The 57,054-nt window shown below is 73.2% G+C and carries 48 protein-coding genes (2 of these 48 running past the window's edge); 29 read left to right on the top strand and 19 right to left on the bottom strand.

All coding sequences use genetic code 11. The annotated features are described in order from the left end of the window. The 3 genes from ADK52_RS16645 to ADK52_RS16635 form a co-directional block, all read left to right on the top strand. Positions 1-331, top strand: the end of a protein-coding gene (locus ADK52_RS16645; RefSeq protein WP_078988377.1) for a flotillin family protein. The gene continues 1,151 nt to the left of window position 1, outside the view; the window shows 331 of its 1,482 coding nt (coding positions 1,152-1,482); its start codon lies off the left edge, out of view; its stop codon occupies positions 329-331. Positions 332-378: 47 nt separating this feature from the next. Beyond that, the gene (thpR, locus tag ADK52_RS16640; protein WP_078988376.1) at positions 379-930 is read left to right on the top strand and encodes an RNA 2',3'-cyclic phosphodiesterase; all 552 of its coding nucleotides are present in this window, start codon (positions 379-381) and stop codon (positions 928-930) included. Between the two features lie 209 nt (positions 931-1,139). Beyond that, positions 1,140-2,129, top strand: coding sequence for an aldo/keto reductase (locus ADK52_RS16635; RefSeq protein ID WP_053690594.1), 990 nt, complete (start codon positions 1,140-1,142; stop codon positions 2,127-2,129). Between the two features lie 99 nt (positions 2,130-2,228). Here the strand turns inward: ADK52_RS16635 and ADK52_RS16630 are convergent, their stop codons facing one another. Continuing rightward, the gene (locus tag ADK52_RS16630; protein WP_053690593.1) at positions 2,229-2,816 is read right to left on the bottom strand and encodes a Uma2 family endonuclease; all 588 of its coding nucleotides are present in this window, start codon (positions 2,814-2,816) and stop codon (positions 2,229-2,231) included. Between the two features lie 107 nt (positions 2,817-2,923). After that, positions 2,924-3,607, bottom strand: coding sequence for a GDSL-type esterase/lipase family protein (locus ADK52_RS16625; RefSeq protein WP_053690592.1), 684 nt, complete (start codon positions 3,605-3,607; stop codon positions 2,924-2,926). A gap of 76 nt (positions 3,608-3,683) precedes the next feature. Here ADK52_RS16625 and ADK52_RS16620 point away from each other — a divergent pair, with 76 nt between their 5' ends. Then, positions 3,684-4,697: a hypothetical protein gene (locus ADK52_RS16620; RefSeq protein WP_053690591.1), complete on the top strand. Its 1,014-nt coding sequence runs from the start codon at positions 3,684-3,686 to the stop codon at positions 4,695-4,697. Between the two features lie 72 nt (positions 4,698-4,769). Here ADK52_RS16620 and ADK52_RS16615 read toward each other — a convergent pair whose 3' ends face one another. Beyond that, complete coding sequence (locus ADK52_RS16615; protein ID WP_234343877.1) at positions 4,770-6,134, bottom strand: MFS transporter; 1,365 nt, start codon at positions 6,132-6,134, stop codon at positions 4,770-4,772. A gap of 25 nt (positions 6,135-6,159) precedes the next feature. Then, complete coding sequence (locus tag ADK52_RS16610) at positions 6,160-6,597, bottom strand: MarR family winged helix-turn-helix transcriptional regulator (protein ID WP_030156888.1); 438 nt, start codon at positions 6,595-6,597, stop codon at positions 6,160-6,162. Positions 6,598-6,715: 118 nt separating this feature from the next. Here ADK52_RS16610 and ADK52_RS16605 point away from each other — a divergent pair, with 118 nt between their 5' ends. Continuing rightward, entirely contained in the window at positions 6,716-6,898 is a 183-nt protein-coding gene (locus tag ADK52_RS16605) for a hypothetical protein (protein WP_030156886.1), read from the top strand. A gap of 75 nt (positions 6,899-6,973) precedes the next feature. Here ADK52_RS16605 and ADK52_RS16600 read toward each other — a convergent pair whose 3' ends face one another. Next, positions 6,974-8,428 (bottom strand): NCS2 family permease, encoded by a 1,455-nt coding sequence (locus ADK52_RS16600; protein WP_053690589.1) that lies wholly within the window; start codon positions 8,426-8,428, stop codon positions 6,974-6,976. Positions 8,429-8,577: 149 nt separating this feature from the next. On the opposite strand from ADK52_RS16600, the gene ADK52_RS16595 reads away from it, so the two are divergent. The 3 genes from ADK52_RS16595 (at position 8,578) to ADK52_RS16585 (ending at position 13,225) form a co-directional block, all read left to right on the top strand. After that, positions 8,578-8,862 carry a DUF2530 domain-containing protein gene (locus tag ADK52_RS16595; RefSeq protein WP_053690588.1) on the top strand — a complete coding sequence of 95 codons (285 nt, stop codon included), beginning with the start codon at positions 8,578-8,580 and terminating at the stop codon, positions 8,860-8,862. 107 nt (positions 8,863-8,969) lie between these two features. Then, positions 8,970-11,438 (top strand): cation-translocating P-type ATPase, encoded by a 2,469-nt coding sequence (locus tag ADK52_RS16590; protein ID WP_053690587.1) that lies wholly within the window; start codon positions 8,970-8,972, stop codon positions 11,436-11,438. A gap of 119 nt (positions 11,439-11,557) precedes the next feature. Next, complete coding sequence (locus tag ADK52_RS16585; RefSeq protein ID WP_159045961.1) at positions 11,558-13,225, top strand: VCBS repeat-containing protein; 1,668 nt, start codon at positions 11,558-11,560, stop codon at positions 13,223-13,225. Between the two features lie 14 nt (positions 13,226-13,239). On the opposite strand, the gene ADK52_RS16580 is transcribed toward ADK52_RS16585, so the two are convergent. From ADK52_RS16580 to serC, 3 genes are all read right to left on the bottom strand, one after another. Continuing rightward, on the bottom strand, positions 13,240-16,407 hold the full coding sequence (locus tag ADK52_RS16580; protein WP_053690585.1) for a sacsin N-terminal ATP-binding-like domain-containing protein: 3,168 nt from the start codon (positions 16,405-16,407) through the stop codon (positions 13,240-13,242). Between the two features lie 56 nt (positions 16,408-16,463). Continuing rightward, positions 16,464-16,718, bottom strand: a complete 255-nt coding sequence (locus ADK52_RS16575) for a hypothetical protein (protein WP_053690584.1) — start codon at positions 16,716-16,718, stop codon at positions 16,464-16,466. Between the two features lie 160 nt (positions 16,719-16,878). Beyond that, on the bottom strand, positions 16,879-18,000 hold the full coding sequence (serC, locus tag ADK52_RS16570; RefSeq protein WP_053690583.1) for a phosphoserine transaminase: 1,122 nt from the start codon (positions 17,998-18,000) through the stop codon (positions 16,879-16,881). An 84-nt stretch (positions 18,001-18,084) separates the two neighbouring features. Between serC and ADK52_RS16565 the strand changes: the two genes are divergently transcribed. Together ADK52_RS16565 and ADK52_RS16560 are read left to right on the top strand one after the other, a co-directional pair. Next, positions 18,085-20,892: an FAD-binding and (Fe-S)-binding domain-containing protein gene (locus ADK52_RS16565; RefSeq protein WP_053690582.1), complete on the top strand. Its 2,808-nt coding sequence runs from the start codon at positions 18,085-18,087 to the stop codon at positions 20,890-20,892. A gap of 47 nt (positions 20,893-20,939) precedes the next feature. Then, positions 20,940-21,926 (top strand): EamA family transporter, encoded by a 987-nt coding sequence (locus ADK52_RS16560; protein ID WP_053690581.1) that lies wholly within the window; start codon positions 20,940-20,942, stop codon positions 21,924-21,926. Between the two features lie 87 nt (positions 21,927-22,013). On the opposite strand, the gene ADK52_RS16555 is transcribed toward ADK52_RS16560, so the two are convergent. Then, positions 22,014-22,991 carry a helix-turn-helix transcriptional regulator gene (locus ADK52_RS16555; protein ID WP_053690580.1) on the bottom strand — a complete coding sequence of 326 codons (978 nt, stop codon included), beginning with the start codon at positions 22,989-22,991 and terminating at the stop codon, positions 22,014-22,016. A gap of 39 nt (positions 22,992-23,030) precedes the next feature. Here ADK52_RS16555 and ADK52_RS16550 point away from each other — a divergent pair, with 39 nt between their 5' ends. Continuing rightward, positions 23,031-23,483: a hypothetical protein gene (locus ADK52_RS16550; protein ID WP_053690579.1), complete on the top strand. Its 453-nt coding sequence runs from the start codon at positions 23,031-23,033 to the stop codon at positions 23,481-23,483. Positions 23,484-23,579: 96 nt separating this feature from the next. Here ADK52_RS16550 and ADK52_RS16545 read toward each other — a convergent pair whose 3' ends face one another. Then, complete coding sequence (locus ADK52_RS16545; RefSeq protein ID WP_053690578.1) at positions 23,580-25,193, bottom strand: alpha/beta fold hydrolase; 1,614 nt, start codon at positions 25,191-25,193, stop codon at positions 23,580-23,582. A 355-nt stretch (positions 25,194-25,548) separates the two neighbouring features. Here ADK52_RS16545 and ADK52_RS16540 point away from each other — a divergent pair, with 355 nt between their 5' ends. The 7 genes from ADK52_RS16540 (at position 25,549) to ADK52_RS16510 (ending at position 34,582) form a co-directional block, all read left to right on the top strand. After that, entirely contained in the window at positions 25,549-26,349 is an 801-nt protein-coding gene (locus ADK52_RS16540) for a TIGR03084 family metal-binding protein (RefSeq protein ID WP_053690577.1), read from the top strand. After that, the gene (locus ADK52_RS16535) at positions 26,346-28,172 is read left to right on the top strand and encodes an acyclic terpene utilization AtuA family protein (protein WP_053690576.1); all 1,827 of its coding nucleotides are present in this window, start codon (positions 26,346-26,348) and stop codon (positions 28,170-28,172) included. The genes ADK52_RS16540 and ADK52_RS16535 overlap by 4 nt, the downstream gene beginning before the upstream one ends. Then, positions 28,169-29,767 (top strand): acyl-CoA carboxylase subunit beta, encoded by a 1,599-nt coding sequence (locus tag ADK52_RS16530; protein WP_053690575.1) that lies wholly within the window; start codon positions 28,169-28,171, stop codon positions 29,765-29,767. Before ADK52_RS16535 ends, ADK52_RS16530 begins: the two co-directional genes overlap by 4 nt. 8 nt (positions 29,768-29,775) lie before the next feature. Further along, positions 29,776-31,752, top strand: coding sequence for a biotin carboxylase N-terminal domain-containing protein (locus tag ADK52_RS16525; protein WP_053690574.1), 1,977 nt, complete (start codon positions 29,776-29,778; stop codon positions 31,750-31,752). Continuing rightward, entirely contained in the window at positions 31,749-32,921 is a 1,173-nt protein-coding gene (locus ADK52_RS16520) for an acyl-CoA dehydrogenase family protein (RefSeq protein WP_053690573.1), read from the top strand. The genes ADK52_RS16525 and ADK52_RS16520 overlap by 4 nt, the downstream gene beginning before the upstream one ends. A 264-nt stretch (positions 32,922-33,185) precedes the next feature. Next, on the top strand, positions 33,186-33,923 hold the full coding sequence (locus tag ADK52_RS16515) for an enoyl-CoA hydratase family protein (protein WP_053690572.1): 738 nt from the start codon (positions 33,186-33,188) through the stop codon (positions 33,921-33,923). Next, positions 33,911-34,582 carry a TetR/AcrR family transcriptional regulator gene (locus ADK52_RS16510; RefSeq protein WP_234343875.1) on the top strand — a complete coding sequence of 224 codons (672 nt, stop codon included), beginning with the start codon at positions 33,911-33,913 and terminating at the stop codon, positions 34,580-34,582. The genes ADK52_RS16515 and ADK52_RS16510 overlap by 13 nt, the downstream gene beginning before the upstream one ends. Positions 34,583-34,691: 109 nt before the next feature. Here the strand turns inward: ADK52_RS16510 and ADK52_RS16505 are convergent, their stop codons facing one another. Then, positions 34,692-35,798 (bottom strand): citrate synthase 2, encoded by a 1,107-nt coding sequence (locus ADK52_RS16505; protein WP_030156855.1) that lies wholly within the window; start codon positions 35,796-35,798, stop codon positions 34,692-34,694. A 200-nt stretch (positions 35,799-35,998) separates the two neighbouring features. Between ADK52_RS16505 and pdxH the strand changes: the two genes are divergently transcribed. Together pdxH and ADK52_RS16495 are read left to right on the top strand one after the other, a co-directional pair. After that, positions 35,999-36,661 (top strand): pyridoxamine 5'-phosphate oxidase, encoded by a 663-nt coding sequence (pdxH, locus tag ADK52_RS16500; protein WP_078988374.1) that lies wholly within the window; start codon positions 35,999-36,001, stop codon positions 36,659-36,661. A gap of 376 nt (positions 36,662-37,037) precedes the next feature. Beyond that, a complete protein-coding gene (locus ADK52_RS16495; protein ID WP_053690569.1) occupies positions 37,038-38,369 on the top strand; it encodes a PAS domain-containing protein in 1,332 nt (443 codons plus the stop codon). A gap of 17 nt (positions 38,370-38,386) precedes the next feature. On the opposite strand, the gene ADK52_RS16490 is transcribed toward ADK52_RS16495, so the two are convergent. Then, entirely contained in the window at positions 38,387-39,142 is a 756-nt protein-coding gene (locus ADK52_RS16490) for an SIS domain-containing protein (RefSeq protein ID WP_053690568.1), read from the bottom strand. 210 nt (positions 39,143-39,352) lie between these two features. Here ADK52_RS16490 and ADK52_RS16485 point away from each other — a divergent pair, with 210 nt between their 5' ends. Next, on the top strand, positions 39,353-40,045 hold the full coding sequence (locus ADK52_RS16485) for a metal-dependent transcriptional regulator (RefSeq protein WP_030156851.1): 693 nt from the start codon (positions 39,353-39,355) through the stop codon (positions 40,043-40,045). 304 nt (positions 40,046-40,349) lie between these two features. Continuing rightward, complete coding sequence (locus ADK52_RS16480; RefSeq protein WP_053690567.1) at positions 40,350-41,234, top strand: alpha/beta fold hydrolase; 885 nt, start codon at positions 40,350-40,352, stop codon at positions 41,232-41,234. 101 nt (positions 41,235-41,335) lie between these two features. Here ADK52_RS16480 and ADK52_RS16475 read toward each other — a convergent pair whose 3' ends face one another. The 3 genes from ADK52_RS16475 to ADK52_RS16465 all read right to left on the bottom strand — a co-directional run bounded on the left by ADK52_RS16475 (position 41,336) and on the right by ADK52_RS16465 (position 44,661). Next, on the bottom strand, positions 41,336-43,000 hold the full coding sequence (locus ADK52_RS16475) for a hypothetical protein (protein WP_053690566.1): 1,665 nt from the start codon (positions 42,998-43,000) through the stop codon (positions 41,336-41,338). After that, positions 42,997-43,839, bottom strand: a complete 843-nt coding sequence (locus ADK52_RS16470) for an ABC transporter ATP-binding protein (protein ID WP_053690565.1) — start codon at positions 43,837-43,839, stop codon at positions 42,997-42,999. The genes ADK52_RS16475 and ADK52_RS16470 overlap by 4 nt, the downstream gene beginning before the upstream one ends. Before the next feature lie 141 nt (positions 43,840-43,980). Then, positions 43,981-44,661 (bottom strand): bifunctional DNA primase/polymerase, encoded by a 681-nt coding sequence (locus tag ADK52_RS16465; RefSeq protein WP_053690651.1) that lies wholly within the window; start codon positions 44,659-44,661, stop codon positions 43,981-43,983. Between the two features lie 220 nt (positions 44,662-44,881). On the opposite strand from ADK52_RS16465, the gene ADK52_RS16460 reads away from it, so the two are divergent. Both ADK52_RS16460 and ADK52_RS16455 read left to right on the top strand, forming a co-directional pair. Beyond that, positions 44,882-46,261 (top strand): hypothetical protein, encoded by a 1,380-nt coding sequence (locus ADK52_RS16460; protein ID WP_053690564.1) that lies wholly within the window; start codon positions 44,882-44,884, stop codon positions 46,259-46,261. Positions 46,262-46,341: 80 nt separating this feature from the next. Then, the gene (locus ADK52_RS16455) at positions 46,342-47,835 is read left to right on the top strand and encodes a hypothetical protein (RefSeq protein WP_234343873.1); all 1,494 of its coding nucleotides are present in this window, start codon (positions 46,342-46,344) and stop codon (positions 47,833-47,835) included. A 14-nt stretch (positions 47,836-47,849) separates the two neighbouring features. Here ADK52_RS16455 and ADK52_RS16450 read toward each other — a convergent pair whose 3' ends face one another. Further along, complete coding sequence (locus tag ADK52_RS16450) at positions 47,850-49,127, bottom strand: ABC transporter substrate-binding protein (protein WP_053690649.1); 1,278 nt, start codon at positions 49,125-49,127, stop codon at positions 47,850-47,852. A 196-nt stretch (positions 49,128-49,323) separates the two neighbouring features. On the opposite strand from ADK52_RS16450, the gene ADK52_RS16445 reads away from it, so the two are divergent. Together ADK52_RS16445 and purU are read left to right on the top strand one after the other, a co-directional pair. Continuing rightward, positions 49,324-49,770 carry an SCO4402 family protein gene (locus ADK52_RS16445; protein WP_053690563.1) on the top strand — a complete coding sequence of 149 codons (447 nt, stop codon included), beginning with the start codon at positions 49,324-49,326 and terminating at the stop codon, positions 49,768-49,770. A gap of 28 nt (positions 49,771-49,798) precedes the next feature. Beyond that, positions 49,799-50,674, top strand: a complete 876-nt coding sequence (gene purU / locus ADK52_RS16440) for a formyltetrahydrofolate deformylase (protein WP_053690562.1) — start codon at positions 49,799-49,801, stop codon at positions 50,672-50,674. A gap of 82 nt (positions 50,675-50,756) precedes the next feature. Here the strand turns inward: purU and ADK52_RS16435 are convergent, their stop codons facing one another. Both ADK52_RS16435 and ADK52_RS16430 read right to left on the bottom strand, forming a co-directional pair. After that, the gene (locus tag ADK52_RS16435) at positions 50,757-51,989 is read right to left on the bottom strand and encodes a maleylpyruvate isomerase N-terminal domain-containing protein (protein WP_053690561.1); all 1,233 of its coding nucleotides are present in this window, start codon (positions 51,987-51,989) and stop codon (positions 50,757-50,759) included. Next, positions 51,986-52,564: a sigma-70 family RNA polymerase sigma factor gene (locus tag ADK52_RS16430; protein WP_053690560.1), complete on the bottom strand. Its 579-nt coding sequence runs from the start codon at positions 52,562-52,564 to the stop codon at positions 51,986-51,988. Before ADK52_RS16430 ends, ADK52_RS16435 begins: the two co-directional genes overlap by 4 nt. A 302-nt stretch (positions 52,565-52,866) precedes the next feature. Here ADK52_RS16430 and ADK52_RS16425 point away from each other — a divergent pair, with 302 nt between their 5' ends. Continuing rightward, on the top strand, positions 52,867-53,385 hold the full coding sequence (locus ADK52_RS16425; RefSeq protein ID WP_053690559.1) for an EF-hand domain-containing protein: 519 nt from the start codon (positions 52,867-52,869) through the stop codon (positions 53,383-53,385). Positions 53,386-53,515: 130 nt separating this feature from the next. Here ADK52_RS16425 and ADK52_RS16420 read toward each other — a convergent pair whose 3' ends face one another. Further along, positions 53,516-55,075, bottom strand: coding sequence for a class I adenylate-forming enzyme family protein (locus tag ADK52_RS16420; RefSeq protein ID WP_053690558.1), 1,560 nt, complete (start codon positions 55,073-55,075; stop codon positions 53,516-53,518). A 144-nt stretch (positions 55,076-55,219) separates the two neighbouring features. On the opposite strand from ADK52_RS16420, the gene ADK52_RS16415 reads away from it, so the two are divergent. Both ADK52_RS16415 and ADK52_RS16410 read left to right on the top strand, forming a co-directional pair. After that, positions 55,220-56,413 (top strand): amidohydrolase family protein, encoded by a 1,194-nt coding sequence (locus ADK52_RS16415; RefSeq protein ID WP_053690557.1) that lies wholly within the window; start codon positions 55,220-55,222, stop codon positions 56,411-56,413. Beyond that, positions 56,413-57,054 carry the 5' portion of an acyl-CoA dehydrogenase family protein gene (locus tag ADK52_RS16410; RefSeq protein WP_053690556.1) on the top strand. Its footprint extends 522 nt past the window's final position, so 642 of the gene's 1,164 nt are visible here — the first part of the coding sequence; it begins with the start codon at positions 56,413-56,415; its stop codon lies beyond the right edge, outside the window. Before ADK52_RS16415 ends, ADK52_RS16410 begins: the two co-directional genes overlap by 1 nt.

Genomic DNA, 57,054 nt, shown 5'->3' with positions numbered 1-57,054 from the left:
GGCCGAGGCTGACGCCATCAAGGCGCGGGCCGCCGCCCTGGCCGAGAACCAGGAGGCGGTCGTCGCCCAGCAGCTCGCCGAGAACTGGCCGGCGATCGTGGAGGCGGGCGCGGGTGCCTTCGGGAACGTCGAGCACATGGTCCTCCTGAACGGCGCCGAGGGCATGTCGGAGATGTTCGCCAAGGCGCTGACCATGGGCGGAACGGGCCTGGGCCTGGCCCGCCAGCTTCTCTCGTCGATGTCCCAGCCGGCCGCCGCCCCGGACACCACCCCGGTGAACGGCAAGACGGCGTCTTCGGCGACTCACCAGATCCCGATCGCGGACGCGTGACCCTCCCGGCGCGAGCCCGACCCGTCGTCCGGGTTAGGCTCGCGCCCATGAGGCTGTTCGCCGCGTTGATGCCGCCCCAGCAGGCCGTCGAGGAGCTGCGCGAGGCGGTGGAGTCCCTCCGGGACGACCGGCTGCGCTGGACGGGGGAGGCGGGCTGGCACTTCACCCTCGCCTTCATGGGCGAGGTGCGTGAGGAGCTCCTGGCGGACCTGCACGCCCGCCTGGCCCGCGCCGCCCACCGCACCGAACCCTTCAGCCTGCGCATCCACGGCTCCGGGCACTTCGGCGACCGCGCCCTGTGGGTCGGCGCGGCCGGCGGGCTCGACCCGATGCGGATGCTCGCCGAGCGCGCCGACGCCGCCGCCCGCCGGGCCGGGGTACCGATGGAGCACCACCGCCGCTACACCCCCCACCTCACCCTGGCCCGCAGCCGCACCGGCGCCGACATGCACCCGTACGCCGACGCCCTGGCGGGCTTCGAGGGAACGCCCTGGCGGGTCGGGGAGCTCAGCCTGGTCCGCAGCAACCTCCCGGCGGGCGGGGTCCCCGGGGAGCAGCCCCGCTACGAGGTGGTCGAGGCCTGGCCCCTGGCCGCCTGACGCCCCTCGGTACGGGAACCCGCGGCGCCCGCGTTACGCTCGACGGGTGGATCCCAAGACCCGAAACCGTGTGATGGCCGGTGTACTCGTGCTGATGTTCGTCGTCGTGGCCGTGGCAGCCGCCGTGGGCCAGTAGCCGCGCCCCGGACGGCGACCCGTCCGCGCGGGCCCTTGCCTGGAGTGGACTCCAGGCAGTTGGCTTGGGGTCCATGAAGTACACACAGCTCGGACGCACCGGACTCAAGGTCAGCCGACTTGTACTCGGCACGATGAACTTCGGTCCGCAGACAGACGAACCCACCAGCCACTCGATCATGGATGCCGCGCTCGGCGCGGGCCTGAACTTCTTCGACACCGCCAACGTCTACGGCTGGGGCGAGAACAAGGGCCGCACCGAGGAGATCATCGGCACCTGGTTCGCCCAGGGCGGCGGCCGGCGGGACAAGACCGTGCTGGCCACCAAGGTGTACGCGAACATGGCCGGCGAAGGCGACCCGTGGCCCAACTACGACCGGCTCTCGGCGCTGAACATCCGCCGGGCCGTCGAGGCCAGCCTCAAGCGGCTCCAGACGGACTACATCGACCTCTACCAGTTCCACCACGTCGACCGCCGGACTCCGTTCGAGGAGATCTGGCAGGCCGTCGACGTGCTGATCCAGCAGGGCAAGGTGCTGTACGCCGGGTCGTCGAACTTCCCCGGCTACAAGATCGCCCAGGCCAACGAGACGGCCGCGCGGCGCGGTTCGGTCGGGCTGGTCAGCGAGCAGTGCCTCTACAACCTCGCCGAGCGGCGTGCCGAGATGGAGATCGTCCCGGCGGCGCAGGAGTACGGGCTCGGGGTGATCCCGTGGTCCCCGCTGAACGGGGGGCTGCTGGGCGGCGTCATCAAGAAGGAGGTCGAGGGCGGCCGCCGTGCTTCCGGTCGCTCCGCGGACGCCCTGGCCAACACGTCCGTACGGGCGCAGGTGCAGGCGTACGAGGACCTGCTCGACAAGCACGGCCTGGAGCCCGGCGAGACGGCGCTGGCGTGGCTGTTGACCCGGCCCGGGGTGACGGGGCCGATCGTGGGTCCCCGTACGGCGGAGCAGCTGGAGAGCGCGCTGCGGGCGCTGGAGCTGGAGCTGTCGGACGAGGTGCTCTCCGGCCTGGACGAGGTCTTCCCCGGCCCGGGGCCCTCGCCCGAGGCCTTCGCCTGGTGATCCGGCCGAGGTGACAGCGCGACCGGTCCGCGCCCCCGGTGCGGGGCGCGGACCGGGGGCGCGGACCGGATCAGTCGCGGACCGGGGGAGCGGCGCGGATCAGTCGCGGGGGAACTCGGACGTGTCGAGCGTGAGGCCCACCACGGTGTCCGTGAGGTCGATCTCGTCGCCGAAGGCGATCTTCGTCTCCGTGGCGTAGTCCCCGTCCTTGGGCTGGGTGTGGAGCACGCAGCGGCGGGTGTAGGGATCGACGATGAGGTACGCGGGCACCTCGGCGGTGGCGTAGGCGGCCTTCTTGGGGCCGTAGTCGTTCGCCGCGGTGCCCTTGGAGATCACCTCGGCGACGAACTTCACGTCCTCGTGGCGCCAGTGAGCCGCGTTGTCCTTCGTGGCATCGTCACTGAGCAGCGCGACGTCCGGCGCGAACCCGTTCAGCCGACCCGGGAAGTCGATGCGCACGTCCGAGAGGGCTTTCACTCCCATGCCGAACTCGTCTTCCAGTGCACGGACGATCCTGCGGATGATCTCCCAGTGCGTGTCCCGCTGCGGCGACATGTAGACGGTCCCCTCGACGATCTCGACCTTCAATCCCTCGGGGACGGGCTCAAGCGCCTCGAACATCTCGTCCAAGGCCTGCTCGCTGCTGATGTCGGCCATCTCGATCCTGTCGGTCTCTACGACGGTCATCGTGGCGCTCCTCCCCGCTGCCGCGCAGTCGCGGGCAGCCGCGTAGTACAACGATACGCACGCAGGCCGGGTCACGGCGGGAACGCCGGGTGCGGCCCTACGGGGTGTCAGAGGGTTCGGTAGGGGCCGCCGATGCCCCAGGCCTGGTGCAGTACCGCCGCGAACTCCCCGGCCAGGCGGTGCTCGCCCGAGGCGTTGGGGTGGGTGCCGTCGTACGTGTCGTGCGCGATCTCGTACGAGGCCGGGCGCGCGGCCAGCAGGATCGGCGAGGCGTCGGTCGACAGGTCGGCGACGGCCTTCGCGAGGAGCTCGTTGAACCGGGCCACCTCGGCCGCGAACGGCGCGTCGGACTCGGCCCGGACGTTCGGGATGACCGGGAGCAGGACCATCCGGATGCCCGGCCGGGCCGCCCGGGCCTCCGCGACGAAGCGGCGGGCGTTGGCCGCGGTCTCCTCGGCGCCGGTGTAGAAGCCGAGGTCGATCAGGCCGAGGGAGACGAGCAGGACGTCGGGCTCGCCGGAGCGGACGGCGGCGCCGATGAGGGGGGCCATGTGCTGCCAGCCCTCGCCCCAGCCGGCGAGGTGGCGGCGGGCGGGCTCGGGGAAGCCGGGGTCGGCGTACGCGTGGCTGGTCGGCTCGTTGGCTTCGGTGTCGAAGAGCGCGGTGCGCGGGCCGACGATCTCGTACGGGCCGCCCGGGACGGCACTCAGGTGCTGCCACATCCGGTAGCGCCAGGTGTAGTCGCCGGCGCGTCCGATGGTCATGGAATCGCCGACGAACATGAAACGCATCCGGTCATCATCGCGGATCACGCGCCGGGCGCCCCTGTGATGCCGGACACGCGGGGCGGGCTGGCACGCTTGGGGTATGCGCCTGCTGCCGTTGACCGCCGTCATTGCCCTTGTCGTGCTGCCGGGTTCGGCCGCCGCCGCTGCCGGGCCGGCTCCCGCCGGCGCCTCCGGGTTCACGATCACCGATCCGCGGATCAAGGAGTCGAGCGGGCTGGCGGCGAGCCGGATCCACCCGGGCGTGTACTGGACGCACAACGACAGCGACGACGGCCCGTACGTCTACGCGGTGGACTCGGCGACCGGCAAGACGGTGGCCCGGGTGACGCTGACGGGCATCGGCACCCCGCGCGACGTCGAGGCCATCTCGCTGGGCCCGGACGGGCAGCTGTACGTCGGCGACATCGGGGACAACCTGAACGGGACCTGGGACCACGTCTGGATCTACCGCTTCCCGGAGCCGAAGCAGCTGGCCGATGTCACGGTCAAGGCCGAGCAGTTCACGGTGAAGTACGCGGACGGGGCGCGCAACGCGGAGGCACTGATGGTGCATCCGGTGACGGGCCGGGTGTACATCGCGAGCAAGAGCGAGGACAAGGGCGGGCTGTACGAGGGGCCGCAGCAGCTGTCGGCTTCGGGGACGAACGTCTTCCGGCGGGTCGCGGACCTGCCGTGGGTCACGGACGGGGCGTTCTCGCCGGACGGCGGCCGCCTCACGCTGCGCGGCTACTTCTTCGCGAAGACCTATCCCTGGAAGGACGGGAAGCCGGAGGGCGAGGGCGAGCGGGTGGACGCGCCGTGGCAGGGGCAGGCGGAGTCGGTGACGTACTCGGCGGACGGCGGGACGCTGCTGTTCGGCTCGGAGGGGGAGTCGAGCCGGGTGGTGGCGGTTCCGGTGAAGCCGGCGTCGGCGTCCGGCGGCTCGGCGACCCCGGCTCCGGGGAAGCCGGGCGCGACCCCGGCCGCCGGTGCCCCCGGCCCCGCGGGTGGGCAAGGCGGGGGCGGGTTCACGAAGGGCGCGGCCGTCCTGGCCGTGGGTACGGCCCTGGTCTTCGGCGCGAAGCGCCTCTTCCGCCGTAAGCCCCGCGACTGACGCGGCCGCGCCGCCGAGGCGTCACGCGGCCGCGCCGCCGACGCGGCAGCCGCGGGGCTCGCAGCGGACGTACTACGCCGCCGTGACCAGCTCGCGGGGGCGGGGCGAGGGCACGAACGTGACCCCGCGGCGGCTCACACTGAGCCGGAGGTTGCCGACCCGGGACAGGATCACCGCGATCGTCGCGGCGGCGGCCAGGGAGACGAGGCCGCCCGCGGCCATGCCGACCCGGGCCCCGTACGTGTCCGTCACCCAGCCGACGACCGGCGCACCGATCGGGGTGCCGCCGGTGAACACCATCATGTACAGCGCCATCACCCGGCCCCGCATCTCGGGGTCGGTGGCCATCTGGACGCTCGCGTTCGCGGTGACGTTGACCGTCAGCCCGAACATCCCGATCGGCACCAGCAGCGCCGCGAACAGCCAGAACCCGGGCGCGAAGGCCGTCACGACCTCCAGCGCGGAGAACAGGACCGCCGCCGCGACCAGCAGCCGCAGCCGCGAGTGCCCGCGCCGTGCCGCCAGCAGCGCACCCGCCAGGGAGCCCGCGGCGATCAGCGTGTTGAAGAGCCCGTACGTGCCCGCGTCCCCGTGGAACACGTCGCTGACGAACGCCGACAGCCAGATCGGGAAGTTGAACCCGAACGTGCCGATGAACCCCACCAGCACGATCGGCCAGATCAGCTCGGGGCGCCCGGCGACGTACCGCAGACCTTCCCGCAGCTGTCCCTTGGCGCGCGGCTGCGGCTCGACCGGGTGCAGTTCGCGGGTCCGCATCAGCAGCAGCCCGGCGACGGGCGCGGCGAAGGACAGCCCGTTCAGCAGGAAGGCCCAGCCGACGCCGACGGCGGTGATCAGCACACCGGCGATCGCCGGGCCGACCAGCCGCGCGGACTGGAAGTTCGCCGAGTTCAGGCTGACGGCGTTGGCGAGCTGGTCCTTGCCGACCATCTCGGAGACGAACGTCTGCCGTGCGGGGTTGTCCACGACGGTGACGAGGCCGAGCAGGAAGGCCGCGAGGTACACGTGCCAGACCTGGACGTGTCCGGCGAGGGTGAGGGCGGCCAGGGCGACACCGGTCAGGCCCATCAGGGTCTGCGTGGCGATCAGCAGCGGCCGCTTGGGCAGCCGGTCCGCGAGTACGCCTCCGTAGAGGCCGAACACCATCATCGGCAGGAACTGCAGCGCGATCGTGATGCCGACGGCCGAGGCCGAGCCGGTCAGGGACAGGACCAGCCAGTCCTGGGCGATGCGCTGCATCCAGGTGCCGGTGTTGGATACGGCCTGTCCCGTGGCGAAGAGCCGGTAGTTCCGGATCTTCAGCGAGCTGAACATCGAGTTGTTCTTGCCCGTGGAGCATGTGGAGCGCGCGGCGCGCCCGGTGGTAGTGGTGGATGTATGGCCGGGTGCGGAGTCTGCTCCGGTTCCCGTACTCAAAAGCGTCGCCTCCTGGCGTCGTTCCTTACAAGTGCGCGAGCTTCTCCAGGACGGGCGCGGCCTCGCGCAGCTTGGCCCATTCGTCCTCGGTGAGCTCGGCGGCCAGCCCGGCCAGGAAGGCGTTCCGCTTGCGACGGCTCTCTTCGAGCATCGCTTCGGCCTCCTCGGTCTGGGTGACCACCTTCTGGCGGCGGTCGTCCGGGTGCGGCTGCAGCCTGACCAGTCCCTTGGCCTCCAGCAGCGCCACGATGCGCGTCATCGACGGCGGCTGGACGTGCTCGCGCCGGGCCAGCTCACCGGGGGTGGCCTGGCCGCACCGGGCGAGGGTGCCGAGGACCGACATCTCGGTCGGGCTCAGCGATTCGTCGACGCGCTGGTGCTTGAGGCGCCGGCCGAGCCGCATGACGGCGGAGCGGAGGTCGTTCACGGCGGCAGCGTCGTCGCCATGGGTTAGGTCGAGCATCTCTTTAGACTACCTCATTACTCTCTCTAAGGAACGCCACTGAAGCGTGTCACTCGTACGGGTGAGTCGGCGGCGGAAAGCGACACGCGTCCACGGCCTGTGCCACGACTCTTTCGGCATGGGGACACACGTGCTGAGCATGCGCATAGACGGGGAGCTGCTCGACCGCCTCCGGACTCATGCCGCGAAACGCGGAATGAGCGTCCAGGACTACGTGGTCCGGACGCTCATTCGCGATGACTTCGACGAGCGCTTCAAGGCGGCCGTCGACGAGACGGAGAAGTTCTACGGGCTGACGTGAGGACGCCTGAGTGATGCGTGAGTGACGCGTGAGTGACGCGTGAGTGGTGCGTGGGCGACGCGGGCCCGTGGGCGCTTACGTGAGGCCGAGGGCCGGCATCGCGTAGTAGAAGACGAACACCGCGGACACGACGTACAGGGCCGCCGGGACCTCGCGGCCCCGGCCGGTCGCCAGCCGCAGCACGCAGAAGGCGATGAAGCCGAAGCCGATGCCGTTGGTGATCGAGTACGTGAACGGCATCATCACCATGGCCAGGAAGGCCGGGACGGCGATGGTGAAGTCGCTCCAGTCGATGTCCTTGACCGAGCCCGCCAGGATGAGGAAGCCGACCGCCACGAGCGCGGGGGTCGCCGCCTGGGACGGGACCATGGTGGCGAGCGGGGTCAGGAACAGCGCCACGGTGAAGAGGCCGCCGGTCACGACGTTCGCGAGACCCGTACGGGCGCCTTCTCCGACGCCGGCCGTGGACTCCACGAAGCAGGTGGTGGCCGAGGACGAGGTGGCGCCGCCCGAGGCGACGGCCAGGCCGTCGATGAGCAGCACCTTGTTGATGCCGGGGAAGTTGCCGTCCTTGTCGATCAGCTTGGCCTCGTCGCCGACGCCGAGGATCGTGCCCATCGCGTCGAAGAAGCAGGACAGCAGCACGGTGAAGACGAAGAGGATGCCGGTCAGCAGGCCGACCTTGCCGAAGCCGCCGAACAGGCTGACCTGGCCGACGAGCCCGAAGTCGGGCGCGGCCACCGGGTTGCCCGGCCATTCGGGAACGGTCAGGCCCCAGCCCGAGTCGGGCAGCCCGGCGATCAGCTGGACGGCCACGGCGACGACGGTCATGACCACGATGGAGATCAGGATCGCGCCGGGCGTCTTGCGGATCAGCAGGGCGAGGGTCAGCAGTACGCCGACGATGAAGATCAGGACGGGCCAGCCGTGCAGGTGGCCGCCGGTGCCGAGGGTGAGCGGCACGGTGGTGTGCGCGGCGTCCGGGATGCGGGTGACGAAGCCCGAGTCGACCAGGCCGATCAGCATGATGAACAGGCCGATGCCGATCGCGATGCCCTTGCGCAGGCCGAGCGGGACGGCGTTCATGACCCGCTCGCGCAGGCCGGTCGCGACCAGCAGCATCACGACGAGGCCGGCCAGGACCACCATGCCCATGGCGTCGGGCCAGCTCATGCGCGGGGCGAGCTGGAGGGCGACGACGGTGTTCACGCCGAGGCCGGCGGCGAGCGCGATCGGGACGTTGCCGATGACGCCCATGAGGAGCGTGGTGAAGGCCGCCGTCAGGACGGTGGCGGTCACGAGCTGGCCGCTGTCGAGCTGGTGCCCGTACATGTCCTTCGCGCTGCCCAGGATGATCGGGTTCAGCACGATGATGTAGGCCATCGCGAAGAAGGTCGCGAAACCGCCCCGGACCTCGCGGGCGACCGTGGAGCCGCGCTCGGAGATCTTGAAGTGGCGGTCCAGTGCGGACCCGCCGCGCGGGGCGGGGTCCGGGAGGGTGGGCGCGGGGGCGGGAGCCGACGTGCTCATGCGGTCCTCTGGGTCTTCATCGCGGGGGCATTGGGGGATTCATACGAAGAAAATGGGCCATGCCCACACCGTTTCAGTATGAACACATGAACGAAAGCCCGTCCATCTCCGCGCGTAGACCCCGTTTCGGCGCACCTAGACTGGGGGTCATGGCGAAATGGACTGCGAAGCACGAGGCGCCCGCGCCCCTTGAGGGCCCGGTCGTCGCGACCGTCACCGGCGGCACGATCATCTGGTTCGCCATGTTCCTGGTCCAGCTCCCCTTCTACGGCTGGTTCGCCGACCGGGACCTGCTGTGGTGGGTCTGGTGCTGCGCGGCCGGCGGGTTCCTCGGCCTGATCGGCCTCTGGTACGTACGGGGCCGCGACGCCGCGCTCAAGCGGCACGCGGCAGCACAGGCCGGGCGGGAAGAGGAGAGCGGCACCTCCGGCTGACCGGCCGGGAGCCGAGGGGGACCACGGGACGATTCGGGTCATCCCGAAGTCGGATCTTCGGACTTCTCGGCGGGTGAAGCGGTAGAACCCCCTTTACCGTCGAAAGCATGACGCAGCGGGCAGAGATCGAACCAGACGGTTCCGGGCCGGGATCCGGCGGTCCCGGCGGCGCGGCCATCGACGCGGGAGCCGAGCTGGATCCGGTACACCCGGTCCGGCCGCCCGCACCCCGGTTCAAGCCCGCCGGCCTGACCACCGCCGAAGTCGCCGAGCGCGTCGCCCGCGGAGCCGTCAACGACGTGCCCGTGCGCAGCAGCCGCTCCACCGCCGACATCGTCCGCGCCAACGTCTTCACCCGGTTCAACGCCATCATCGGCGTGCTCTGGGTCGTCATGCTCATCGTCGCGCCGCTCCAGGACAGCCTGTTCGGCTACGTGATCATCGCGAACACCGGCATCGGCATCATCCAGGAGATGCGGGCCAAGAAGACCCTGGACGGTCTCGCCGTCATCGGCGAGGCCAAACCCAGCGTCCGCCGCGACGGCCGGACCGCCGAGATCTCCACCTCCGAGATCGTCCTCGACGACGTCATCGAACTCGGCCCCGGCGACAAGGTCGTCGTCGACGGGTCCGTCGGCGAGGCCGAGGGCCTGGAGATCGACGAGTCCCTGCTCACCGGCGAGGCCGACCCCGTCCTGAAGAAGCCCGGCGACCCCGTCATGTCCGGGTCCTTCGTCGTCGCGGGCGGCGGCGCGTTCACCGCCACCAAGGTCGGCCGCCAGGCCTACGCCGCCCAGTTGGCCGAAGAGGCCACCCGCTTCACGCTCGTCCACTCCGAGCTGCGCTCCGGCATCTCCACCATCCTCAAGTACGTCACCTGGATGATGATCCCGACCTCGATCGGCCTGATCATCAGCCAGCTCGTCGTCAAGGACGACAACCTCAAGGACGCCATCGCCCGCACGGTCGGCGGCATCGTCCCGATGATCCCCGAGGGCCTCGTCCTGCTGACCTCCGTGGCCTTCGCGATCGGCGTCATCCGGCTCGGCCGCCAGCAGTGCCTGGTGCAGGAACTGCCGGCCATCGAGGGCCTCGCCCGCGTCGACGTGGTCTGCCTCGACAAGACCGGCACCCTCACCGAGGGCGGCATGGACGTCACCGAGCTCCGGCCGCTCGGCGGCGCGGAGGCCGCGTACGTCGAGAAGGTGCTCGGCGCGCTCGGCGAGTCCGACCCCCGCCCCAACGCCAGCCTCCAGGCGATCATCGACGCCTACCCGGACAGCGCCGAGTGGCGCTGCACCGAGTCCCTGCCGTTCTCCTCCGCCCGCAAGTACAGCGGTGCCAGCTTCAGCGAGGGCGACGGCGAGAACAACACCTGGCTGCTCGGCGCCCCCGACGTGCTCCTCCCGGCCGGCGACCCGGCCCTCGACGAGATCAACGGCCTCAACGAGCAGGGCCTGCGCGTCCTGCTGCTCGCCCGGGCCGCGCGCGAGCTCGACGACCCGGCCGTCGGGGCCGGGGTCAAGCCGACCGCGCTGATCGTCCTGGAGCAGCGGCTGCGCCCCGACGCGGCCGACACCCTGCGCTACTTCGAGGACCAGAAGGTCCACGCGAAGGTCATCTCCGGGGACAACGCGGTCTCGGTGGGCGCGGTGGCCGGCAAGCTGGGCCTGCCGGGCGCCGAGAACACGGTGGACGCGCGCAAGCTGCCGACCGAGCGGGCCGAGATGGCCAAGGTCCTCGACGAGAACGCCGTCTTCGGGCGGGTCACCCCGCAGCAGAAGCGGGACATGGTCGGCGCGCTGCAGTCGAAGGGCCACACGGTCGCGATGACGGGCGACGGCGTCAACGACGTCCTGGCCCTCAAGGACGCCGACATCGGCGTGAGCATGGGCTCGGGCTCGGAGGCCACCCGCGCGGTCGCCCAGATCGTCCTCCTGAACAACAGCTTCTCCACCCTCCCCTCGGTGGTCGCCGAGGGCCGCCGGGTCATCGGCAACATCACCCGCGTCGCCACGCTCTTCCTCACGAAGACCGTCTACTCGGTGCTGCTGGCGATCCTGGTGGTCTGCTTCCAGGTCGAGTACCCCTTCCTGCCGCGCCACCTGACGCTGCTGTCCACGCTCACGATCGGCATCCCGGCCTTCTTCCTGGCCCTGGCACCGAACAAGGAGCGCGCGAAGCCGCACTTCGTGAAACGGGTGATGCGCTACGCGATCCCGGGCGGCGTGATCGCGGCGGTGGCCACCTTCGTGACGTACGTGCTCGCCCGCCACCACTACACGGGCCCGGAGGCCCTCCAGGCCGAGACGAGCGCGGCGACGCTGACGCTGTTCCTGACCTCGATGTGGGTCCTGGTGATCATCGCCCGCCCGTACACGTGGTGGCGGGTGGCCCTGGTCGGCTCGATGGGCGGCGCCTTCCTGATCGTCCTGGTCGTCCCCTGGCTCCAGAACTTCTTCGAGTTGAAGCTGGTCGGCACCGAACTCCCCTGGACGGCCGTCGCCGTCGCGGCGGCGGCCTCGGCCCTGATCGAAGTCACCTTCCGCTGGGTCAACCACAAGTTCCCGGCCTGAACCCCGATCGGCCGTACCACGGCCCGTGGTGCGGCCGATCAAATGTCAGTGCGACCCGGTAACCCTTGTGGCAGATTACGGCTGCTCGACAGTCCGAAAATCCCAGGGGGGACCACCACATGACACTTGCCCGCGCACTACCCATGGCCGCTCTGGCCCTGGCGCTCGGCGTCGCGGCCGCCGCGCCGGCGGCTGCGGCCGGCGGTCCGGCGGCGCCCGCGGTCACCGCGCCCCGGACCAGCCCCACTCCCGGCTTCGCCGGTGAGGACCGCTACTCCGACTGCGATACCAACCCGTACTCCGGATCCGGCGCGGGCTGGGTCGGTCTGGGTGACCTCACCTTCCGTGCCAAGGCCACCTCGCCGGCGGGTGCGCAGGTCCAGACGACGTTCCAGCTCTGGGACACCGCGTACGGGGGCAAGCGCACCGACCAGGCGTCCATCTGGACCACGTGGCCCGAGGCCGGCACGTCCTTCGGCGGCGACCAGTTCGTGGACGGCGGCCAGTACGCATGGCGGGCACGCGCCACCGACGGGAAGCTGACCAGCCCTTACACGCCCTGGTGCTACTTCCGGGTGGACCACACACCGCCGACCGCCGAGATCACCACGGACGCGACTCCCAAGAAGGTCGGCGAGGAGGCGACCTTCACACTGAAGGGCACGGACACCGGCTCGGAGATCGCCTGCGCCCGCTGGCGGACCACCTCGACGCCCAGCGTCGGCTGGCGCTGCTCGGACGGGGCGCAGGACTCCCACATCGTCCGCCTGACGGACGGCTCCCTCGACATCAAGGTCAAGCCCGAGACCTGGGGCAGCCAGGCGGTCTACCTCCAGACGATGGACAACGCGGGCAACGTCTCCCAGGACGCGAGCGCCTACTACTACGCCCAGCAGAGCACCGCCCCCGCCGCCTTCGGCGACATCGACGCCGACGGCAAGCCGGACGTCCTCGTCCCGGACGCGTCCGGCAACCTCCGCACGTGGGGTTCGAACCCGCTGGACACCGCGAACGCGCGCGCCCTCGCCGCCCCGGGCGGCAGCGGGAGCTGGACGGGGGTCCAGTACGGCCACCGCGGGAGCCTGAGCCACCAGCAGGTCGACGACCTGATCGCCCACGTGCCCGGGGGTTCCGCCCTGTACGTCTTCCACAACGGCGGAAGCGGCCTGTTCACGGAGCAGGGGCCGACCCTCGCCTACAAGCCCGACACCTGCCGGAGCGCGGACCGCCGCATCATCGACTGCGCGGAGCACGGTCTCGGCTCCGACTGGTCGAAGGTCACGCAGTTCGCGGTGTTCGGATCGCCGCGAGGTGACAGCCCGGTCGGGGGCGTCCTCCCGGCCACCTCGGTGCTGTTCGCCGAGAACGGCCGTCTGTGGCTGGTGGAGCGTGGATTCGCGAACGGGCTGAACGACGAGGCAGTCCTCGTCTCGGGTGACGACACCCGCTGGGACGGCTACGAGCTGCTCACCCCGGGCCGCGCCCAGGGCACCGACTTCCCGACCCTGTGGGCCCGTTCTCAGGTGAACGGCACGATCCGCGCCTTCTCCATCGCCGGCACCCCGGACGCCCCGGACTTCTCCGCCTTCGCCGACCCGGCCGCCGGGCCGGTCCTGGCCACCCTGGCGCCGGGCACGCACCCGCGCGTCGGCTCCGACGGCGACCTCACCGGTGACGGCCTGCCGGACCTCTGGTCCGCGGACGCCTCCGGGAAGGTCACCGTCTTCCCCGGTACGGGCACGAGGACTCCCCACCCGACGGTCACGGGCTTCGGCCCGGCCGTCTGACGGAGGAGCCGGCCTCAGTCGAACCAGCGGTCGCGGGCCAGTTCCGGGGTGCGGGAGGGGTCCTCCAGGAGGGCGGCCACCTCGAAGCGGCGGGGCCACTGGGCCGCCGACCAGGCGAGGCCCGCCGCCACGCCCTCCAGGGTGGCGGCGTGCAGGGTGCCGTCCGGGGTGCGGCGCCAGTCGAGCTCCACGCCGCCCGCGATCAGCTCCTCGTGCTCCAGGTAGGTCGCCGGGGTCGAGGGGCCCAGGAGGATCCGGACCGACTCCGGGACCTCGTGCTCCTCGCCCGGCGTCGTGACCTCCGCCGGGACCGTCTCCGAGAGGCGCCGGACCTGGAGCAGCTCCGCCAGGTCGGCCGCGCGGGCCGGGGCCACCGGGAGCAGGGGGAGCCCCTCGGTCAGGGGCAGGAGGTCCGGGGCGTCCGCGATCACGGCGTCCGCCGCGTCGACCACGACGATCTCGCCGTCCACCACCGCGCGCAGCTCGTCCGGGAGCGTGACCTGCTCGGGGTCCAGATCGGCCAGGGCCCCGTACAGGGCGTGCAGCTGGCGGTCGGACACCTCGCGGTCCGGGTCGGCGAGCCGGCCCAGGAGTTCGGCGGCACCGCCGGGTTCGTCCAGCAGGGCCGGCACCGTCGTGCGCACGCCGAGCGCCCGCAGGACCTGCTCGTCCTCGAAGCCCGTCGCGTCCGCCGGGGTGTACAGGCCCGCCAGCAGCGGGTCGCCGCCCGCCGCGCGCAGGCCCGCCGGGCGGCGGCCGTCGAGCACCGGGTGGTCGCGCAGCCACCAGGCGGTGTACGGGCGCACCGACTGCGTGGTGCCGTCCGGCAGCAGTACCCGTACGGGCTGGGTCAGCGCGTCGCGCAGCGGCGGCTGCGCGAGCATGGCCAGGGCCTGGGGCCAGCAGTCGTCGTCGACGAGGTCGAGGTCGCGGACCGCGACGAGTTCCGTGGCCACGGGCGGCAGCGGGGTGTCCGGGAGCTGGTCCAGTACGTCCTCGCACCACACGTCCACCGCGTCCAGCAGCCCCGCGTCGTCCGGCTCGGCGAAGTCCCCGTCGCGCGGCTCCAGTTCGTCCGGGTCGAGGACCACGTCCGTCGCGCGGACCAGCTGGAACGTGGCCAGCACCCCGCAGGCGGTCAGGGGCTGCGCGCCCCATTTGTCGGCCAGTTCGCCGTCCACGTACGGGACTTCGTCCTCGCGGATCACCGAGGCCAGCGGCGAGCCCGGCAGCAGCAGCTCGCCCGCGGGCGTGAGCTCCCCGTCCTCGTCCGGCAGAGCCAGCGCGCCCAGCCACGGCTCGTCGCCCGGCGCCAGGTCGGCGTCCCGGACCAGGCCCAGGACCACCTCCGCCAGCTCGTCGGCGTCGAGGGCGTCCTCGTCCCAGATCTCCCCGGCGTCCAGCGAGGCGGCCACCGCCGCCCGCACCTGCGGGGTCGTCAGGACCGCGCGCGGCGTGGCCGGGAGCGCGCCGAGGCGCTCCAGCAGCGGGTGCGCCGCGTCCGGGTGGGCCACCTTCAGCCCCATCCGGGCCAGGTCCTTCGGGGTGTCCGCGTCGGGCAGCAGCACGTGGCGCGGGCCGATCGTGGTCCGCCCGTCGGCCAGCGGCACCGGCAGGCCCGAGAGCCGGTCCGGGTCCACCCCCGCCAGGGTGTCGTACAGCCGGTGCCACCACTCGGGGGTGCGCTCGATGCCCGCGATCCGCTCGATGGCGTCGCCCAGCGGCAGCCGGCCCACGCCCAGCGTGCGCAGCTCGGGCCGGCGCTCCAGCCCGGCGGGCAGCAGGGTCGGCAGCACCTCGGCGAGGACCCGTACGGTGTCGGCGCCCGCGCCCTCCACCACCTCGGCCTCGAACGGGCGCAGGGCGGAGCGCTCCTCGGCGTGCTCGGCGGGGGCCGCCGGGGCGAGGAACGCCGTACGCGGCAGCCGCTGGAGCACGGCCGCGCGCAGCGCCCCGTCCAGCGGGCCCTTGCCGAGCGGCCCGGGTACGAGGTCCACCAGCGCGGTGTCCACCGGGTCCCAGGAGCCCAGCAGTTCGGCGTACGCGTCGGCCGCGCGCTCCACCAGGAAGTCGGTCAGCGGCCCCGGCGCGGGGTGCCGGCGGGCGGTGTCCAGCGGCAGCGTCGCGATGAGCAGGGCCGGGATGCCCAGCGGCTCGTCGGTCGGGGTCGGCGCGTGCACCACGGGCGCGGTGGCCGGGCGTACGGGAGCGCCCTCGGTGTCCACGGGCACGGCCCAGGACACCGTCCAGGTCGGCCGCAGCCGCTCCTCCACCGGGCGGTCGGCGAGCAGCGCCCGCTCGATGGGGCCGCTGTGCCGGACGGTGCGCCAGCGGCGGGTCTCGCCCTGGGCGCCCGCTGCTCCGGCGCCTCCCGCCGCGTCCTCGATGACGGTGTACGGGCCCTCGTCGCGGCGGCGGATCGTACGGATGCCCTCCTGCGGGGTCTCCACGACGATCTCGGCCAGCCCCGGCAGGGTCAGCAGCAGCGCGTCGTCGATGCCGCCCAGCAGCCGCTGCACCAGGTCCCCGGCGGCGGCGTCGCGCAGCGGGAGGACGACCACGGTGTCGTAGCCCTCGGGGGCGGTGCCCTCGGCGGGCAGCGGCAGGCGCAGCAGCGGGACGTGCCCGTCGCGGCGGCGCAGCTCGTCGCCGAGGCCGGGGCTGCCGTTGGCGGCGTCGCGGGCCAGCTCGCGGGCCTCGGCCAGGGACCAGCGGACACCGCCGTGGCGGCCGAGTACGGCGGGCTCGTCGGACACCGCGAGGACGGCCGCGAAGCCGACGCCGAAGCGGCCCACGGTGTCGGCGGAGCCGGTCGTGCGGGCCGACCCCGCGGACTCCCGCTTCGCGGAGGCCCGCAGGGTGCTCAGCGACTCCACGCCCGTCGCGTCCAGCGGGGCACCGGTGTTGGCGACGGCGAGTACGCCGTGCCCGCCCTCGCCGGAGTGCAGGGTGAGCCGCAGCCGGCCGGGCACCTCGGCCCGGGCCGCGGCGTCGGCGGCGTTCTGCGCCAGCTCGACGACGAGCCGGTCGCGGTAGCCGCCGAGGGCCAGGTCCTCCTCGGCGTTGGCGTCCTCGCGGAAGCGGGCCGGGCCCGCGCCCCAGGAGTCGAGCACCCCGCGCCGCAGCCGGGCCGTGCCGAAGGGGTCCGTGCCGCCCTGGGCCGCCGTCACTCGCACGCTCACGCCGCTGCCTCCATGCTGTCCTGCGGTGCACCGCACTGCACTGCACCGCACTGCATTCACCGTATGCCGAATGCCGAGGTCCTGAAGGTATCGCGTGCGGGTCCCGCCGGTCGGGGCGGCCGGGCCCGGTCACGCCCCCGGCCCGACGCCCGTCCGGTGAGGTGTGCGAAGACGACGACGTCGGAGTCCCAGTGGCGGTCGGCGGTGAGGCTGCCGCCGCAGGTGATCAGGCGCAGTTGGGCCGAGCCGTGGGTGTCCCCGTACACCTTGTCCGTGGGGAAGGCGTCCTTCTTGTACCGGTCCCGGCGCATGAAGCCGCAGGCCGCGCACCTGCCAAGGGGCCGCCGTTCACAGGCTCTTTGCCCCGGTTCCCGGGACCAAGGTCCCGGGGATCCGGCGCTGCCGCGCAACGACGGAGCCCCCGGCGACACGGAGTCGCCAGGGGCTCGTACGGTGCCGCTCAGGGCGTGGTCAGAGCTGCTCGATCACGTAGTCGATGCACGCGGTCAGCGCCTGCACGTCCGCCGGGTCGATCGCCGGGAACATCGCGATGCGGAGCTGGTTGCGGCCGAGCTTGCGGTACGGCTCGGTGTCCACGATGCCGTTGGCGCGCAGCACCTTGGCGACGGCGGCCGCGTCGATGTCGTCCGAGAAGTCGATCGTGCCGATGACGGCGGAGCGCTTGTCGGCGTCCACGACGAAGGGGTTGGCGTACTTCGACGCCTCCGCCCAGCCGTACAGGTGGCGCGCGCTGGCCGCCGTACGGCCGGTCGTGAACTCCAGGCCGCCCTGGCTGTTCATCCACTCCAGCTGCTGGTTCAGCAGGAAGAGGGTGGACAGGGCCGGGGTGTTGTACGTCTGGTTCTTCAGGGAGTTGTCGATCGCCGTCGGCAGCGAGAAGAACTCCGGGACGTGCCGGCTGCCGGAGGCGTGCACGCGCGCCGCGCGCTCCAGGGCCGCCGGGGAGAACGCCGCCAGCCACAGGCCGCCGTCGGAGGCGAAGGACTTCTGCGGGGCGAAGTAGTAGACGTCGCTCTCGGTGATGTCCACCGGCAGACCGCCGGCGCCCGAGGTCGCATCCACCAGTACGAGTGAACCGGCGTCGGCGCCCGCGACGCGCTTGACCGGCGCCGCCACACCCGTCGAGGTCTCGTTGTGCGTGTACGCGTACACGTCGACGCCCGCCTCGGCCACCGGCTCGGGGTGCGTGCCCGGCTCGGAGGAGATCACGGTCGGCTCGTCCAGCCACGGCGCGAGCTTCGCGGCCTTGGCGAACTTGGAGGAGAACTCGCCGAACGTGAGGTGCTGGGACTTGCGCTCGATGAGCCCGGCGGTCGCGATGTCCCAGAAGGCGGTGGAGCCGCCGTTGCCCAGGATCACCTCGTAGCCCTCGGGGAGGGAGAAGAGGTCCCGGATGCCGTCGCGCACCGAGCCGACCAGGTTCTTGACCGGGGCCTGGCGGTGGGAGGTTCCGAGCAGGGAGGTACCGGTGGCGGCGAGGGCGTCCAGCGCCTCGGTCCGCACCTTGGAGGGGCCCGCGCCGAAGCGTCCGTCGGCGGGCTTGATGTCAGCGGGAATCTGGATCTCGGCCACGAGCGGAGCGTATCCGGTCCCGGTCCACGCCTTGGAGGCGCGTCCACCCGATGAGACGAGTCCGGCCAGTGGCAGGGTGGGGCCGTGACGTCACCCGGGGAACTCGAACGGACATTGCGGGAGAACCTGCGCGGGGAGGTGGACTTCGGGGCCGCGGCCCGCGCCCTCGCGACGATGGACGCCTCGAACTACCGGCGGGTGCCGGTGGGGGTGGTCGCACCGCGCGACGCCGAGGACGTGGCCGCCGCGCTGCGGATCTGCGCGGAGGCCGGCGTACCGGTCGTCCCGCGCGGCGGCGGGACCTCGATCGCCGGACAGGCCACGGGCACCGGTGTGGTGCTGGACCTGACCCGGCACATGAACGCCCTGCTGTCGCTGGACCCGGCCGCCCGGACCGCCGTGGTCCAGCCGGGGCTGGTGCTCGACCGGCTGCGGGAGGCGGCCCGCCCGTACGGGCTGACCTTCGGCCCGGACCCCTCCACGCACTCCCGCTGCACGCTGGGCGGGATGATCGGCAACAACGCGTGCGGGGCCCACTCGGTGGCCTGGGGGACCACCGCGGACAACGTGGCGGAGCTGGCGGTCACGGCGTACGGGGGCGCGGCGCACCGGCTCGGGACGGGCTGGGCGGGAGCCCCGGCGGGTCTGCGGGAGCTGGTGTCGGGGAACCTGGCGGTGCTGCGTACGGGCCTGGCGGCCGGCGGCTTCTCGCGGCGGATCTCCGGATACGGCGGGCTGGACGCGCTGCTGCCCGAGCGGGGCGTGGAGGTGGCCCGGGCCTTCTGCGGGAGCGAGGGCACGCTCGGGGTGGTGACCGAGGCCGTCGTACGCCTGGTGGAGGCGCCGCGCGCGCCGGCGCTCGCGGTCCTCGGGTACGCGGACGAGAGCGCGGCGGCGGACGCGGCGGCCGGGCTGCTGGGGTTCGGGCCGCTGACGGTGGAGGGGATGGCGGCCGACCTGGTGGGCCCGGCTTCCGGGCTGCTGCCCCGGGGCGGGGGGTGGCTGTTCGTCGAGATGCGGGACGAGGCGGCGGCGCGCTCGCTCGTACGGGCCGCCGACGCGGTGGACTCGCTCGTGGTCACCGACCCGGCGGGGCAGCGGGCGCTGTGGCGGATCCGCGAGGACGCGGCGGGCACGGCGACGCGGATGCCTGACGGGGGGATGGCCTGGCCGGGCTGGGAGGACTGCGCGGTGCCGCCGGCCCGGCTGGGGGCGTACCTGCGGGAGTTCCGGGCGCTGCTGGCCGGGCACGGGCTGCGGGGGACCCCGTACGGGCACTTCGGCGAGGGCTGCGTCCACGTACGGATCGACTTCGACCTGGTGTCGGGGGCGGGGATCGCCCGTTTCCGGGCGTTCTCCTCGGACCTGGCGGACCTGGTGGTCTCGCACGGCGGCTCGCTCTCCGGGGAGCACGGGGACGGGCAGGCGCGGGCGGAGTTCCTGCCGAGGATGTACGGGCCGGAGGTCATCCGGCTCTTCGGCGCGTACAAGGACGTGTGGGACCCGGCGGGCGGGATGAACCCCGGGATGCTGGTCCGCCCGGCCCGGTCGGACGAGAACCTCCGCTTCGCGGTGCTGCCGGCGACGCCCCTCGCGGGGGAGGTGGCCCGCTGCGTGGGCGTGGCGAAGTGCCGGTCGACCACCGCGGCCGGCCCGGAGGTGATGTGCCCCTCCTACCGGGTCACGGGGGAGGAGCGGCACTCCACGCGCGGCCGGGCGCGGCTGCTGCACGAGATGCTGGCCGGGGAGATCGTGACGGACGGCTGGCGCTCGCGGGAGGTCGCGGAGGCGCTCGACCTCTGCCTGGCCTGCAAGGGCTGTCTCAGCGACTGCCCGGTGGGGGTGGACATGGCGTCGTACAAGGCGGAGTTCCTCCACCGCCACTGGGCGGGCCGCATCCGCCCCCTGGCCCACTACACGCTGGGCGGCCTGCCCGCGTGGCTCCGCCTGATCGCCGCGCTGCGGCTGGCCCCCTTCGCGAACGCGGCCGCCCGCCACCTCCCGGTTCCGGGGCTGACGAGGGAGCGCGCCCTCCCGCCGCTGGCCGCCGAGCCCTTCACCCGCTGGTGGCGGCGCACGGCCGGCGCGGCCGCGGCAGCGCCGGGGCCTCAGCGCCCGGGCCCGACCCCGGGCCCGGGCCCGGGCCCGGGGTCGGGCCCGGGCGGCGGCGTCATGCTCTGGCCGGACACGTTCACCGAGTACCTGTCCCCGCGGACCGGCAGGGCGGCCGTGCGGGTCCTCCGGGACGCCGGGCTCACCGTGTCCCTCCCCCCGAAGGGGGTCTGCTGCGGGCTCACGTACGTCTCCACCGGCCGCCTCGACCGCGCCCGCACCGTCCTGCGCCGCACCCTCGACGCCGTGGGAGACGTTCGAGGACCCGTGACGGTCCTCGAACCCAGCTGCGCCGCAGCCCTCCGTACCGACCTCCCCGCCCTCCTCCCCGACGACCCCCGCGCGGAGCGCCTCGCGGCAGCCGTGCGGACCTTCGCCGAGACCCTGGAGGAGCACGCCCCGCACTGGCAGCCGCCCCGCCTGGACCGCCCCGCCGTCGGCCAGACGCACTGCCACCAGCACGCCGTCCTCGGTGACGCCGCCGACCGCCGGCTCCGCGAGCGCGCCGGCCTCGGCGGCGAGCTCAGCGGCGGCTGCTGCGGCCTCGCCGGGAACTTCGGCTTCGAGCCGGGCCACGAGGAGGTGTCCGCGGCCTGCGCCGGGGAACAGCTGCTCCCCGCCCTGCGCGCGGCCCCGCCCGGGGCCGCGATCCTGGCGGACGGGTTCTCGTGCCGTACGCAGATCGCCCGGCTCGCCGGGCTCCCCGACGGGAGCCGGGCCCGCCACCTCGCCGAGCTGCTCGCGGAGGAGCTGACGGGCGCTCCGGAGGCCGGCCTGTAAGCGAACGCACGCACGCGTGGCCCTTACGCACCCCTTAGTCTGGATTAATGCCCGCAACCTCGCCCAAGTCCGACCGCGCCCCGGCGGCCACCGGCCTCACGACGAACCCGGCACTCCCGACGACCGCCGGCTCGTCCCGTCCGGGCGCGTCCGGTCCGGGCGCGTCCGGTCTGGGCTCGTCCCGCTTCGGCCCCGTCGCACTGGTCGTCGCCGCGGGCATCTCGGTGCAGTTCGGCGCCGCCCTCGCGGTGATGATCATGCCGGGCGCGGGCGCCGCGGGCGTGGTCACGCTGCGGCTCGCGGCCGCCGCGCTGGTGCTGCTGCTCCTGTGCCGCCCGAAGGTCCGCGGGTACTCGCGCGCCGACTGGGGCACGGTCGTCGCCTTCGGCGTCGCCATGGCCGGGATGAACGGGCTCTTCTACCAGTCCATCGACCGGATCCCGCTCGGCCCCGCCGTCACCCTCGAAGTGCTCGGCCCGCTCGTCCTGTCGGTCGTCGTCTCGCGCCGCCCGGTCAGCCTGCTGTGGGCCGGGCTGGCCCTCGGCGGCGTCGTCCTGCTCGCCGGCCACGGCGGCGGCAGCGGCTTCGGCGGCCTCGACCTCCTCGGCGCGGGCTTCGCGCTCGGAGCGGGCGCGATGTGGGCGGCGTACATCGTGTTCAGCGCGCGTACGGGCCGCCGCTTCCCGCAGGCGGACGGGCTGGCCCTGGCCATGGCGGTGGCGGCGGTGCTCTCGCTCCCGCTGGGCGTGATCGAGGCCGGCTCGGCGCTCCTGGTGCCGAGCACGATGGCGCTGGGCCTCGGCGTCGCCGTCCTGTCCTCCGTCCTCCCGTACACCCTGGAGCTCCTGGCGCTGCGCCGCGTCCCCGCGCCGACGTTCGCGATCCTGATGAGCCTGGAACCGGCGATCGCGGCCACGGCCGGGTTCCTGATCCTGAACCAGGCGATGTCGGCGATCGACGCGCTGGCGATCGCGCTGGTCATCGCGGCGAGCATGGGCGCTGTCCGCTCCCAGACCCGGAAGACGGCCGCCTGACCGTACGGGCCGGGGCGGGGCGGACGCGGGGGGCGGGCCCCCGGGCGTCACCGCCGATCGAGCCGCCCCGCCGCAGCCGTCGAAGGCTCAGGCGTACCGGGAGGTCATCGCCGCGAGGGTGGCGCGGATGCGGGCCCGCAGCGGTGGCGGGGAGAGGACCTCCGCTTCCGCGCCCAGCGCCAGGAACTGCTCCTCCGCCCGGGCGTGCGACTCGATCGGCAGTACCGCCCGGGTCCACCCCGCCCGTTCCGGATCCGGTGCGCCCCCGGCGGCCAGGGCCCGCGCCTGGGCCCCCGTCAGCCGCGTTGCGCCGTGCGCGGAGAGACGTACCAGCGCCTCCTGCGGATGGAGCCGCGCATGGAACTCCTCCTGCGTCCGGCGCCAGTGCTCCGCCAGCTCGAACCCCTCCGGCAGCCGGAACTCCCGCGCCGTCTCCCGCACCGACAGGATCTGGTCCACCCGGTACGTCCGCGGCTCCGCCCCGCCCTCGTGCCCCTGCGCCCCCGCCACCAGGTACCAGCGCCCCGCCTTCAGCACCAGCCCGTACGGCTCCAGCCGCCGGTCCACCTCCTGCGGCTCCTTCCACCGCCGGTAGCGGACCTCGATCTCCCGCCCCCGCCACACCGCGTCCGCGACCTGCGCCAGATACGGGGTCTCCTCGTGCTCCGCGTACCAGCCCGGCGCGTCCAGGTGGAACCGCAGCCTCATCCGGTCCGCCTGCTCCCGCAGCTCCGCCGGCAGCGCCGCCCGCAGCTTCAGCTGGGCCGCCGACAGGGCGCGCCCGAGCCCGAGTTCCGCTGCGGGCCCCGGCATCCCGGTCAGGAACAGCGCCTCCGCCTCGCCCGCGCTGAGCCCGGTCAGCCGGGTCCGGTAGCCGGCCAGCAGCTGGTAGCCGCCGCTGTGCCCGGCGTCCCCGTACAGCGGGACGCCCGCCGCGGCCAGCGCCTCCGCGTCGCGGTAGACCGTGCGTACGGACACCTCCAGTTCCTCCGCGAGCTCGGCGGCGGTCATCCGTCCCCGGGTCTGGAGCAGCAGCAGGATCGACAGCAGGCGGCTCGACTTCACTGACACAGGATGTCAGCGAAGCGGTCCTACGGTCCTCGCATGAACGACTTCGACTTTCTCCTCGGCACCTGGGACGTCACCAACCGCCGGCGCACCGACTTCCTCGACCCGGACAGTGCGTGGGAGGAGTTCCCGGCCGTCTCCCGGGCGTCCCGCCACTTCGACGGCGCCGCGAGCTTCGATGAGATCGAGTTCCCGACCAAGGGTTTCGCCGGTCTGACCCTGCGCCTGTACGACCCGGCGCGCGAGCAGTGGTCGCTGTACTGGGCGAGCCGCCGCACCGGAACCCTCTTCCCGCCGGTCACCGGCCGTTTCGCGGACGGCACCGGCGTCTTCGAGGGCGAGGACACGCACGCCGGCAAGACGGTCCGTGTCCGGTTCGTGTGGTCGGGGACCGCCTCCGGCTCCCCCCGCTGGGAGCAGTTCTTCTCGCTCGACGAGGGCGCGACCTGGCTCCACAACTGGACGATGGACTTCGCCCGTCACGCGTGACCCCGCGCGCCCGCCCCGCCGGCCACGGGGGTGCTCGGCGGGGCGGGCGCGACCGGCGCGACCGGCGCGACCGGCGGGGGAGGCCCCGCCCGGCCGTCAGCCCAGCGGCAGGTCCAGGTAGGACGGCGTGGCCTCCGGGGAGGTGAAGGCCAGCGTCGAACGCGGCAGGTTCGCGTCCCCGTAGAAGGGGTCGCGGGCGTCGATCACCAGCATCAGCCGGTGCCCGCGCGGGACGTCGTACGCCGTCGCCTGGAGCTCGATGTCGGCGCTGACCAGACTGTCGGGCGCCGAGTCGAGGTCCGCGTACGGGGCGTGCGTGATGATGTGCGCCGTACCGTCGGGTGCCACGGCGAGCAGGTACGCGACGAACGAGGAGTCGGGGTTCGCGGCCCGGTACGTGACGCGCAGTCGCGGCGTGCCCCGCAGCCGGGCGGTCTCCGCCTCCGGGTCCCCCGTCCAGACCGCGGCGACGGTGCGGTCGATGTCGCCGGTCCGGTACGGCTTCGGGCGGCCCGCGATCTCGTCGTACCCGGAGCGCACGATCTCGTCGGCGACGGTCGCCGGGGTGTCCACCCCGCACAGCACGCCCGCGCTCCAGCCGGCCTCGGGCCGCTCGGTGAGCTCCCCGCCGCTCACCAGGTGCAGCCGGCGCACCTGCTCGGTGACGGAGTCCCAGGTGGGGCGGGGTTCCAGGGTCCGGCCCCACATGACCTCGCTGAGCACCTGGCCCTCGTCGGCGATGCCGTTGTCGATGCCCCGCAGATGGTGGTCGAACCAGCGGTGGGCGTTCGTCCAGATCCGGTTGGGCAGGCCGATCATGCCCGTCATCTCGGGACCGGAGTGGTCGCCGATGGAGAGGTCGAGGCGCTTGGGGCCGGTGAGCTCGTTGAACAGCTTCAGCGTCTGGTTGCCCGGGAAGAGCGTCTCGTGCCAGGCGTGCGAGAAGTACACGGGGACCTGGCGCCGGTTGAGCTCCTTGACGTGGGTGAACGGCGAGCGCTGCTCCGCCCAGCGCAGGGTGCCCTGGATGTCGCGGTTGGCCAGGACGTTCTCGAACACGCTCTGCGTCTGAGGGCTCAGCCGGGCCTTCGAGGCCGCCTTGAGCAGCGCCTCGACGGCGGCCACGTGCCGGGTCCGGTTCTCGTAGAAGGCCTCGCCGAGGTCGCCCCAGGTGCTGAGCGCGACCACCGCGTCGACGCGCGTGTCGTGCGCGGCGACGAGCTGGCTGATGCCGGAGCCGTACGAGTCCCCCAGGAAGCCGATCCTCGTGACCGGGCCGGCGGTGCGCTCGATGAGGTGGTCCAGGGCCCGGCTGCCGTCGGCGACGTCGAGCGGGCCGGCCACGTCGACCTGCCCCTCGGAGCCGCCGAAACCGCGGGTGCTGTAGGCGAGGACGTTGTAGCCGCGGGCGGCGAAGACGCTGGCCTGGACGGCGTACGGGAGCCAGCCGTGGTTCGTCCACGGGGAGGGCATCACGATCACCGGCCGCGGCTGGCCCCCGTTGTGCCGCCACAGCGCGGCGTCGAGCAGGTCCCCGTCGGAGCCGGCGACCTTGACCCGGCTGAAGACGGCGACGGACCGGGCGTCGGCGACCTCCGCGGCGCGTGCGGGGGCGAGGCCGGTGACGTCGCCGGTTTCGAGGGCGGCGACGAATGCGGTGAGGGTGGTCGCGTCGAGTTCGGGATAGAGCGAGAAAGCGGCTGAGATCACGTCGGTTCATCCTCTTCGTCGGGTGACGTTCGGCGAGTGACTTCTTCGAGTGCCTGCTTCGCGAGTGCCTTCGGCGCGGGGGGACTTCGCGGGGGACGAAGCGTTCAGTATCGGGGCGGCACCGTCCGGGTTCCGCCGCTTTCCGGCGTACGGCCTGAATCGCCCCCTCCGGGCCCGTGGCGGCCGTACCCGCCGACCAGCGCCGGGCCGGCGTCGAACGTCAAATCGCCTCCCCTCCCCGTCAGTTGGCGGCGGTGGCGCGAAGGGGACGCACGGCGGCCAAATCATGCAAGCATGCTTGATTGTTTTGGGCGCGGCTGCCAGTCTTCCCCTCACGCCGAAAGGGGAGCCCGCCGTGCTCGATCCGTCAGCTGTCGCCGTCTTCGCCGATCTGCGCGAGGAAGGCCTCGCGCTCGAAACCCTGGTACGGGACCTGCCCGGCGCCGGATGGGCCGGGCCCACCCCCGCACCGGGCTGGACCGTCGCCCACCAGATCGCCCACCTGCACTGGACCGACCGGGCCGCGCTGGTCTCCCTCACCGACCCCGAGGGCTTCACGGCCCTGGTCGAGGAGGCGGTCAAGGCCCCCGAAACCTTCGTGGACGAGGGCGCGGCGGAGGGCGCCGCACTGCCGCCCGCCGAGCTGCTGGCCCGCTGGCGGGCCGGGCGCACCGCCCTCGACGAGGCGCTCGCCGCGGCCTCGCCCGACGCCCGCTTCCCCTGGTACGGGCCGCCGATGAAGGCCGCCTCCATGGCCAGCGCCCGCCTCATGGAGACCTGGGCGCACGGCCAGGACGTCGCCGACGCCCTCGGCGTACGCCGCACCCCGACCGCGCGGCTGCGGCACGTGGCGCGGATCGGCGTACGGGCCCGCGACTACGCGTTCGGGGTACGGGGACTGCCCGCGCCCGCCGGGGAGTTCAGGGTGGAACTCGTACCGCCGGACGGCGGGGAGTCCTGGACCTACGGGCCGCAGGACGCGGCGGACCGGATCACCGGCCCGGCACTCGACTTCTGCCTGCTGGTGACCCAGCGGGCCCACCGCGCCGACCTGGCCCTGACCGCCACCGGCCCCGACGCCGACCGCTGGCTGGACATCGCCCAGGCCTTCGCGGGACCGGCGGGCCCCGGCCGCGCACCGGGGGCGGCCCGATGAGCGGCGGCCGCGGAGCGGACGCGGGCCCCCGCCGGCCGCTGCGCATCGGCAACGCCTCGGGGTTCTACGGGGACCGCTTCAGCGCCTTCGAGGAGATGCTGACCGGCGGGCCGCTCGACGTGCTGACCGGCGACTACCTCGCCGAGCTGACCATGCTGATCCTGGGCCGCGACCGGCTGAAGACCCCGGACCTCGGCTACGCCAAGACCTTCCTGCGACAGCTGGAGGAGGGCCTGGGCCTCGCGCGGGAGCGGGGCGTACGGATCGTCGCCAACGCGGGCGGCCTGAACCCGGCGGGACTGGCCGACGCGATCCGCCTGCTCGCCGCCAAGGCCGGGCTGCCGGTGTCGGTCGCCCATGTCGAGGGCGACGACCTGATGCCGTTCGCGGAGGGCGCGCTGACCGCGAACGCCTACCTGGGCGGCGCCGGCATCACGGCCTGCCTGCGGGCGGGCGCGGACGTGGTCGTCACCGGCCGGGTCACCGACGCGGCCCTGGTCAGCGGGTCGGCGGCCTGGTGGTTCGACTGGGCGCCGGACGACCACGACCGGCTGGCGGGGGCGGTGGTGGCGGGGCACGTCCTGGAGTGCGGGACCCAGGCCACCGGCGGCAACTACGCCTTCTTCACGGCGCACGACGTCCGCCGCCCCGGGTTCCCGCTGGCGGAGATCGCGCAGGACGGCTCGTCGGTGATCACGAAGCACCCGGGCACGGGCGGGGTCGTCTCGGCGGGCACGGTGACGGCCCAGCTCCTGTACGAAACCCAGGGCCCCTGCTACCTCGGACCGGACGTCACGGCGCGCCTGGACACGGTCCGGCTGTCGGACCTCGGCGCCGACCGCGTGGCGATCACGGGCGTCGTGGGGGAACCCCCGCCCCCCACCCTCAAGGTGGGGGTGACCCGCATCGGCGGCTGGCGCAACGAGGTGGTCTTCGTCCTGACGGGCCTGGACATCGAGGCGAAGGCGGCACTGGTCCAGGCTCAGTTGGCGGACGCCCTGTCCCAAGTGGCCACGGCGGACTGGACGCTGGCCCGCACGGACCACGAGGACGCCGGGACGGAGGAGACGGCGAGCGCCCTCCTGCGCCTGGTGGTCCGCGACCCGTCGCCGGACCGGGTGGGCCGCACGCTCACCTCGGAGGCCATCGAGCTGGCCCTGGCCAGCTATCCGGGATTCCACGTGACGTCCCCGCCGGGCCCGGCCCAGCCGTACGGAGTCTTCACGTCCGCGGCCGTACCCGCGCTCTCGGTCCCCCACGTGGCGGTCCTCCCCGACGGCACCCGCCTCGCCATCTCGGCCCTGCCGGGCATGTCGGCCCGTCCCGGCAGGTCGGACCGTCCCGGTACTTCGGCTCGTCCCGGCATGCCGGCCCGTCCGGCGTCCGAGGACCCGAGTGCGACCCCGGTGGCGCCCCCCCGCCCCGCCCCGCCGCAGGCACCGGCGGGGCAGCCCACCCGCCGGGTCCCCCTCGGCACGCTGATCGGCGCCCGCAGCGGCGACAAGGGCGGTGACGCCAACATCGGCGTCTGGGTCGAACGCGACGACGCCTGGGACTGGCTCCACACCACCCTCACCGTCGAGACCCTCCAGACCCTGCTCCCCGAGACCGCGGGCCTCCCCGTCACCCGGCACGCGCTCCCCAACCTCCGCGCGCTCAACTTCACCATCGCCGGAATCCTCGGCGCCGGCGTCGCCTCCGCCCACCGCTTCGACCCCCAGGCCAAGGCCCTCGGCGAGTGGCTGCGCGCCCGGCACGTCGACGTTCCCGCCCACCTCCTGCCGACCCACCTCCCGCTCACCCCGGAGGGGACCGCCCCATGACCCGCCTCACCACCACCGTCGACCCCCACGCCCCCGACTACCTGGCCCACCACGCGGCGGCCACCGCCCGCCTCGCCGAGCTGGACGCCGAGCACGCCAAGGCCCTCCTCGGCGGCGGTGAGAAGTACACGGCCCGCCACAAGGACCGCGGCAAGCTCCTCGCCCGCGAGCGCATCGAGCTGCTCCTCGACCCGGACACCCCGTTCCTGGAGCTGTCCCCGCTCGCCGCCTGGGGCAGCGACTACCCCGTCGGCGCCTCCATGGTCACCGGCATCGGCACGGTCGAGGGCGTCGAGTGCCTGGTCACCGCCAACGACCCCACCGTCCGCGGCGGCGCCTCCAACCCCTGGACCCTGAAGAAGGCGCTCCGGGCCAACGAGATCGCCCGGCAGAACAACCTCCCCTGCATCAGCCTCGTCGAGTCCGGCGGCGCCGATCTCCCGTCCCAGAAGGAGATCTTCATCCCGGGCGGCGCGATCTTCCGCGACCTGACGCGGCTCTCGGCCGCCGGCATCCCCACCGTCGCCGTCGTCTTCGGCAACTCCACCGCGGGCGGCGCGTACATCCCGGGGATGTCCGACCACACCATCATGATCAAGGACCGCTCCAAGGTGTTCCTCGGCGGTCCGCCGCTCGTCAAGATGGCCACCGGCGAGGAGAGCGACGACGAGTCCCTCGGCGGAGCCGACATGCACGCCCGCACCTCCGGACTCGCCGACTACTACGCCCTCGACGAGCACGACGCGATCCGCCAGGCCCGCCGCGTCGTCGCCCGCCTGAACCACCGCAAGCCCCACCCCGATCCGCAGCCCGCCGAGGAGCCGAAGTACGACCCGGAGGAACTCCTCGGCATCGTCCCCGCCGACCTCAAGACCCCCTTCGACCCCCGCGAGGTCATCGCCCGCATCGTCGACGGCTCCGACTTCGACGAGTTCAAGCCCCTCTACGGCACCAGCCTGGTGACCGGCTGGGCCACCCTCCACGGCTACCCCGTCGGCATCCTCGCCAACGCCCAGGGCGTGCTGTTCAGCGCCGAGTCGCAGAAGGCCGCCCAGTTCATCCAGCTCGCCAACCAGCGCGACATCCCGCTCCTCTTCCTCCACAACACCACCGGCTACATGGTCGGCAAGGAGTACGAGCAGGGCGGCATCATCAAGCACGGCTCGATGATGATCAACGCGGTCTCCAACTCCCGCGTCCCCCACCTCTCCGTCCTCATCGGCGCCAGCTACGGAGCCGGCCACTACGGCATGTGCGGCCGCGCCTACGAGCCCCGCTTCCTCTTCGCCTGGCCCAGCGCCAAATCCGCCGTCATGGGCCCGGCCCAGCTCGCCGGGGTGCTCTCCATCGTGGCCCGGCAGTCGGCCGCCGCGAAGGGGCAGCCATACGACGAGGAGGCCGACGCCGGGATGCGCGCCTTCGTGGAGGCGCAGATCGAGTCAGAGTCCCTGCCGATGTTCCTGTCGGGGCGGCTGTACGACGACGGCGTCATCGACCCGCGCGACACCCGTACCGTCCTCGGCCTGTGCCTGTCGGCCGTCCACAACGCCCCCGTCGAGGGCGCCCGCGGCGGCTTCGGCGTCTTCCGGATGTGAGCCCGCACATGACCCAGCAGCCCCTCACCCAGCGCCCTTTGACCTCCCTCCTCGTCGCCAACCGGGGCGAGATCGCCGTACGGATCTTCCGTACCGCCCGCGCCCTGGGCCTCGCCACCGTCGCCGTCCACTCCGACCCCGACGCCGACGCCCTGCACGTACGGGAGGCCGACGCGGCCGTGCGCCTCCCCGGCGCCGCCCCCGCCGACACCTACCTGCGCGGCGACCTCGTCATCAAGGCCGCCCTCGCCGCCGGCGCGGACGCCGTCCACCCCGGCTACGGGTTCCTCTCCGAGAACGCCGGCTTCGCCCGCGAGGTCGCCGCCGCCGGACTCGTCTGGATCGGCCCGCCACCCGAGGCCATCGAGGCCATGGCCTCCAAGACCCGGGCCAAGGAGCTGATGCGCGCCGCCGGGGTCCCGCTCCTCGACCCCGTCGACCCCGCGGCCGCCACCGCCGCCGACCTGCCGCTCCTGCTCAAGGCCGCCGCGGGCGGCGGCGGGCGCGGCATGCGCGTCGTACGCGACCTCGACAGCCTCAAGGAGTCCCTCGACGCCGCCTCCGCCGAGGCGGCCTCCGCCTTCGGCGACGGCGAGGTCTTCGCCGAGCCCTACGTCGAGCGCGGCCGCCACGTCGAGGTCCAGATCCTCGCCGACTCCCACGGCACCGTCTGGGCGCTCGGCACCCGCGACTGCTCCCTCCAGCGGCGCCACCAGAAGGTCATCGAGGAGGCCCCGGCACCCGCCCTGCCGGACAGCCTGCGCGAGAACCTCCATGCGGCCGCGGTGGCCGCCGCCCGCGCGGTCTCCTACGAGGGCGCGGGCACCGTCGAGTTCCTCGTCGCCGCCGACGGACGCCCGTACTTCCTGGAGATGAACACCCGCCTCCAGGTGGAACACCCCGTCACCGAAGCCGTCTTCGGCCTCGATCTCGTCGCCCTGCAACTGCGCATCGCCGAGGGCGCGGCCCTGCCGCTGACGCCTCCCGAGCCCGCCGGGCACGCCGTCGAGGCCCGCCTGTACGCCGAGGACCCCGCCCAGGACTGGCGCCCCCAGACCGGCGTCCTGCACACCCTGGCCGTCCCGGGTGGGGTTCGTGTGGACACCGGCTTCGCCGACGGGGACACCGTCGGCGTCCACTACGACCCGATGCTCGCCAAGGTCGTCGCCCACGCCCCCACCCGGGCCGAGGCCGTCCGCGCCCTCGCCCACGCCCTGGCCGGAGCCCGCATCCACGGGCTCACCACCAATCGCGAGCTCCTCGTACGCTCCCTGCGGCACCCGGAGTTCGCCGGGGCGCGACTCGACACCGGGTTCTACGAGCGCCACCTCGGCTCCCTCACCGAAGGCGGCCCGGACGCCGGCCTCGCCGCGCTCGCGGCCGCCTTGGCGGACGCCGCGCCCGCCCCGGACGCCCCGCTCGCCACCCGCCTCGGCGGCTGGCGCAACCTCCGCTCCCAGCCGCAGATCCGCCACTACACCGCGGCCGGTACCGCCTACGAGGTCCGCTACCGGCCCACCCGCAGCGGACCCCCGGAGCTCGTGGACCACCCCGGCGTTCGAGTCCTGACCGCCGAGCCCGGTCTCGTCACCCTCGAAGTCGAGGGCGTCCGCCGGATGTTCCACGTGAAACGCAAATCGAACATCCAGGGCGCGGGGGCCGGAGCGCCGGAGATCTACGTCGACTCTCCGCTCGGCGCGCACACCCTCACCGCCGTCCCCCGGTTCGCCGATCCCCAGGACCGCACCGAACCCGGCTCCCTGCTCGCCCCCATGCCCGGCACCGTCGTCCGCGTCGCCGAGGGCCTCGCCCCCGGCGCCGCCGTCACCGCCGGGCAGCCCCTGCTCTGGCTGGAGGCCATGAAGATGGAGCACCGCATCGTCTCGCCCGCCTCCGGCACGCTCACCGCGCTCCACGCCACCCTCGGCCACCAGGTCGAGTTCGGCGCCCTGCTCGCCGTAGTCCAGGAGGAAACGCCAGCATGAGCCCCGCCACCAGCACCGTCGTCGAGACCGATGAACACCGGGCCCTGCGCGCCGCCGTCGCGGCGCTCGGGCAGCGGTACGGACGCGAGTACCTCTCCCGCGTCGCCCGCGAGGGCGGCCACCCCGACGAGCTGTGGGCCGACGCCGCCAAGCTCGGCTACCTCGGGGTCAGCCTCCCCGAGGAGTACGGCGGCGGAGGCGGCGGCATCGCCGAACTCTCCATCGTCCTGGAGGAACTGGGCGCCGCGGGCTGCCCCCTGCTGATGATGGTCGTCTCGCCCGCCATCTGCGGCACGGTCATCTCCCGCTTCGGCACCGAGGCCCAGAAGCGGGCCTGGCTCCCCGGCCTCGCCGACGGCAGCCGCACCATGGCCTTCGGGATCACCGAGCCCGACGCCGGCTCCAACTCCCACCGCATCACCACCACCGCCCGCCGCGACGGTGACGAGTGGGTGCTGACCGGGCGCAAGGTCTTCATCTCCGGCGTGGACATCGCCGACGCCACGCTCATCGTGGGTCGCACCGAGGACGCGCGCACCGGGAGCCTCAAGCCCTGCCTGTTCATCGTCCCGCGCGACGCCCCAGGCTTCTCCCGCTCCGTCATCGACATGGAACTCCAGGCAGCGGAAAAGCAGTTCGAACTCACCCTGGACGACGTACGACTGCCCTCATCCGCGCTGGTGGGCGACGAGGACGCGGGCCTGCTCCAGCTCTTCGCGGGCCTCAACCCCGAGCGCATCATGACCGCCGCCTTCGCCATCGGGATGGGCCGTTACGCCCTCGCCAAGGCCGTCGACTACGCGAAGACCCGCCAGGTCTGGAAGGAGGCGATCGGCGCCCACCAGGCCATCGCCCACCCCCTCGCGGCGGCCCACATCGACCTCGAACTCGCCCGCCTGATGATGCAGAAGGCCGCCCACCTGTACGACGCGGGCGACGACATGGGCGCCGGCGAGGCCGCGAACATGGCCAAGTACGCTGCCGCCGAGGCCTGTGTGAAGGCCGTGGACCAGTCCGTCCACACCCTGGGCGGCAACGGCCTCACCCGCGCATACGGACTGGCCGCCCTGATCACCGCCTCCCGGGTCTCCCGCATCGCCCCGGTCAGCCGCGAGATGATCCTGAACTTCGTCTCGCACCAAACCCTGGGCCTCCCCAAGTCTTACTAACCTGGGCGGCCGGAGCTCCCCGGCCGGGGGCGGGGACGGGGTGGGGTGGTGTCCGGGGCCAAAACGAGATGATTTCGGCGCAAGGTCCCGTCCTCGAATCAGACGCCCTCAGGCGCCGAACATCGAAGCCCGCCCCGGGCACCACCCCACCCCGGCACCGCCCCCGGCCGCGCCCGGCCCCGTCTGCCCCGGGACCGGCACCGCCCCAGGCATCCCGGGCCGCAGGAGCCGCCCACGATCCGCACAACCTCCGGAGGACATGGCATGACCCGCCCCGTCGGCGCCGCGCGAGCGCTCGGCCTCACCACCCTCACGCTCGACTCCCCGGCCAACCGCAACGCGCTCTCCGCGGACCTCGTCGGCGAGCTGCGCGCGGCCCTCGCCGCGGCGGCGGCGGACCCGCAGACGCGGGCCATCGTCCTCACCCACACCGGCAACACGTTCTGCGCCGGAGCCGACCTGAAGTCCCCCTGCGAACCGGCCGACTTCCTCGCCCTGCTCCGCGAGATCGCCGGGCTCCCCAAGCCGGTCGTGGCCCGCGTCACCGGACACGTCCGGGCCGGCGGCCTCGGCCTCCTCGGCGTCTGCGACATCGCCGCCGCCGGGCCCGCCTCCACGTACGCCTTCACCGAGACCCACCTGGGCGTGGTCCCGGCCGTGATCTCCGCGCCGCTGCTCCCGCGCCTGGACCCGCGCGCCGCGGCCCGGTACTTCCTGACCGCCGAGGCCTTCGACGCCGCCGAAGCCGCCCGGATCGGCCTGCTCACCCTGCACGGCGAGGACGTGGACCAGGTCCTCGCCCCCGTGCTCGCGGGCCTGCGCAAGGCCGGCCCGGAGGCCCTCGCCGCCACCAAGGAACTGCTCACCGCCCCGGTACGGGCCGTCCTGGCGGCCGACGGCTCCGCGCTCACCGAGCTGTCCGCACACCACTTCGGCTCCGCCGAGGCCCGCGAGGGCATCACCGCCCGCTTCGAACGCCGGGACCCGTCATGGGCCCTGTGACCGACGCCGGGACCGCGGCCGGCACCGGACCCGCGCCCGACGCAGGGACCGCGCCCGACACCGGACCCGCGGCCGAGTCCCAGTCCGGCCCCAAGCAGGCCCGCAGCCGCGTCACCCGACGCCACCTCCTGGAGGCGGCCGTCGCCTGCCTCGCCGAACAGGGCTGGGCCGGCTCCACCGTCGCCGTCGTCGCCGAACGCGCCGGGGTCTCCCGCGGCGCGGCCCAGTACCACTTCCCGACGCGCGAGGACCTGTTCACCGCCGCCGTCGCATACGTCTCCGAGGAGCGCTCCGCCGCCCTGCGCGACCTCTTCCAGGCCGGCCCCGCCGCCCGCCCCGCCGTGGTCGAGGCGATCGTCGACCTCTACACCGGAGCCCTCTTCCGCGCCGCCCTCCAGCTGTGGGTCGCCGCCTCCAACGAGGAACAGCTGCGCCCCCAGGTCACCGAACTGGAGGCCCGCGTCGGCCGCGAGACCCACCGCATCGCCGTGGAACTCCTCGGCGCGGACGAGTCCGTGCCCGGCGTGCGCGAGACCGTGCAGGGCCTCCTCGACATGGCCAGGGGACTCGGTCTGGCCAACGTCCTCACCGACGACACGGCCCGCCGCGCCCGCGTGGTCGCCCAGTGGTCCCGGATCCTGGACGCCGCCCTCGGCTGAGGCCGGGAACCCCCGAAACGCCGAGGGCGTCGCCTCCCGCGCCATACGGGAGGCGACGCCCTGACCGGCGTACGAGGCGTACGAGGCCTACGAGGCCTACGAGGACGTCTCAGGCCGTGTCGGCGATGTCGGCGTACCCCTCGATCTCGCGCGGGTCGCGCCGCCCCGGGCCGATGTAGCGCGCCGACGGCCGCACCAGGCGGCCCGTGCGCTTCTGCTCCAGGATGTGCGCCGACCAGCCGGCGGTCCGGGCGCAGGTGAACATCGAGGTGAACATGTGCGCCGGGACCTCCGCGAAGTCCAGCATGATCGCGGCCCAGAACTCCACGTTCGTGGCGAGCACCCGGTCGGGGCGGCGCGCGTGCAGCTCCTCCAGCGCGGCCTTCTCCAGCGCGGCGGCCACCTCGTAGCGCGGCGCGTCCAGCTCCTTGGCGGTACGCCGCAGCACGCGGGCGCGCGGGTCCTCGGCCCGGTACACGCGGTGCCCGAAGCCCATCAGCCGCTCGCCCTTGTCCAGGGCCTTCTTCACGTACGCCACGGCGTCGCCGGTGCGCTCGATCTCCTCGATCATGCCGAGGACGCGGGACGGCGCACCGCCGTGCAGCGGCCCGGACATGGCGCCGACGGCGCCGGACAGCGCAGCGGCCACGTCCGCACCGGTCGAGGCGATCACGCGCGCGGTGAACGTCGAGGCGTTCATGCCGTGCTCGGCGGCCGAGGTCCAGTACGCGTCGACGGCCTTGACGTGCTTCGGGTCGGGCTCGCCGCGCCAGCGGATCATGAACCGCTCGACCACGGACTCGGCCTTGTCGATCTCGCTCTGCGGCACCATCGGCCGGCCCTGCCCGCGCGCGGACTGGGCGACGTACGACAGGGCCATCACGGCGGCGCGCGCGAGGTTGTCGCGGGCGGTCCGCTCGTCGATGTCGAGCAGCGGTTTCAGACCCCACACGGGGGCGAGCATGGCGAGGGCGGACTGCACGTCGACGCGGATGTCACCGGAGTGCACGGGGATCGGGAAGGGCTCGGCGGCGGGCAGGCCCGGGTTGAACGCCCCGTCGACCAGCAGGCCCCAGACGTTGCCGAACGAGACGTGCCCGACGAGATCCTCGATGTCGACCCCGCGGTAGCGGAGCGATCCGCCTTCCTTGTCCGGTTCGGCGATCTCGGTCTCGAACGCGACGACCCCTTCGAGCCCGGGTACGAAGTCGGACATCAGGCGGCTCCTCAGATAGTGCGAACACGCGCGGCTCCCGGCGTGACTCGCGGTCCGGCGCGGTCATCCCCGTTGATGCCCGGCACGGCCGTCGGTCACCCGCGTGGGGACCTCCGGACCGGCCCCAAGATTTTGGCTGTTCCGGATGGCAGGCGGAAGCGTGACATACGGCACACTGCCGCGAGCACTCCTGCGGCAGGATGGCACGCGTGACCGACCAGGACATTGACCCCGCCACGATGCGCAAGCAGTACCGCTCGGAGATCGTCCACGAGGACGGCCTCGCCGAGGACCCCATGCGGCAGTTCGCCGAGTGGTTCCAGCAGGCCGCCGACTCCCACCTCTTCGAACCCAACGCGATGGTCGTCTCGACCGCGACCGCCGACGGCCGCCCCAGTTCCCGCACGGTGCTGCTGAAGCAGTTCGACGAGCGGGGATTCGTCTTCTACACCAACTACGGCTCGCGCAAGGGCCGCGAGATCGACGCGAACCCGCACGTCGCGCTGCTCTTCCCCTGGCACCCCATCGCCCGCCAGGTCATCGTCACCGGCACGGCCTCGCGGATCGGCCGCGACGAGACGGCGGCGTACTTCCGCTCCCGCCCGCACGGCTCGCAGCTGGGCGCCTGGGCGAGCGAGCAGTCCCGGGTGATCGGCTCCCGCGCCGAGCTCGACCGCCGCTACGCCGAGCTCGCGGAGCGCTATCCGGAGGGCGAGCAGGTCCCGGTCCCGCCCGAGTGGGGCGGCGTCCGGGTCGTCCCCGACGGGATCGAGTTCTGGCAGGGCCACGAGAACCGCCTCCACGACCGGCTGCACTACGTGCTGGAGGACGGCACGTGGCGCCTGGAGCGCCTCTGCCCGTAGCGCAGCCCGTCACCCGCGCAGAAACGCAGACGACCCGCGAGCTCGGGTTTCTCTCCTGCAGTGAGAGAAGCCGGCCGGACGTACCGGCGAGCTCGCGGGTCGGGTGACTGCTTGGGATTGGCGCCTGGCTGCCCGCCGGGCACCGCACTGGGTGCGTGCGACGACGGGCCCTTAGCCCGCAGCCACCTCACGCGTCCGGTTTCCGTACATTTCGGGAACCACCTCCCTTCTCGTGTAAGGCCGAGCCTAGAACCGCTTCCCGAGGTCCTCAAGTGATTTATTTCGGGGCGATTCGGGGAATGCGATGTGGGCTGCGTCACGTTCCAGTTGAATGATCTGACGTGCCGCACACGCGAACACCTGCAGGGGGTGCCAGGTGAGTGCTTCCGGACGTGGTGAGACCACCGACGATCTGCTCGCAGCGCTGCTCGACGGGATGGACGCCGCCCTGTGCGCGTTCGACGCCGACGGCGTGATCACGCACTGGAACCGCGAGGCCGAGCGGATCCTCGGCTGGAGCGCCGCCGAGGCGGTCGGACGCAAGGGCTTCGCCGGGTGGGCCGTGCGCGCCGCCGATGCGCAGGACGTGGAGGAGCGGCTCATGGCCGCCCAGGACGTGCCCGGGCGCCAGGTGCACGAGTTCGCCCTGCTGACCAAGGAGGGCGGGCGGGTGCTCGTACGGACCCAGTCCGCCGGGGTGCCGGGGGCGGACGGGAAGCCCGCCGGTGTGTACTGCGCCTTCAGCGAGGTGCACGCCCAGATCGACCTGGAGCGGTCCATCGCGCTGAGCGAGGCGCTGATGGACGACGCCTCCTGGGGTGTCGTCCTCGTCGACGTGGACCTGCGCCCCGCCGTGGTCAACGCCCACGCCGCCCGGGCCTTCGGCTCGGGGCGGACCGCGCTGCTCGGCCGGCCCCTGGGGGAGCTGCTGGCCCAGGGCGTCGAGGAGCTGGAGGGGGCGCTGCAGCACGTGCTCGCCGAGGGGTCGCCTCCGGCGCCCATGGAGCTGTGGGTGTCGGTCCGCACGCCGGAGGGGGTGCGGCGGCGGTGCTGGCGGTCCGGGTTCCTGCGGCTGGGCTCCCCGCTGGCGGAGGAGCCGGTGCCGCTCGGGGTCGGCTGGCTGTTCCAGGACATCACCGAGGCCCGGCAGGCCGCGCTGGACACGGCGCAGCTGCGGTTCCGCGCCGGCCAGCTGCACCGCTCGGGCCGGGCGGCCGCCGAATGCGAGGACCCGGCCGAGGCGGCCGCCGTACGGCTGGACTTCGCGCTCGCCGGCTTCGCCGAGCACGCCCTGCTGGACGTACTGGAGCAGTCGGGCGACCCGGACCGGCGCAGGCTCGTACGGATGACGGCGTCGCCGCCGCTGCTGCCGGGGGAGGAGGCGATTCCCGCCCGGTACGCGCCCGGGCACCCGGCGCTCCAGGCGCTGGACCGGATCGGCTCGGTCCGTACGAGCGCTCCGCGCGGGGAGGCGGCCGGGAGCTGGGCGCGGGAGCGGCAGTGGCCGCAGGACGCGGCGCACGTGCTGTGCACGGTGCTGCGCAGCCGCGGGCGGACCGTGGGGGCGCTGACCTTCGTACGGGCCGCTTCGCGGGCGGCCTTCGAGCAGGCGGACGCGGCGTACGCGGAGGAGGTGGCGGCCCGGGTGGCGGCCGACCTCGACCTGGCGGCGTGGCCGCGGCCGCCCCGGGATGAGGGCGCCCCTTAGGGCGCGGGGGGGGGGTCTCAGTGGCGGAAGAAGATCCGGTCGCCGTACTCCTTGAGGACGCGGCCGTTCCATTCGTGGCCGCCGTCCACGTTGCCCGAGCGCAGCAGCGGGGGCTCCAGGCCGCGGGCGGCGAGCTCGCCGGCCGCCGCCGCCATCACGGCCTGCATGATCGCGCTGGTCACGACGGTGGAGGCGGGTGCGAACGGCGCGTCGATGCCGTCGAGGCTCAGCTCGGCGTCACCGACCGCGATCTTGCTGTCGAGGACGATGTCGCAGTGGTCCTTGAGGAAGGTGCCCGAGACGTGCCGCGACTTGGTCCCCATCGCGTACGCCACGGAGGTCACGCCGATCGTCTTGAGGCCGATGGCGCGGGCGTTCATGGCCATCTCGACCGGCAGCGCGTTGCGCCCGGAGAGGGAGATGATCACGAGGACGTCGCCGTCGGTGGCCGGGCTGCTGTCGAGGACGGCCCCGGCGAGGCCGTCGACGCGCTCCAGGGCGCTGCCCAGGGTGGCCGGCATGACGTCGATCCCGACGGTGCCGGGGACGGCGAGGAAGTTCACCAGTGCGAGCCCGCCCGCCCGGTAGACCACGTCCTGCGCGGGGAGCGAGGAGTGTCCGGCGCCGAAGGCGAAGAGCCGGTTCCCCGCGGCGACGGCGTCGGCGATGACGGCGCCGGCCTCGGCGATCTGCGCGGCCTCCTCGTCCCGGACCCGCTCCAGGAGTCCGATCGCGGCGTCGAGGAACTGACCGGCCAGCTTGCTCTCGCTCATACGCCGATGGCCCTTCCAGAGGTGGGGTTCGTCCGTGTCCGCCGCTCACCGTGCGGTCTGGACCAAGGGCGTGTCAATACGAACGTCAATCCCGGGGCCGGAGCGCCCGGGGATGTCCCGGGCGGGGCTTGACGTCCGGCACGGGACGGTTGTCGGCGCGATGCGTCAGAATTGGGTGCAGGGCCAGCGCACGATATCCGAGGGGCACGAATGTCCGGACTGATCGATACCACGGAGATGTATCTCCGCACCATCCTCGAGCTGGAAGAGGAAGGCGTGGTCCCCATGCGCGCCCGCATCGCCGAGCGGCTCGACCAGAGCGGCCCGACGGTGAGCCAGACGGTGGCGCGCATGGAGCGCGACGGCCTGGTGGCCGTGGCGAGCGACCGCCACCTGGAGCTGACGGAGGAGGGGCGGCGGCTGGCGACGCGCGTGATGCGCAAGCACCGGCTCGCGGAATGCCTCCTCGTCGACGTCATCGGCCTGGAGTGGGAGCAGGTGCACGCCGAGGCCTGCCGCTGGGAGCACGTGATGAGCGAGGCGGTGGAGCGGCGGGTGCTGGAGCTGCTGCGCCACCCGACGGAGTCGCCGTACGGGAACCCGATCCCGGGGCTGGAGGAGCTGGGCGAGAAGGCCGAGGCGGACCCGTTCCTGGAGGACGGAATGGTCAGCCTGTCGGAGCTGGACCCGGGTGCGGACGGCAAGACGGTGGTCGTGCGCCGGATCGGCGAGCCGATCCAAACGGACGCGCAGCTGATGTACACGCTGCGGCGGGCGGGCGTGCAGCCCGGTTCGGTGGTCAGCGTGACCGAATCGCCGGGCGGGGTGCTGGTCGGCAGCGGTGGCGAGGCCGCCGAGCTGGATGCGGAGATCGCCTCGCACGTGTTCGTGGCCAAGCGCTGACGGCCTCCACGCAGGCCGGCACGCGGCACTGTCGGTGGTAGACGGTGGTAGATGTGGGCGGTCCCGGCGCCTTGCGGCGCCGGGACCGATCCTCCCCTTTGCTGACCTGGAGCCCCGAGCTCTCAAGGTCATCCCCTCGGACCGTCTTCCCCGAGCGGCCCGCCTCCCTGTTGAAAGGATCTCCATCGGCAGGGGCGGCCAATCCTTGAGCAAGGTCACTCGAAAGAGCGGTGTTGAAGACGAGAACCCCGTTTTCGAATACGGGTTCGATAGTCTGGCCGCGAGCGAAGGGGGTGCATCTGCCGTGGTACAGCGCATCGATGTGACAGGGGCCGACGGTGTGCGCCTGGCCGCCTGGGAGTTCCGGGAATCGCCCCCCACCGCGCCCCCGGATCCCGACGAGCCCCGGGTGCTGTTACTCCACGGTCTGATGGGCCGCGCCTTCCACTGGGCGGGCACCGCCCGCTGGCTCTCCGAGCACCGCCGCGTCGTCGCCCTCGACCAGCGCGGTCACGGCCAGAGCGAGCGTCCCGCCGCCGGCCCGGGCGCCACGACCCCTCTGGGGCGCGACGCGTTCGTCGCCGATGCCGAGGCCGTCATCGAGCAGCTCGGCCTGGGCCCCGTGACGCTGATCGGCCATTCCATGGGCGCGCTCACCGGCTGGCAGCTCGCCGCCCGCCGCCCCGACCTGGTCGAGGCCCTGGTGATCTGCGACATGCGCGCCTCCGCCCTCGGCGAGGCCTCCCAGCAGGAGTGGGAGGAATGGTTCCGCCGCTGGCCCCTCCCCTTCCCCACCCAGGACGCCGCCCGCCGCTGGTTCGGCGAGGACGATCCCCGGGTGGAACGCCCCGACCCCGGCCGCGGCTCCTTCTTCGCCGAGGTGATGCACCAGGCCCCCGACGGCTGGCGCCCCCAGTTCTCCCGCCGGCAGATGCTGACCGCCCGCGAGACCTGGGTCCACGACGCGCACTGGGAGGAGCTGGCCCAGGTCCGCTGCCCGACCCTGGTCGTCCGCGGCCTCGACGGCGAACTGGGCCGCGCCGAGGCCCAGGAGATGGTCCGCGTCCTCCCGGCGGGCCAGTACGCCGAGATCCCCGACGCCGGCCACTACCTCCACTACGACCAGCCCGCCGCCTGGCGCGCCGCCCTGGAGCCCTTCCTGGAGGGGATCAGAAGCGCCGCCCGCTGAGGAACGCGGGGAGGGGGTGACGGGCAGCAGCCCGTCACCCCCTCCCGTACGCGGATCACCTGCGCCCGCCGGCGGTCCTCGCCGCTCGGCGCTTGCCGCTCTCAGCCCTTGCTGACCGCCACCAGGATCTCCGGAAGGGTCCTGGCCACCGTCGGAGCCGCCAGGCGCAGGCCCGCCCAGGCCGCGAACGTGCCCCAGGCCGCGCCCAGCGGCAGCAGGATCCAGGTCAGGGACTGCTGGTCCGTCACGTTGAGGAAGACCGTCAGCGCGATCACCGGCGAGCAGATCACCGCCGACGCCAGCATGCCGCCGAAGATGCCCGCCCAGGCGAGCCCGGCCTGACCCGGCACCACGTTCTTGAACGCGCCTTCCGTCGGGATCGAGTACGGGAACCGGACCGACGCCAGCGCGCCCGTGCACAGCATCGAGCCGAGCAGCCCCAGGGCCACCCCGAGCGCCGCCGGGAAGCCGCTCCAGTCGTGCACGAGCGCCGCCGTGACCGCCATGAGCACGACCGTGTACGGGACGGTCACCAGGGCCAGGGCGTACGCGCGGGCGCGCAGCTCCTCGAACGCCTCCCGCGGGGTCGAGATGGTCTGCGCGACCATCCAGAACGCCGAGGTGTCCTGCCCGAACTGGTTGTACATCTGCATGCCGAGCATGCCCGCGCCGAAGCAGCCCAGGTACAGCGAGCCCGTGCCCTGGAGGGCGTTGAAGACCGGGACGATCGCGCCGACCGCCAGGGCCGTCACCCACGCCGACTTCGTCTTCGGGTCGCGCACCACGTACCGCAGCGTGCGCTGCATGACCGCGCCCGTCCGACCGGCCGGCAGGAACGCCCAGACACCGGCGCCTCCCGCGGACTCCCGCTTCCCCGACGGCTTCGCCGCCGCGATCGTCGACCCGTCCGGGGTGACCATCAGCGCGGTCAGGCTCCGCTCCCAGAACCGCAGCAGCAGGACCAGCGCGAGGACGGTCACGGCCAGCTGGCCCGCGGCCACCCCGTACGCGCCCTCGCTCGCCGAGTCCACCATGCCGACGGCCGTCGCGGGCGGCAGCCACCGCACCACGGCCTCGGCCGGCTCCAGCTGCTCCAGCCCGCCCGACTGGAACAGGCGCTGGCTGGCGAAGTTCGCCAGCTGCGCGCCGATCGCGATCAGCAGACCGCTGAGCAGCGCGAGGTCGCGCCCCTTGCGGCTGGACAGCAGCCGGACGTTGGCCGTGGCCACCGCGCGGGCCAGCGCGACGCAGCCCAGCACCAGCAGCGGCACGGCCACCACGGCCGCCACGATGCCCGCCGCGCCCCGCGCGACGGCCGCCACCGAGCCCACCGCCAGGCAGACCGTGAACAGCGGGCCGATGCCGACCAGCGAGGAGGCCAGCAGGGCCCGTACGAGCGGCCGCGGCCGCAGCGGCAGCATGACCAGCCGGCTCGGGTCGAGCGTCTCGTCCCCGGTCGGGAAGAACAGCGGCATGAACGTCCAGCCCAGTGCCAGGATCGCCGCGAGCAGCACGACGACCGTGCCCGCGTGCGCGTTCCCGTGCAGCACGGCCAGGCCGATCATCGCGAGGCAGGCCACCGCCAGCGACAGCGCCAGCGAGGTGAAGTACGCGGCCTTGCGCTTGGACGAGCCCTTGAGCCCGTTGCGCATCAGCGACAGCTTGAGGCGGACGAAGACCGAGGTCAGGTTGACCGCGGGAGCGGCGGCCGGGGCCGCGGCCGAGGCGTGCCCGGCCGCCGGGGCGGAGGTGGATGCGGCGCTCATCGGGCCGCCTGCCCGCCGAGCCAGTCCAGGGAGTCGCCCGCGTCGCGCCCGCCCGCACCGACCAGCTCCAGGAACGCGGCCTGCAGCGAGGGCGCGTCGCCCCGTACGTCGGCCAGCGGGCCCGCGGCGCGGATCCGGCCGGCGGCCATGACGGCCACCCAGTCGCACAGCGACTCGACCAGCTCCATCACGTGGGAGGAGAAGACGACCGTGGCGCCGGACGAGGTGTACCGCTCCAGCACCCCGCGGATGGTCTGCGCCGACACCGGGTCCACGCCCTCGAACGGCTCGTCCAGGAACAGGACTTCGGGGTTGTGCAGCAGGGCGGCGGCCAGGCCGATCTTCTTCCGCATGCCCGTCGAGTAGTCCACGACCAGCTTGTGCTGCGAGCCCGCGAGGTCCAGGACGTCCAGCAGCTGCGTGGCCCGCTTGTCCGTCTCCTCGCCCGGCAGCCCCCGCAGCCGGCCCATGTAGCCGAGCAGCTCGCGGCCCGACAGCCGCTCGAACAGCCGCAGGCCCTCCGGCAGCACGCCGATCCGCGACTTCACCTCGACCGGGTCGCTCCACACGTCGTGCCCGGCGACGAGGACCCGCCCCATGTCCGGGCGCAGCAGCCCGGTCACCATCGACAGCGTCGTCGTCTTGCCCGCGCCGTTCGGCCCGACCAGGCCGATGAACTGACCCGCGGGCAGCTCCAGGTCGATCCCCGCGACCGCGACCTGGTCGCCGAAGCGCTTCCACAGGCCCTCGACCCGTACCGCCGCCCGTCCGGCGGACGGCGCGGGTCGCGCGCCGCCCGGTCCGTCCGTCCCACCCGTCGCAACTGCCTGGTCCGGCATGTGCGCCTGCCTCTCGTCCTGATCCCCGTGGTCTTGCCCTCCTCACGATAGGAGGGCGGGGACAGGCTGGGCAGTTACTTATGTCATGAGTTTCCGGACACGAACATCCCGGTCCTGACCTGCGATCTTGCCGATCGGGCGTCAGGCGCCCCGCCGGTCCCGGTCCGCGGCCGCCTCGCGCCCGCAGGCGTACGCCAGCGCCGCGATCAGCTCTTCCGTGTCCGGCAGCCACCGGTTGGCCGGGGTGGGCCGGCGCGCCCACTGGACCGCGCCCCGGCCGCCGAAGCGGGTGGGCGGGGCGGCCACGTACTCGCCCTCGCCGCGCGCGGCCAGATCGATCGAGGCCGGCGACCAGCCGAGCCCCCGCACCAGGTCCGGCACCTTCGCCCCGGCGCCCGGCAGGACGAAGAACAGCATCCGGTGGTCGGGCGTCAGGGCGACCGGCCCGAGGGTGCGCTCCATCCGCTCCAGGCGCGCCAGCGCCAGGAACCCGGCCGAGTCCGGCACGTCCAGCGCGTCGAACGTCCGGCCCGTCGGCAGCAGGATCGAGGCCTCGGGCCGCTTCGCCCAGATCCGCCGCACCTGGACGGCGCTGCCCGTGGCCAGCGCCGCCCAGTCCTTCACCGGGGGGTGGGCGCCGGGCGCCGGGCAGTCCTGCGCCCCGCAGGAGCACACCTCCCGCCCGTCCGCGGACTCCAGCCAGGTGCCGGCGAAGACGTCCCAGTGCCGTTCTTCCGCGTACCGCACGGCATGGTCCAGCAGCTGCTCGCCGCGCTGCTTGGGGATGGGTGCGGTCTCCGTGACTCCGATGGTCTCTTCCACGCCCATCACAACTCCCGGGGTCACCCGGGGTTACGGGCGTCAACCGGCCGGTGGACGGAGCATCGATCCTGCATACGGGGCGCACTGGAGCACGCGTGGGGGCGCGTAGGAGGTCGGGGCGCCGGAGTTGGGTAGCGACACGACGCAGAGCGGATGATTCTCCGCACATCAGGCGGGAAGTGATCATTCCAACGATCACCCGCGGCTACTGGGGGTTTTCATGGCAGCCAGGCCTCTCGTCGCGCGCCAGCCGAATGAACGGCTTCAGGCGCTCATCCAGGAAGCCGGGTGCTCGAACGCCGGGCTCGCCCGGCGCGTCAACATGTGCGGGGCCGAACACGGCCTCGATCTCCGCTACGACAAGACATCCGTGGCCCGGTGGCTGCGCGGCCAGCAGCCGCGCGGCCGGGCGCCCGGCATCATCGCCGAGGCGCTGGGGCGAAAACTCGGCCGGACCGTCACCATCGACGAGATCGGCATGGCCAACGGCAAGAACCTCGCCTCCGGCATCGGCCTGCAGTTCTCCCCGACCGTCATCGGCGCCATCGAGCAGGTCAGCGAGTTGTGGCGGAGCGACGTCGGCCGCCGCGACTTCCTCTCGGGCTCCAGCGTGGCGGCCTCGGCGCTCGTCGAGCCGAGCCGCGACTGGCTGATCACCGGCGCCGACGCGCAGGTGGCACGCAGCGGCGGCTCGCGCGTCGGGATGCCGGACGTGGAGGCGGTACGGGCGACCACCGACGCCCTCAAGGACCTCGACCACCGCTTCGGCAGCGGGCACGTGCGGCCCGTCGTCGTGCACTACCTCAACTCCGTGGTGTCCGGGCTGATCGGCGGCTCGTACCGGGAGCCGGTCGGGCGGGCGCTGTTCGCGGCGGTGGCCAGACTGACCGAGCTGGCCGGCTACATGGCGGTGGACACCGGCCAGCCGGGCCTGGCGCAGCGCTACTACATCCAGGCGCTACGGCTGGCACAGGCGGCCGGGGACCGGGCGTACGGCGGCTACGTGCTCGCGGCGTCCATGAGCCACCTCGCGGCGGAACTGGGCAATCCGCGGGAGATCGCGCAGCTCGCGCGGGCCGCGCAGGAGGGGACCCGCGGGCAGGTCACGCCGCGGGTGGAGGCGATGTTCTACGCCGCCGAGGCGCGCGGGCACGCACTGCTGGGCGACACCCGGGCGACGGCGGTGCTGTCCTCGCGGGCGGTGACCGCGCTGGAGCGGGCGGAGCCGGAGTCGGGCGACGACCCGGTGTGGATCCGGCACTTCGACGCGGCGTACCTCGCGGACGAGCTGGCGCACTGCCACCGGGACCTGGGGCAGGCGGACGCGGCGGCCCGGCAGGCGGAGGAGGCGCTGCGCGGGCTCCCGGCGGGCAAGGCGCGGCGCCGGGCGATCGGGATGCTGCTGCTGGCGGCGGCGCAGGTGCAGCAGCGTGAGGTGGAGCAGGCGTGCCAGACGGCCGCGAAGGCGGCCGACCTGCTGTCGGGGCTCCGCTCGAACCGGGGCGCGGAGTACCTGGACGACTTCCGGACCCGGCTGGCCCCGTACCGCGACGAGCCGGCGGCCCGCGAATTCACCGCTCGCCTGGAGGTGGTGGCGTAGGTGACCTCCGGTGGCGGGGGGTGACCGGGTAGCGTGAGCCGACGATTCGGAATACCGGAGTGGTCGGCGAAGGAGTCCCGGTGACGGAGAGCGGACAGGGCGGCGGCCCGCAGGCTGGTGCGCCATGGGGCCCCGACCCGGCGTACCCGCAGCCCGCAGACGGCTACCCCCCGCCGCCCGCGCCGGCGTACGGCTACCCGCCCGCGCCGGGGCAGCCGCATCCGGACCAGGCCCAGCCGGGCGGGCCGGGCCGGCCCGCGTACGGGTATCCGCCCGTGTCGGGCGAGGCGGCGCCCGGGCACGTGGTGGGACCCGGCTACGAGGGGCCGGGGGATCCGCACGGGCACGGCTACCCGCCGCTGCCCGAGGCGGTCACCCAGTACATCCCGCCGGTCCCGGCCGGGCCCGCGCATGGCGAGGGTGCGACCCAGTACATCCCGCCGGTCCCGGCCGGGCCCGCGCACGGCGAGGGTGCGACCCGGTACATCCCGCCGGTACCGGCGGGGCCCGCGCACGACGAAGGTGCGACCCAGTACATCCCGCCGGTACCGGCTGCGCCCGCGCACGGTGAGGCCGCCACTCAGTACATTCCTCCCGTACCGGGCGGAACCGGGCCGGACGAGGGTGCGACCCAGTACATTCCGCCCGTACCGGGCGGGGCCGCGCACCACGAGGCGGCCACGCAGTACATCCCGCCCGTCACCGACGGGTTCGACGCGCTGTTCCGTGAGGAGGGCGGCGCCGATGCCGGGCACACGCGCCAGCTGCCGCCCGTACAGGAGCCGGTGCTGCGGCAGCCGCCGCCGCGGGGGTATCCGCCGCGCGGGCAGCGGCCCGTACCGCCTCAGCCCCAGGCCCAGGCCCAGCCCCAGGCCCACCAGCAGCCGCAGCCGCAGTACGCCCCGCCCCCGCCCCCGCCCCAGCCCCGGCCGGAGGCGACCCGGCGGGTGCCGGCCTGGGTGATCGGCGCCGTCGTCATCGGCCTGGCCGTCGTCGGGCTCGGCGTCGGCGCGCTGCTCAGCGACGGCAAGAAGCAGAACAACGACCCCGCGGCCGCGGGCGCGGCCCCCAGCGCCGGAAGCTCGGCCGCGGCGGCCGCCGAGGCACCCGTGGACCCGGCCCGCTCCCAGGCGGTCCAGCTGGACAAGCTCCTCGCGGACAGCAACGACAGCCGCGCCGCCGTGATCCGCTCCGTCGACGACATCAAGGGCTGCCGCAACCTCGGCCAGGCGGCCTCCGACCTGCGCGACGCCGCCCGCCAGCGCGAGGAGCTCGTCACCCGCCTCCAGGACCTGAAGATGGACCAGCTCCCCGACAACGCGAAGCTGGCCGCCTCCCTCACCAAGGCCTGGCAGTCCTCCGGGGCCGCCGACAACAGCTACGCGGCCTGGGCGGACGACACCGCCGGCGACAAGAAGGGCTGCAAGGACGGGCAGGCCAAGGGCACCGGCAACGCCAACGAGGGCAACAAGGCGAGCGGCGAGGCGACCAAGGCGAAGGAGTCGGCCGCGACCCTGTGGAACACGATCGCGGCCAAGTACGGCCTCACCAAGCGGGACAAGTCCCAGCTGTAGTCCCCGGCGGAGCGTTACGCGGCGCGGGGCGCCTGCTCCAGGGTCTCCGTCATGTCCATCGACTGCTCGCCGCCCTGCTGGGCGACCAGCCGGCCCGACTGGACGACCTGGAAGTTGACGCGCCCGTTCACCATGCGCGGGAAGCCGGCGACGGCGCGCATGTCCTTGTAGCGCCAGCTCAGGTCCGGGGTCAGCCCGCCGGTCTTGACCGGTTCCCCCTGGTTCAGCATGCGCGCCATCTTGCGCGCCGTGACGTCCTCGTCGGGCTTGAACCGCTTCAGGGTCTCGCTGAGCACGGTGTACGCGATCCAGGTGGTCTGCGTCCCGCTGTCGTCCGGGTCCACGGCGTCGTTGCCGAAGGCGTGGTCGGAGATCACCTTCCGCATCGGCTCCCACAGCGCGTCCGTGGACACCGGGTACCAGCTGGTGACGTACGCGCCCTCGAAGGGGCTCTCCCGGCCGCCGGTGCGGTCGACCACGGCCTGGCTGACGCTGCCGAGGACCGAGGAGATCTGCGGGTTCTTGTGCTTGCTGTCCTCGCGCCGGAAGGCGTCGAAGAACGTCTCCGTGCGCTCGCCGAGGACGGCGGTCACGCACCCCCGGTCCTTGCCGCCGGTGGAGTTGGCCAGGGCCTCGCGGGCCTGCGCGATGTAGTCCGCGGAGTCCTCGGCGGCCCGGATGTCGTTGGCCTCGGGCGCCTTGTTGAGCTTCAGGCCGGAGTTGAGCAGGATCGGCATGGAGTCGCCCGCGAGGGTGTCCGGGCGGACGATGGCCACCTGGCTGCACGCCTTGCCGAGCTGGTGTCCGGCGCCGGCGAGGAGGACGGGCTGACCGCCGTTGACCGGGAAGGAGAGGGTGCTCTGGAACTCCTCGGAGGAGACTCCGTACCCGCCTATGAAGGGGATGCCCTCCGCCTCCAGCGGGGCCATGAAGGCGCGTCCGTGCTGGCTGTACGAGCCGACGACCGCGACGGCCTTCTCGTCGATGGCCTTGCGGGCGCAGTCGGCGGCGCCGTTCGGGGTGTTCTTCTCGTTGCAGGTCAGTACGCGCAGTTTGTGACCGTTGATACCGCCCTTGGAGTTGACCCACGCCTCATAAGCCTTGGCCATCCCCGGCATTCCGGGCATGTTGGTCGCCTTGGTGTCCTGCGGCGCGAAGGTCATGACCGTGATGGTGCCCCCGGAGCCCCCCGAGCCCCCGGGGAGGACCCCGCATCCGGCGACGAGACAGGTGCCCATCGCCGTTGCCACCAAGGTGCGGGTCAGGGAAGCGGTGCGTCGCCATTCGGTCATGTCCATGCACGCTTCCGCCCCAGGGGTAACTGGAGAGTGAGATGGACACAACGCGGGGTGACGCAAAGGTGAATTGCCGGGGGCGGATTGCGCACAGGTGCTTCAAGATCGCGCAAGCCGTGAACGTAACATCGCAAGCGTGACATTCGCCCAAGGTTCGAAGAACTCTTCCCGCCGCGGTGGCCGCTCCTCCACCATGGGCGGCATGCCCCTGAACGACATGCCGTGGTGGCGCTGGCGCAGCAACGTGCGCTCGGCGCTCCACATGCTCTCCGACCCGGTCTTCCACGAGGAGACCTGGCTCGCCGGTGTCGAGGGGTACGGGGACGTCACCGACGCCGTGTACCGCCTCGTCGAGGACACCTGGCTCGACAGCTGGTCGGCCGACAAGTACGTCGGCACGATATTCCGCGACGCCCAGGAGGCCGCGCTCGTGGACCTCGCGGTGCTGCGGGTGCTGCGGATCCTGCACCAGGTCGGGCCCGACGCCCCCGTCTCCGCCTACCTGGAGCACCACGCCTGGCCCGAGGCGGTACGTGCCGCGCGCGAGGCGCACGTACGGCTGGCGACGGCGGACGGGGACGAACCGGACGAGCCGCCGCGGTCACTGGAAGTGCTGCGGATCCTGACCCGCGCGGCGTGAGCCGCGGGGTGTGAAAGGCTGTGGGGTCATGAGCGACGACCCGCAGGCCCAGGCCCCCCAGCAGTACGTACTGACCCTGTCATGCCCGGACAAGCAGGGCATCGTGCACGCCGTGTCCAGTTACCTGTTCATGACCGGGTGCAACATCGAGGACAGCCGGCAGTTCGGCGACCACGACACCGGCCTCTTCTTCATGCGGGTCCACTTCTCCGCCGACGCTCCGGTGACGCTCGACAAGCTGCGGGCCAGCTTCGCCGCGATCGGCGACTCGTTCCGGATGGACTGGCAGCTGCACCTCTCCGACGAGCGCATGCGGATCGTGCTGATGGTGTCGAAGTTCGGGCACTGCCTGAACGACCTGCTGTTCCGTTCCAGCATCGGCGCGCTCCCGGTCGAGATCGCGGCGGTGGTCTCGAACCACACCGACTTCGCCGAGCTGGTGCGCTCGTACGGCGTCCCCTTCCACCACATCCCGGTGACGAAGGAGACGAAGGCGGACGCGGAGGCGCAGCTGCTGGCCCTGGTCCGGGACGAGAACGTCGAGCTCGTGGTGCTGGCCCGCTACATGCAGGTGCTGTCGGACACCCTGTGCAAGGAGCTGAGCGGGCGGATCATCAACATCCACCACTCCTTCCTGCCGAGCTTCAAGGGCGCGAAGCCGTACCACCAGGCGCACGCGCGCGGTGTGAAGCTGATCGGTGCCACCGCGCACTACGTGACGGCCGACCTGGACGAGGGCCCGATCATCGAGCAGGAGGTCGAGCGGGTCGGCCACGAGGTGACGCCGGACCAGCTGGTGGCGATCGGGCGCGACGTGGAGTGCCAGGCGCTGGCGCGGGCCGTGAAGTGGCACAGCGAGCACCGCGTGCTCCTGAACGGCACCCGCACGGTCGTCTTCGCGTAGGTCCCGGGCCACCCGGGGCCCCGGGGTCCCGGGCTCCGCGGGGCTCCGCCGGGCCGAACCGGCGGGGCCCTGCGGACACCCCCTAGAGGCGGCTCAGCGACGCCGCCGCGAAGAGGACGTCGCGGATGGCCTCGCGGTCGCCGCGCTGTCCCACGGCCGCTTCCTCCGGGGAGATGTGCCCGGCGGCCAGCTGGCAGAACTCGGCGCCGTCCAGCGCGATCTGCGCCACGGTGTGCTCCGGCGAAGTCTTCGCCGCCGGGGAGTCCAGGGCGATGTCCCAGCTGCCGCCGCCCGCCCCCTCGATCTCCAGGTGCAGGGTCCGCCCCGGTGCGCCCGCCGCGACCAGGCCGCGGACCGGGGCCGCGAGGCCCGCCCGGCGCCGGTGGGCCAGCGCGCTCGGCAGCAGCCGCGCCGCCAGGTCGATCATCCGGTTGAGGTGGGGTCCGGACGGCGGGTCGTACGGGTAGTCCACCGCCTCCGCGATGTCCCACGCGTGCACCCAGCACTCGAAGGCGCGCTCCAGGAACGCGTCCTCGAGCGGCAGCGCGAAGGGACCGTAGTCCACCGACAGTTCCCCGACGCCCCGGCCCGCGAACGACACCGTCCGCAGGAGCGTGTGGCCCTGTTCCCGCCACGGCTCGCGGATCTGCCGGGTGATGGGCTGCCCGGCGGAGCTCCAGTAGTGCTCCGTACGGTCCGTGGCGCCCGACGGGGCCTCCGGGCCCAGCGGGTCGTCCAGGCCCAGCGCCGTCGCGACCATCCCGTCCACCGTCAGCAGGTGCCCGATGACCCCGGCCACCGTCGTCCGGCGCGAGCGCCGCCGCTCCTCCTCGAACCACTTCAGCCGTACGGGGGTCTGCCACTCCGAGTCGCCGAAGTCCCGCAGCAGCGCGTCGAGCCGCGCGGTCTCCGTGTCGTACGGGTTCGCCCACGCCGGCACCGGGATGCGGGCGGGCCGCCTGCCGAGGCAGTCCTCCAGCACCCGCGACCGCAGCAGCGGCTTCAGGTCCAGGCTCTCCTCGGGGTGCAGCAGGCCCACGGCGTCGCGCAGCCGCAGCGCCTCCTCGGCGCACTGCGCGCACTCGGTGAGGTGGTCCTCGACCGCCTGGGTCTCCTCGGCGGAGCAGGCCGCGAGGGCCCACGCGCCGAGCAGGGACTTCAGTACGGCGTGGGTGCGCGGCGGCTCGGGCAGCGGCTCCGGTGCGTGCCGCGGATCGAGGTCGTCGGCGGCCCCGCGCGGACCCGGTATGCGCGCCGGACCGGCGGGGCGCTGCTCCTCGTATCCCTCGTCGGGCGGGTCGGCGGGGCCGTTCATCGGGGTGTTCCATATCCTGGCGGGCCGTATCCGGGCGGAGCGGCGTCCTCCTGCGGGAAGACGTTGGCGGTCGACAGCAGTTGGAGGCCCAGGCGCAGCCGGCGCCGGGCCTCGTCCTCGCTGATGCGGAGGTCGGCGGCGGCCTGCCGGTAGTCGCGGCGCTTGAAGTACGCGAGCTCCAGCGCGGCGCGCAGCGGTGCGGGCATGGACGTGACGATGTAGTCCGCGCGGGCGGCGGCGCTGGCACTGCGCACCTTCTGTTCGAGCTCCTCGCGCGAGCCGCGGCCGAGTTCGGCCTGGCGCAGCCGGGCCACGGCCTGGCCCTGGGTGATCCGGGCGACCCAGGAGCGCATGGAGCCCTGCTTGGGGTCGTACGCGTCGGGGTTCTCCCAGATGTAGCCGAACACTTCGCGGGTGATGCGGTCCGCCGCCGTCTCGTCGCCGAGGACCCGGTGCGCCAGGCTGTGCACGAGCGAGGCGAAGCGGTCGTACAGCTCTCCGAGCGCGGCGGCCTCGCCGCGGGCGAGGCGCTGCTGCATGCGGCGGTCCCAGCGAGGTGGTACGTCCTTCGGCATAACTGCCCCCAGCCGTGTGTCGACGCCTCGAATGTAGTCGCCAGAGGCGGGTTCGCGCCCGTTTTGGGGGAACGCGGCCCTGGAAGAGCGCTCTCCGTGATAACCGAGGTGCGGGGTGTGAACGGTGGGGCCGGACGCGGCACACGGGTACAGGTGTACGCGCCCCGTCACGCTTCCCGTGCGCGGGTTCGATGCGGCCACCTGCTTGCCGACTTCGCTTAACGGGCAGGCCACGTAGGCCTTACGCTCCTGCCTTGTCTTGAAGTGAACTCCACCGCACATGTGAAGGCGGAACGCCGCATATGGACAGCGCAGAATACGAGCGCAAGATCGCCGCCCGGTTTGCCACGTTCGACCAGGACGGGAACGGATACATCGACCGCGAGGACTTCAGCGCGGCCGCGAGGGCGGTGCTGGCCGAATTCGGCACCGCCGCGCGGTCGGACAGGGGCCAGTACCTCTTCGCGGGGGCGGAGGCGTTCTGGCAGGGGATGGCCGGGATCGCGGACGTCGACGGGGACCAGCGGGTCACCCGCGAGGAGTTCATCACCGGGGCGGCGAAGCGGCTGCGGGACAACCCGCAGCGGTTCGCGGAGATCGCCCGCCCGTTCCTGCACGGGGTGATCGCGGTGGCGGACGAGGACGGCCGCGGCACGACCCCGGCCGCGGCGGCCCGCGTCCTGCGCGTCCTGGGCACGCCGGCCGAACTGGCGGCGCAGATCGGGACGGCCCTGGACGCCGACGCCGACGGCCGCATCACGGAGGACGAGATCCTGACGGCCTTCGCCGCGTACTGCGGCGTCGAAGCCCCGGACGCGTAGCGGCAGCCGCAGCCGCACCCGCAGCCGTGTCAGCGGCCCCGTCGGCGCTACGGGGCCGCGCGGTGCGGGCCGCGCGGCCGCGTCGAGGTGCCGCGCGCCGCGGGGCCGCCGTGATCCCCCCGGACACCCCCTAGGCGAAGCGTTCGCGGAGTTTGTACTTCAGGACCTTGCGGAGGGCTTCGTTGCGGGGGAGGGCTTCGACCCGTTCCAGCTGTTCCGGCAGTTTGTGGGGGGCCAGGCCCTGGGCGCGGAGGTGGGCCGTCAGCTGCGGGAGGGTCAGGGGGGCCGCTCCCGGTGGCTGTTCCACGACCGCGCAGACGCGTTCGCCGCGCTCCGGGTCCGGGAGGCCGATCACGGCCACGTCGCCGATGCCCGGGAGCAGGTGCAGGAGGTCCTCGATCTCCTTCGCGGAGACGTTCTCGCCCTTGCGGATGATCACGTCCTTGCTGCGGCCGGTGAGGACGAGGTAGCCGTCCGGCGTCAGGTGGCCGAGGTCGCCGGTGATCAGGTACCCGTCGGCGTCGAAGACCTCCGCAGGGCGCTCCTCCCGGTTCAGGTACCCCCGGCAGACCGCCTCGCCGCGCAGCCGGACCTCGCCGTCCGTGTCCGGGGGCAGGATGCGGCCGTCGGGCGCCGTGATGCGGATCGACATGCCGGCCGGTGGGCGGCCCTCCGTCGTGGCGAGGTGCTCCGGGGTGTCGTCCGGGGCGCCCATGGTGATCATCGGGACCTCGGTCATGCCGTAGCCGTGGGTCAGCCGGCAGCCCAGTTCGCGGACGACCGCGTGGTAGATCTCCGGGGGCTTCGGGGCGCCGCCGCCCGCGAGCAGGCGCAGGGTCGGGATGAGCCTGGACCCCGGGTCCTTGCGCTGCTCCGTCAGGAACATCGAGTAGAAGGCCGTCGAGCCGCCGGCCACCGTGACCCCGTGGCGCCGGTAGCCGGCCAGCGCGTCCGGCATGGCGAACTTCTCGAAGAGGACCGCGGGGAAGCCGTACAGGAGCAGCATCACCAGGTAGTCCGGGCCGCCTATGTGCGCGTACGGGAAGGCGATCGAGCCGACGTCGGCCGGGCTCAGCCGCAGGGCGTGGGCCAGGCAGGAGCCGCCCGCGATCAGTGAGCGGTCGGTGTGCAGGACCCCCTTGGGGTCGGAGGTGGTCCCCGAGGTCCAGTAGATCCAGCGGACGGACGTGCCTTCGGACGGGGGCGCGGGGAGTACGGCCGGATCGCCCGTCGGCAGGGTCCCGTACGCCTCGAAGACCCCGCGCGCGCCGAGGCGCTCGGCCATCGCGGTGTGGTCGAAGCCCCGCCAGACGCCCGGGACGGCGAAGAACTCGGCCTTGGACTCGCGCAGCGCGAAGCCCACCTCGCGGTCCCGGTAGAAGGGGATCACCGGGGTCTGGACGGCCCCGATCCGGGCCAGGGCGAGGGAGAGCAGCACCGTCTCGATCCGGGTGGGCAGCTGCCAGGCGACGACGGTGCCCGGCCGTACGCCCATCTCGTACAGCCCCGCCGCGACCTGCTCGGAGCGGTCGCGCAGCTCGGCGAAGGTGAGCTTCCGGTCGTCGGCGGGGTCGTCGGCCGCCTCGATGAGCACGGTGGCGCCGGGGCTCAGCGCGGCCCGCGCCGCGACCAGCTCCCACAGGGTGGGGGAGTGGCTCAGCCGTATCGCCGTGTCCTTGGTGTCCGCCATCCCCAGCCTCCCGTAACTGACGTGTCGTCAGATCCAGCGCAGAGCGTAGGGCTCCGGCGCTTGTCGGTCCAGGGGTGGCGGGGCTAGCGTGCTTTCTGACGCTCCATCAGATTCACCGGATTCATCGGCTCGCGAGGGGACACCATGGAACTGGAACTGCCTCGGATCATCAGCGTCGACGACCACGTCATCGAACCCGCGCACCTCTTCGACGTCTGGCTGCCGGCCAAGTACCGCGACCGCGGGCCCAAGGCGCTCACCGCCGGGATCGGGGAGCTCCAGTACACCGGCGGCAAGTACGTGATCTCCATGGACCCCGACGGCCCGCCGACCGACTGGTGGATCTACGAGGACCTGAAGTTCCCGTACAAGCGCAACATCGCGGCCGTCGGCTTCGACCGCGACGACATGACCCTGGAGGGGATCACGCGCGAGGAGATGCGGCGCGGCTGCTGGGATCCGAAGGCGCGCCTCGCCGACATGGACCTCAACCACGTCGAGGCCTCGCTCTGCTTCCCGACCTTCCCGCGCTTCTGCGGCCAGACCTTCGCCGAGGCCCACGACAAGGAGGTCGCCCTCGCCTGCGTGCGCGCGTACAACGACTGGATGGTCGAGGAGTGGTGCGGCGACAGCGGCGGCCGGCTCATCCCGCTCTGCATCATCCCGCTCTGGGACATCGACCTCGCCGTCGCCGAGATCCGGCGCAACGCCGCCCGCGGGGTGCGCGCCGTGACCTTCTCCGAGATCCCGACGTACCTGGGGCTGCCCTCCATCCACTCCGGCTACTGGGACCCCTTCTTCGCCGTCTGCCAGGAGACGGGCACGGTCGTCAACATGCACATCGGGTCCAGCTCCCAGATGCCCGCCGCCTCGCCCGACGCGCCGCCCGCCGTCCAGGCCTCGCTCAGCTTCAACAACGCCATGGCCTCGATGATGGACTTCCTGTTCAGCGGGGTGCTGGTGAAGTTCCCGACGCTGAAGCTGGCGTACAGCGAGGGCCAGATGGGCTGGATCCCGTACGCCCTCGAACGCGCCGACGACGTCTGGCAGGAGCACCGCGCCTGGGGCGGGGTCCGCGACCTGATCCCCGAGCCGCCGTCCACGTACTACTACCGGCAGATGTTCTGCTGCTTCTTCCGCGACAAGCACGGCATCGCCTCGCTCGACGTCGTCGGCCGCGACAACGCCACCTTCGAGACCGACTACCCGCACGTGGACTCGACCTTCCCGCACACCAAGGAGGTCGCCCTCGACCACGTGAAGGGGCTGGACGACGAGACGGTCCACAAACTGATGCGCGGCAACGCCATCCGCATGCTCGGCCTGGACCTCGTCTGATGGACCTGACGTACACGGAGGAGGAGCGGGGCTTCCGGGCCCGGCTGCGCGAGTGGCTCGGCAAGACCCTGCCCGAGCTGCCCGCCAAGCCGTCCCCCGACGACTGGCCCGGCCGGCGCGCGTACGACACCGGCTGGCAGCGCCGCCTCCACGACGCCGGGTACGCCGGCCTGCACTGGCCCGTGGACGCGGGCGGGCGCGGGGCCACCCCCACCCAGCACCTGATCTTCCTGGAGGAGACCGAGCGCGCCGGCGCCCCGTACGTCGGCGCCAACTTCGTCGGACTCCTGCACGCCGGCCCGACCATCGCCGCCGAGGGCACGGCCGCGCAGCGGGCGCGCTGGCTGCCGCCCGTACTGCGCGGGGACGAGGTGTGGTGCCAGGGGTTCAGCGAGCCGGGCGCGGGCTCCGACCTGGCCGCGCTGCGCACGCGCGCCGTGCGCGACGGCGAGGACTACGTGATCACCGGCTCGAAGATCTGGACCTCGCACGCGGAGGTCGCCGACTGGTGCGAGCTGCTCGTGCGGACGGCTCCCGTCAGTGCGGAGACCCCCAAGCACCGCGGGATCTCCTGGCTGGCCATGCCCATGGACGCGCCCGGGGTCACCGTCCGGCCGCTGCGCACCCTCGCCGGATCGGCC

The organism is Streptomyces sp. WM6372 (assembly GCF_001279655.1).
GTDB lineage: Bacteria > Actinomycetota > Actinomycetes > Streptomycetales > Streptomycetaceae > Streptomyces.
The sequence above is the reverse complement of the archived record's forward strand: the minus strand, read 5'-3'. Positions and strand labels throughout refer to the sequence as shown.

Coding starts and splice junctions, on each gene's coding strand:
- thpR (WP_078988376.1), top strand. CDS start 379: ATGAGGCTGTTCGCCGCGTTGATGCCGCCCCAGCAGGCCGTCGAGGAG.
- ADK52_RS16635 (WP_053690594.1), top strand. CDS start 1,140: ATGAAGTACACACAGCTCGGACGCACCGGACTCAAGGTCAGCCGACTT.
- ADK52_RS16630 (WP_053690593.1), bottom strand. CDS start 2,816: ATGACCGTCGTAGAGACCGACAGGATCGAGATGGCCGACATCAGCAGC.
- ADK52_RS16625 (WP_053690592.1), bottom strand. CDS start 3,607: ATGCGTTTCATGTTCGTCGGCGATTCCATGACCATCGGACGCGCCGGC.
- ADK52_RS16620 (WP_053690591.1), top strand. CDS start 3,684: ATGCGCCTGCTGCCGTTGACCGCCGTCATTGCCCTTGTCGTGCTGCCG.
- ADK52_RS16610 (WP_030156888.1), bottom strand. CDS start 6,597: ATGCTCGACCTAACCCATGGCGACGACGCTGCCGCCGTGAACGACCTC.
- ADK52_RS16605 (WP_030156886.1), top strand. CDS start 6,716: ATGGGGACACACGTGCTGAGCATGCGCATAGACGGGGAGCTGCTCGAC.
- ADK52_RS16600 (WP_053690589.1), bottom strand. CDS start 8,428: ATGAGCACGTCGGCTCCCGCCCCCGCGCCCACCCTCCCGGACCCCGCC.
- ADK52_RS16595 (WP_053690588.1), top strand. CDS start 8,578: ATGGCGAAATGGACTGCGAAGCACGAGGCGCCCGCGCCCCTTGAGGGC.
- ADK52_RS16590 (WP_053690587.1), top strand. CDS start 8,970: ATGACGCAGCGGGCAGAGATCGAACCAGACGGTTCCGGGCCGGGATCC.
- ADK52_RS16585 (WP_159045961.1), top strand. CDS start 11,558: ATGACACTTGCCCGCGCACTACCCATGGCCGCTCTGGCCCTGGCGCTC.
- ADK52_RS16575 (WP_053690584.1), bottom strand. CDS start 16,718: ATGCGCCGGGACCGGTACAAGAAGGACGCCTTCCCCACGGACAAGGTG.
- ADK52_RS16560 (WP_053690581.1), top strand. CDS start 20,940: ATGCCCGCAACCTCGCCCAAGTCCGACCGCGCCCCGGCGGCCACCGGC.
- ADK52_RS16550 (WP_053690579.1), top strand. CDS start 23,031: ATGAACGACTTCGACTTTCTCCTCGGCACCTGGGACGTCACCAACCGC.
- ADK52_RS16535 (WP_053690576.1), top strand. CDS start 26,346: ATGAGCGGCGGCCGCGGAGCGGACGCGGGCCCCCGCCGGCCGCTGCGC.
- ADK52_RS16530 (WP_053690575.1), top strand. CDS start 28,169: ATGACCCGCCTCACCACCACCGTCGACCCCCACGCCCCCGACTACCTG.
- ADK52_RS16525 (WP_053690574.1), top strand. CDS start 29,776: ATGACCCAGCAGCCCCTCACCCAGCGCCCTTTGACCTCCCTCCTCGTC.
- ADK52_RS16520 (WP_053690573.1), top strand. CDS start 31,749: ATGAGCCCCGCCACCAGCACCGTCGTCGAGACCGATGAACACCGGGCC.
- ADK52_RS16515 (WP_053690572.1), top strand. CDS start 33,186: ATGACCCGCCCCGTCGGCGCCGCGCGAGCGCTCGGCCTCACCACCCTC.
- ADK52_RS16510 (WP_234343875.1), top strand. CDS start 33,911: ATGGGCCCTGTGACCGACGCCGGGACCGCGGCCGGCACCGGACCCGCG.
- ADK52_RS16505 (WP_030156855.1), bottom strand. CDS start 35,798: ATGTCCGACTTCGTACCCGGGCTCGAAGGGGTCGTCGCGTTCGAGACC.
- pdxH (WP_078988374.1), top strand. CDS start 35,999: ATGGCACGCGTGACCGACCAGGACATTGACCCCGCCACGATGCGCAAG.
- ADK52_RS16490 (WP_053690568.1), bottom strand. CDS start 39,142: ATGAGCGAGAGCAAGCTGGCCGGTCAGTTCCTCGACGCCGCGATCGGA.
- ADK52_RS16485 (WP_030156851.1), top strand. CDS start 39,353: ATGTCCGGACTGATCGATACCACGGAGATGTATCTCCGCACCATCCTC.
- ADK52_RS16475 (WP_053690566.1), bottom strand. CDS start 43,000: ATGAGCGCCGCATCCACCTCCGCCCCGGCGGCCGGGCACGCCTCGGCC.
- ADK52_RS16470 (WP_053690565.1), bottom strand. CDS start 43,839: ATGCCGGACCAGGCAGTTGCGACGGGTGGGACGGACGGACCGGGCGGC.
- ADK52_RS16460 (WP_053690564.1), top strand. CDS start 44,882: ATGGCAGCCAGGCCTCTCGTCGCGCGCCAGCCGAATGAACGGCTTCAG.
- ADK52_RS16450 (WP_053690649.1), bottom strand. CDS start 49,127: ATGACCGAATGGCGACGCACCGCTTCCCTGACCCGCACCTTGGTGGCA.
- ADK52_RS16445 (WP_053690563.1), top strand. CDS start 49,324: ATGGGCGGCATGCCCCTGAACGACATGCCGTGGTGGCGCTGGCGCAGC.
- purU (WP_053690562.1), top strand. CDS start 49,799: ATGAGCGACGACCCGCAGGCCCAGGCCCCCCAGCAGTACGTACTGACC.
- ADK52_RS16435 (WP_053690561.1), bottom strand. CDS start 51,989: ATGAACGGCCCCGCCGACCCGCCCGACGAGGGATACGAGGAGCAGCGC.
- ADK52_RS16430 (WP_053690560.1), bottom strand. CDS start 52,564: ATGCCGAAGGACGTACCACCTCGCTGGGACCGCCGCATGCAGCAGCGC.
- ADK52_RS16425 (WP_053690559.1), top strand. CDS start 52,867: ATGGACAGCGCAGAATACGAGCGCAAGATCGCCGCCCGGTTTGCCACG.
- ADK52_RS16420 (WP_053690558.1), bottom strand. CDS start 55,075: ATGGCGGACACCAAGGACACGGCGATACGGCTGAGCCACTCCCCCACC.
- ADK52_RS16415 (WP_053690557.1), top strand. CDS start 55,220: ATGGAACTGGAACTGCCTCGGATCATCAGCGTCGACGACCACGTCATC.